Genomic DNA, 56,289 nt, shown 5'->3' on the forward strand with positions numbered 1-56,289 from the left:
AACAAGAACACTCTCACCGACCGCCAGGTCAACAAGAAGCGCCGCCTGATGTCGCACCACAAGAAGGCCGAGAAGAAGCGCCGCGACAAGCGCTGATTCCGTGCCGGCTTCATCGACGGCAAGCCGGCTCCCACAGCGTATGCGCAAGCGACAATACCTGTGGGAGCCGGCTTGCCGGCGATAGGGCCCTTTGATCCACCGCAATCCCCCTATTGTTTCAACCTTTTTCCTGACCGCTCGTTCCGCTATGCTCGGATCCACCCCCGTGCCGGACAAACCCCAGGAAAGAGGGCTCCATGATCCGCAGCAAACTGCCGAACGTCGGCACGACCATCTTTACCACCATGTCGCAACTGGCCATGCAGACCGGTGCGCTCAACCTGTCCCAGGGCTTCCCTGACTTCAACGGCCCCCAGGCCCTGCTCGATGCGGTTGGCCGCCACGTGGCCGCCGGGCATAACCAGTATTCGCCGATGACCGGCCTGCCAGCCCTGCGCCAGCAGGTTGCAGCCAAGATCGCTCGGCTGTATGGCGTGGCAGTCGATGCCGACCAGGAAGTGACCATCACCCCGGGCGCCACCGAGGCGATCTTCTGCGCGATCCAGGCGGTGATCCACCCCGGTGACGAGGTGATCGTCTTCGACCCCAGCTACGACAGCTACGAGCCATCGGTGGAGCTGGCCGGTGGCCGCTGCGTGCATGTGCCGCTGCGCGATGGCAGCTTCAGCATCGACTGGCAGAAGTTCAGCGACGCCCTGAGCCCGCGCACGCGCATGGTCATCCTCAATTCGCCGCACAACCCCAGCGGCGCCTTGATCAGCCGCGATGACCTGGACCAGTTGGCCGCGTTGATCGGCAACCGCGATATCTACCTGGTCAGCGACGAAGTCTACGAGCACCTGATCTACGACGGTGTGCGCCACGCCAGCGTGCTGGCCCACACGCAGCTGTACAGCAAAGCCTTCGTCATCAGCTCGTTCGGCAAGACCTACCACGTCACCGGCTGGAAAACCGGCTACGTGGTCGCGCCACCGGCCCTCAGCGCCGAATTGCGCAAGGTGCACCAGTACGTCAACTTCTGCGGCGTCACGCCCTTGCAGTGCGCCCTGGCCGATTTCATGGCCGAGCACCCTGAGCACATCGACGAGCTGCCGGCCTTCTACCAGGCCAAGCGCGACCTGTTCTGCGATTTACTGCAGGCCTCGCGTTTCACCTTCAACCGTGCCCCGGGCACCTATTTCCAACTGGTGGACTATTCGCAGATCCGCCCCGACCTGAACGATGTCGACATGGCCCTGTGGCTGACCCGTGAGCATGGCGTGGCCAGCATTCCGGTGTCGGTGTTCTACCAGCAACCCATCCCCGAGCAACGCCTGGTACGCCTGTGCTTTGCCAAACGCGAGGAGACGCTGCGCCAGGCAGCGGAAAGACTATGCGCGATCTGAGCCAACTGCCGAACCTGAAAATCGCCCTGGTGCAGACCACCCTGGCCTGGCACGACCGCGAGGCGAACTACGCGCACTTCGAGGAGCTGATCACCCAGGCCGGCGAGGTAGACCTGGTGGTCCTGCCGGAAATGTTCACCACCGGGTTTTCGATGGAGTCCGAAAGCCTGGCCGAGCCGGAAAACGGCCCGACCTACAAATGGCTCAAGGCCCAGGCGAAGAAAGCCAACGCCGTGATCACCGGCAGCGTGATCATCCAGGCCGCCGACGGCAGCCATCGTAACCGGCTGCTGTGGGCGCGGCCCGATGGCGAGATCCTGCACTACGACAAGCGCCACCTGTTCCGCATGGCTGGCGAGCACAAGCACTACACCCCGGGCGAGCGCCAGGTGCAGTTCGAGCTCAAGGGCTGGCGGATTCGCCCGCTGATCTGCTACGACCTGCGTTTCCCGGTGTGGAGCCGCGATGCCCAGGACACCGACTTGCTGCTGTACACCGCCAACTGGCCGGCGGCGCGGCGCCTGCATTGGAACCGGTTGCTGCCGGCACGGGGCATCGAGAACCTGTGCTTTGTGGCAGCAGTGAACCGGGTCGGCACCGATGGCAAGGGCTTCGCCTACTCCGGCGACAGCCAGGTGCTGGACTTCCAGGGTGAGAGCCTGCTTAGCGCGGGCGAGGCCGACGGGGTGTTCACCGTGGTGCTGCGGGCGGCGGAGCTGGCCGCGTACCGAGCGCGGTTCCCCGCCAACATGGATGCCGATACTTTCGAACTGCATTGATTGTTGCGCGGGGCTCATCGCTGGCAAGTCGCGGCGGCGAACCGCAGCTCCCACAGGGATAGCGCTTGGCTTGGGGACGGCGCAGTCGGGGAGGGAGACTTGCCGGCGAAGGGTGCAGAGCGGCCCGCAATCAGCCTGTTACCCACAAAAAAGGCCTCTTGCGAGGCCTTCTTCAGTTCATCGATTCAGCGCTTGAGCCCGTAGCTCTCATCGAGCATGCCCGGCGAGTTCGGCGACTTCGGTGCGTAGTCGCGTGGCACTTCGGCGGTATCCTTTGGCGGCGTCAGGCGATCACGCGGGCCTTGTGCGGCTTCGGAGTGCAGCGCGGCCAGCAGGCGTTGGCGGGTCAGCTCGTCCAAGGCCAGGCGGTTGGCGCCGTCGGCCAGGTGATCCTGCACGTCCTGGTAGCTCTGGGTCAGTTTCTTGACCAGCGAGGCAGTGCTGTTGAAGTGGGTTACCACTTCGTTCTGGTAATTGTCGAAGCGCTGCTGGATGTCATCCAGCTGGCGTTGGGTATTGCTCGGTGCCGCGTTGGGCAGCAGGCGGGCGAGCGCGAAACCGACGACGACACCGACAACCAGGGCCAGGGTCGGCAGCAACCAAACAAGGAGCGAGTGTTCCACGAGTCCTTCCTCTATAAACGGCTTTGCTTTACGTTAACGGCTCAGACCTGCGCTGTATACCGCGAGCGATCGCAAATCAGAACAGAATTCCTTTGCTAGACGAGTCGACCCTTCACGAGGTCACGGAGTAGTACCTTGCTTATCCGCGAAACCCCCTTGTTCATTGATGGCCCGACCGGCCAGCTCGAGGCTTTGTACCTGGACGTGGCCGATGCCCGTGGCGCGGTGCTGATCTGCCACCCCAACCCGGTCCAGGGCGGCACCATGCTCAACAAGGTGGTCTCGACCCTGCAGCGTACCGCCCGTGATGCAGGTTACGTCACCCTGCGCTTCAACTACCGCGGCGTTGGCCAGAGCGCCGGCAGCCACGACATGGGCGCCGGCGAGGTAGCGGATGCCGAGGCTGCCGCAGCCTGGTTGCGCCAGCAGCATCCCGAGCTGCCACTGGTGCTGATGGGCTTCTCCTTCGGCGGCTTCGTTGCCGCCAGCCTGGCCGGTCGCCTGGAGGCGGCGGATGTCGAGCTGCAACAGCTGTTCATGATCGCCCCGGCGGTGATGCGCCTGAACGCGCAGTTCCCGCTGCCCGAGCGCGTCGCGCTGACCGTCGTGCAGCCGGACACCGACGAAGTGGTCGATCCGCAACTGGTCTACGATTGGTCCGCCGCCCTGTCGCGCCCCCACGAGCTGCTGAAAGTGGCAGAATGCGGACACTTTTTCCATGGCAAGCTGACCGATCTGAAGGATCTGCTGCTGCCGCGCCTTTCGAACTGAGCCAAGCCTGAATAAGCGAACCCCCATGACCACGCGCATCCTCACCGGTATCACCACCACCGGCACCCCGCACCTGGGCAACTACGCCGGCGCCATCCGTCCGGCCATCCTCGCCAGCCAGCAGCCCGGCGTCGACTCGTTCTACTTCCTGGCCGACTACCACGCCCTGATCAAGTGCGACGACCCGCAGCGCATCCAGCGTTCGCGCCTGGAGATCGCCGCCACCTGGCTCGCCGGTGGCCTGGACCCGGCCAAGGTGACCTTCTACCGCCAGTCGGACATCCCCGAGATTCCGGAGCTGACCTGGCTGCTGACCTGTGTCGCCGCCAAGGGCCTGCTCAACCGCGCCCACGCCTACAAGGCGTCGGTGGACAAGAATGTCGAGGCCGGCGAAGACCCGGACGCCGGCGTGACCATGGGCCTGTTCAGCTACCCGGTGCTGATGGCCGCCGACATCCTGATGTTCAATGCCAACAAGGTGCCGGTTGGCCGCGACCAGATCCAGCACGTGGAGATGGCGCGTGACATCGGCCAGCGTTTCAACCACCTGTTCGGCCAGGGCAAGGACTTCTTCGCCCTGCCCGAGGCGGTGATCGAGGAGAGCGTGGCCACGCTCCCGGGCCTGGACGGTCGCAAGATGTCCAAGAGCTACGACAACACCATCCCGCTGTTCACCAGCGCCAAGGACATGAAGGATGCGATCTCGCGCATCGTCACCGACTCCAAGGCCCCCGGGGAGGCCAAGGATCCGGACAATTCGCACCTGTTCACCCTGTTCCAGGCCTTCTCGACGCCGGCGCAATGCGCCGAGTTCCGCGAAGAGCTGCTGCAGGGCCTGGGCTGGGGCGATGCCAAGCAGCGCCTGTTCCAGCTGCTCGACGGCCAGTTGGCCGAAAAGCGCGAGCACTATCACCAGCTGATCTCGCGCCCGTCGGACCTCGAGGATATCCTCCTGGCCGGCGCCGCCAAGGCGCGCAAGATCGCCACGCCGTTCCTCGAGCAACTGCGCGAGGCAGTTGGCCTGCGCTCGTTCCGCACCACCGTGCAGGCCAGCACCGAGGTGAAGAAGAAGGCCGCCAAGAGCGCCCGCTTCGTCAGCTTCCGTGACGAGGATGGCAGCTTCCGCTTCCGCCTGCTGGCCGCCGATGGCGAGCAATTGCTGCTGTCGCGCAGCTTCGCCGATGGCAAGAGCGCGGGGGCGGTGAGCAAGCAACTGCAACAGGGCGGCGAGGCCGACGTGCGTGTCGAGGGCCTGGGCTTCTCGCTGTGGCTGAACGGTGAGCAAGTTGCCGACGGGCCGCAGTTCGAGGCCGCCGAGGCCCGTGACGCGGCCATCACCAGCCTGCGCGAGGCCCTGGCGCCACAGGCGGACTGAGTCACTTTGACGCAAGTCTGATTGCCATTAAGCGGGCCGGTCGCTACAGTGACGGCCCGTTTTTTGTTGCCTCGCTAACGAAATCATGACGCCCCTAGAACGATACCAAGCCGATCTGAAACGCCCCGACTTCTTCCATGACGCGGCGCAGGAAACTGCGGTGCGTCACCTGCAGCGCCTGTACGACGACCTGGTACACGCGCAGAACAACAAGCCGGGCGTGTTCGGCAAGCTGTTCGGCAAGAAGGAGCAGACGCCGGTCAAGGGCCTGTACTTCTGGGGCGGCGTGGGCCGGGGCAAGACCTACCTGGTCGACACCTTCTATGAAGCGCTGCCGTTCAAGCAGAAGATGCGCACGCACTTCCACCGCTTCATGAAGCGCGTCCACGAGGAGATGAAGACCCTCAAGGGCGAGAAGAACCCGCTGACCATCATCGCCAAGCGCTTCAGCGACGAAGCCAAGGTGATCTGCTTCGACGAGTTCTTCGTCTCCGATATCACCGATGCCATGATCCTCGGCACCCTGATGGAAGAGCTGTTCAAGAACGGCGTGTCGCTGGTGGCCACTTCCAACATCGTCCCGGACGGCCTGTACAAGGACGGCCTGCAGCGCGCGCGCTTCCTGCCGGCCATCGCCATGATCAAGCAGTACACCGATGTGGTGAACGTCGACAGCGGCGTGGACTATCGCCTGCGTCACCTGGAGCAGGCCGAGCTGTTCCATTTCCCGCTCGACGACGCGGCGCATGAAAGCCTGCGCGCCAGCTTCAAGGCGTTGACCCCAGAGTGCACCCAGGCCGTCGAAAATGACGTGCTGATGATCGAAAACCGTGAGATCCATGCCCTGCGCACCTGCGATGACGTCGCCTGGTTCGACTTCCGCGCCCTGTGCGACGGGCCGCGTAGCCAGAACGACTACATCGAGCTGGGCAAGATCTTCCATGCCGTGCTGCTGAGCAATGTCGAGCAGATGGGCGTGACCACCGACGACATCGCCCGGCGCTTCATCAACATGGTCGACGAGTTCTACGACCGCAACGTGAAGCTGATCATCTCGGCCGAGGTGGAGCTCAAGGACCTGTACACCGGCGGGCGCCTGAGCTTCGAGTTCCAGCGCACGCTCAGCCGCCTGCTGGAGATGCAGTCCCACGAGTTCCTGTCGCGGGCGCACAAGCCCTGACGGCAGCTGCAAGCTTCTAGCTGCAAGCCACAAGAAAAAGCCAGAGCAGTTCGCGTACTGCTCTGGCTTTTTCTTGTGGCTTGTAGCTTGAGGCTTGTAGCTGGGAGGCCTTTCAGGCCTCTTGCATGAACTGCTGCCGATACTGGTTCGGCGACAACTCCGTATGCTGGCGGAACAGCCGGGCGAAGAAACTCGCGTCGTCGTAGCCCACCTCGTAGCTGATGGTCTTGATGCTCTTGCGCGTGCTCGACAGCAGGCCCTTGGCGGTCTCGATGCGCAGGCGCTGCAGGTAGTGCAGGGGCTTGTCGCCGGTGGCGCTCTGGAAGCGGCGCATGAAGTTGCGGATGCTCATGCCGTGGTTGCGCGCCACATCCTCGAAGCGGAACTTGTCGGCGAAGTGTTCTTCGAGCCAGTGCTGGATCTGCAGGATGATCAGGTCCTGGTGCAGCTTCTGGCCGCCGAAGCCCATACGCCCCGGGGTATAGCTGCGCTGCACCTCGTAGAGGATGTCGCGGGCCACCGCGCGGGCCACGTTGGCGCCACAGAAGCGTTCGATCAGGTAGATGTACAGGTCGCAGGCCGAGGTGGTGCCGCCGGCGCAGTAGAGATTGTCGGCGTCGGTCAGGTGCTTGTCCTGGTTCAGGCGGATCTTCGGGAAACGCTCGGCGAAGCTGCTGAAGAAGCGCCAATAGGTGGTCGCCTCCTTGCCGTCGAGCAGTCCAGACTCGGCCAGCCAGAACACGCCGCTGGCCTCGGCGCACAGCACCGCGCCACGGGCATGCTGCGCGCGCAGCCAGGGCAGTACCTGCGGATAGCGTTGCAGCAGGTTGTCGAAGTCGTCCCAGAAGGCCGGCAGGATGATCACGTCGGCATCGTTGAGGCCGCTGTCGACCGGCAACTGCACGTTGCTGAAGCTGTCCACGGGCAAACCGTCCGGGCTCACCAGGCCGATCTCGAACATCGGTTGCAGGCCCAGGCCCAGTTGCTTGCTGTAGCGCAGGCTGGCCAGGTGGAAGAAATCCTTGGCCTGCATCAGTGTCGAAGCGAACACTTTATCAACGGCCAGGATGCTGACGCGCCGCAGCGACGCCGGGGGTTGGGTAAACATCATTGTCATTGTTCTTATAGGGTAGAGTGGTCAATCACCGGCTGGATCGTCTTATTTTTTGGCGATTGTGTCTACCCCACGAAAGAGCAGTGCAGCGTCTGTGTTGCATCAAGGCGCGGGGTTCGGCTGCTCCTGATGGACCGCCTCGATTGCCGCCAGCAGTTCATCGCCCAGGTTCAACGCCTGGCTGTTGATATTGCTGCGCAGTTGCTCGAGGTTCGTCGCGCCGATGATATTGCTGGTCACGAACGGCTGCCGGGTCACGAACGCCAGCGCCATCTGCGCCGGGTCCAGCCCGTGTTCGCGGGCCAGTTGCACGTAGCGGCCGCAGGCGGCCACGGTCTGCGGATTGGAATAGCGGGCAAAGCGGCTGAACAGGGTCAGGCGGGCGTGTTCGGGGCGGGCGCCGTTTTCGTACTTGCCCGACAGCATGCCGAAGGCCAGCGGTGAATAGGCCAGCAAACCGCACTGCTCGCGGATTGCCACCTCTGCCAGGCCCACCTCGAAGCTGCGGTTGAGCAGGTTGTAGGGGTTCTGGATCGACACCGCGCGGGGCCAGCCGCGGGTTTCGGCCAGGTGCAGGAACTTCAGGGTGCCCCACGGGGTTTCGTTGGACAGGCCGATGTGGCGGATCTTGCCGGCGCGCACCTGTTCATCGAGCACCTCCAGGGTTTCCTCCAGCGGGGTGAAGATGTCCTGGGGCAGGTGCTGGTAGCCGAGCTTGCCGAAGAAGTTGGTGCTGCGCTCGGGCCAGTGCAGCTGGTAGAGGTCGATGCGGTCGGTCTGCAGGCGCTTGAGGCTCTCGTCCAGCGCGGCGACGATGTGCTGGCGGTTGTGCTTGAGCTGGCCGTCGCGGATGTGGCTGATGCCGTTGCCGGGGCCGGCGACCTTGCTGGCGAGGATCCAGTCGTCACGGTCGCCGTTGGCGGCGAACCAGTTGCCGATGATGCGTTCGGTGGCTGCGTAGGTCTCCGGGCGCGGTGGCACCGGGTACATCTCGGCGGTGTCGATGAAGTTGATGCCGCTGGCCTTGGCCAGGGCAATCTGGGCGAAGGCCTGCTCCTGGGTGTTCTGTTCGCCCCAGGTCATGGTGCCCAGGCACAGGGCGCTGACGTCGAGGTCGGTACGGCCGAGCTTGCGGTATTCCATCGGGTAGACGCTCCATGGCAAAGATGACCATAAAAGCAGGTTGAAATTTTTCCTGCAATCTGGATAATTCTGCCCCTCTCCGTGTGGCGGAAGTGATGCACCACCACGCAGGGAACCCTTGTCGAACATTGGCGTGCCCGACCCGAGCCCCCAAAAGCGTCAGCGTTCGGCTGCGCGCTTGCCCTTGGCAAGCTGTGCACTATCCAGTAAGATTCGCCGTCTATTTTTCGCTGGGCGGCCTCTGAGGCTTTAGAGAATGAAAACTTTTACTGCTAAACCGGAAACAGTAAAGCGCGAGTGGTTCGTAGTCGACGCCGCTGGTCAGACCCTGGGTCGTCTGGCTACCGAAATCGCTAGCCGCCTGCGTGGCAAGCACAAGCCAGAATACACCCCTCACGTTGACACCGGCGACTACATCGTCGTCATCAACGCCGAGCAAATCCGTGTGACTGGTGCCAAGTCTTCCGACAAGATGTACTACTCCCACTCCGGCTTCCCGGGCGGTATCAAGGAAATCAACTTCGAGAAGTTGATCGCCAAGGCCCCTGAGCGTGTTATCGAAACCGCGGTCAAAGGCATGCTGCCGAAGAACCCGCTGGGTCGCGACATGTACCGCAAGCTGAAAGTGTACGCGGGTGCTGCTCACCCACACACTGCTCAGCAGCCTCAAGAACTGAAGATCTAACGGGATAGTTCATTATGTCGGCGACTCAAAACTACGGCACTGGCCGTCGCAAGACCGCAACCGCTCGCGTTTTCCTGCGTCCAGGTACCGGTAACATCTCCATCAACAACCGTTCTCTGGACGTGTTCTTCGGCCGCGAAACCGCTCGCATGGTTGTTCGCCAGCCGCTGGAACTGACCGAAACCGTTGAGAAGTTCGACATCTACGTCACCGTTTCCGGTGGTGGTGTCAGCGGTCAGGCCGGTGCAATCCGCCACGGCATCACCCGCGCCCTGATGGAATACGACGAAACCCTGCGTGGCGCTCTGCGTCGTGCTGGCTACGTCACCCGCGACGCTCGTGAAGTTGAGCGTAAGAAAGTGGGTCTGCGTAAAGCGCGTAAGCGTCCTCAGTACTCCAAGCGTTAATACCGCTTCGGCAGTCGAAAAAAGCCCGGTTCCTTTTTGGAACCGGGCTTTTTTTATGTCTTCAACTAACCTGTCTGCTAGTCCGTGGCCGTTTGTCGCATAGACGCAGATCAAGCAAAGCGAGGGTAGTGGCCCGACGAGCGGGTAATCACCTTGTCAGCGTGTGGATTTGTTCCTTACCATTGCGGCCAATTTTTAGTGCCACAGACGTACCTAAGTAGATGCCTGTTCAAACAGGCCAAGCAAGCTGATGGGAGAGGACTGAATGAGCAATGACGGCGTCAACGCAGGCCGGCGCCGCTTCCTCGTAGCCGCGACATCCGTGGTCGGGGCAGCGGGGGCAGTGGGGGCAGCGGTACCGTTCGTGGGGTCATGGTTTCCCAGTGCCAAGGCGAAAGCCGCAGGGGCACCGGTGAAGGTCAATATCGCCAAGGTCGAGCCCGGTCAGCAGATGGTAGCTGAATGGCGTGGGCAACCTGTATTCATCGTGCGGCGAACGGAGGAGATCCTCGGTAATCTGAAAAAGATCACCGGCGAGCTGTCCGATCCTGAATCCAAGGCGTCGGTGCAGCCCACCTACGTCGACCCGCAAGTCCGCTCGATCAAGCCCGAGATTCTCATCCTGGTCGGCCTGTGCACGCACCTGGGTTGCTCGCCGACCTTCCGCCCTGAGGTCGCCCCGGCTGACCTGGGGCCGAAGTGGGTCGGTGGCTATTTCTGCCCCTGCCACGGTTCGCACTACGACCTTGCCGGGCGTGTCTACAAATCCCAGCCGGCGCCTCTCAACCTGCCAGTGCCACCGCACTCGTACGAGTCGGACGAAATCATCGTCATCGGCGTCGATCAGGAGAACGCATGATGAGCAAGTTCATGGAGTGGATCGATGCGCGCTTCCCCGCGACGAAGATGTGGGAAGACCATCTAAGCAAGTATTACGCGCCCAAGAACTTCAACTTCCTGTACTTCTTCGGCTCGCTGGCATTGCTGGTGCTGGTCAACCAGATCGTCACCGGCGTGTGGCTGACCATGAGTTTCACCCCCTCGGCGGAAGAGGCCTTCGCCTCGGTCGAGTACATCATGCGCGACGTCGAGTACGGCTGGATCCTGCGCTACCTGCACTCCACCGGCGCCTCGGCGTTCTTCATCGTGGTCTACCTGCACATGTTCCGCGGGCTGCTCTACGGCTCCTACCAGAAGCCTCGCGAGCTGGTCTGGCTGTTCGGCATGCTGATCTACCTGGCGCTGATGGCCGAGGCGTTCATGGGCTACCTGCTGCCCTGGGGGCAGATGTCGTACTGGGGTGCCCAGGTGATCATCTCGCTGTTCGGCGCGATCCCGGTGATCGGTGATGACCTGACTCAGTGGATCCGTGGTGACTACCTGATCTCCGGCATCACCCTGAACCGCTTCTTCGCCTTGCACGTGGTGGCCCTGCCGATCGTGATCCTGGGCCTGGTCGTGCTGCACATCCTGGCGCTGCACGAAGTGGGTTCGAACAACCCCGATGGCGTGGACATCAAGAAGAAGAAGGACGAGAACGGCATTCCGCTGGATGGCATCCCGTTCCACCCGTACTACACCGTCAAGGATATCGCCGGTGTCGTGGTGTTCCTCTTCGTGTTCTGTGCCGTGGTGTTCTTCTTCCCGGAAATGGGTGGCTACTTCCTGGAAAAACCGAACTTCGAGCAGGCCAACGCCTTCAAGACGCCTGAGCATATCGCCCCTGTGTGGTACTTCACACCGTTCTACGCGATCCTGCGCGCGGTGCCCGACAAACTGTTCGGGGTCATCGCCATGGGTGCCGCCATTGCTGTGCTGTTCGTGTTGCCCTGGCTCGACCGCAGCCCCGTACGCTCGATGCGCTACAAGGGCTGGCTGAGCAAGATCTGGTTGCTGGTGTTCTGCGTGTCCTTCGTCATCCTTGGCGTGCTGGGCGTGCTGGCGCCGACCCCGGGGCGTACCTTGCTGTCGCAGGTGTGCACGGTGTTGTACTTCGCCTACTTCCTGCTGATGCCGTTCTACACAAGGCTCGAGAAGACCAAACCGGTTCCGGAAAGGGTGACTGGCTGATGAAAAAGTTTATTGCAGTATGCTTGCTGGCATTGATGCCTGGCCTTTCGTTCGCCGCCGAGCACGGCCTGGAGCTGGACAAGGTCGATATCGACCTGACCGACAAGGCCGCGATGCAGGATGGCGCGCGCACCTTCGCCAACTATTGCATGGGGTGCCACAGCGCCAAGTTCCAGCGTTACGAGCGTGTTGCCGACGACCTGGGGATCCCCCACGAGCTGATGCTCGAAAACCTGGTGTTCACCGGCGCCAAGATCGGCGACCACATGAAGATCGGCATGCAACCCAACGATGCCAAGACCTGGTTCGGCGCCGCGCCGCCCGACCTCACCCTGGTTGCCCGGGTGCGTGGCAACGACTGGTTGTACACCTACCTGCGCAGTTTCTATGAAGACAAGACGCGGCCATACGGGGTGAACAACAAGGTCTTCCCCAACGTCGGCATGCCAAACGTGCTGGTTGGCCTGCAGGGCAACCAGGTGATTGGCTGCAAGCAGGTGCAGAGTGTGGTCGACGGCAAGAAGCAATATGACCCGCTGACCGGCAGCCCATTGACCCATGAAGCGTGCGACCAGCTGACCGTCGAGGAGAAATCCGGTACCCTGACGACCGAGCAGTTCGACGAGAAGGTCAAGAACCTGGTGACCTTCCTGGCCTATTCGGCCAACCCGGTCAAACTGGAAAGCCAGCGCATCGGTACCTACGTGTTGCTGTACCTGGCTTTCTTCTTCGTGTTCGCCTACTTGCTCAAGCGCGAATACTGGAAGGACGTGCACTGATCACGCAGTAGTTTCTGGTAGTTGAACGCGCCCGGGGTGCCCCACCCATGTCGCGGGGCCACCCCGGGCGCGTTTTCATTTGCAGTATTACAAGCATCCCGTACGAGGAGGCGCTACATGGGCGCAACCAACAGGTTAGCCTGCTATTCCGACCCTGCTGACCATTACTCCCATCGGGTACGCCTGGTGCTCGCGGAGAAGGGCGTCACAGTGCAGATCATCGATGTCGACAGCAATCGCCTGCCGCCCAAGCTGGTCGAAGTGAACCCTTACGGCAGCCTGCCGACCCTGGTCGATCGCGATCTGGCGTTGTACGAGTCGAGCGTGGTGATGGAGTACCTCGAGGAGCGTTACCCACACCCGCCGCTGATGCCGGTTTATCCGGTGGCCCGCGGCAACAGTCGCCTGCTGATGCACCGCATCCAGCGCGACTGGTGCAGCCTGGCCGACACCGTGCTGGACTCGCGCAGCAGCGAGCCGGCACGGACCCAGGCGCGCAAGGAGTTGCGCGAGAGCCTGACGGGCGTGGCCCCGCTGTTCGCTGAAATGGCCTGCTTCATGAGTGAGGAGCAGAGTCTGGTCGATTGCTGTCTACTGCCCATACTCTGGCGCTTGCCGGTGATGGGTATCGAATTGCCGCGGCAGGCCAAGCCGCTGCTGGATTACATGGAGCGACAGTTCGCCCGCGAGCCCTTCCAGGCGAGCCTGTCTGCTACCGAACGTGAAATGCGCAAGGTTTAAAGAGGAGCCGTTGATGAACTCCAGTCGCCCCTATCTGGTTCGCGCGCTGTACGAGTGGATCGTCGACAACGATTGCACGCCCCATATGCTGGTCAACGCCGAATACCCGGCGGTCCAGGTGCCACAAGGTTTCGCCAGCGATGGCCAGATCGTCCTGAACATCTCCCCCAGTGCCGTGCGCAGCCTGCACATGGACAACGAGGCGGTGAGCTTCGAAGGGCGCTTCGGTGGCGTGGCGCACACGCTGTATGTGCCGATTGGCGCCATCCTGGGGATCTACGCCCGGGAGAATGGCCAGGGCATGGTCTTCGAGCTGGAGCCGCCGCTCGCGGACGAGGATGACCTTGAGGACAATGGTGTCGAGCCGGATGACGATGGTCCGCCCGAGCCGCCGCGTCCGAGTGGTCGTCCGAGCCTGAAAGTCGTGAAGTAACAGGCAGGAACAAAAAAGGCGATCCGCAGGGATCGCCTTTTTCATTACTGCCGCAATTACAGGTCCTTGATGCTCTGCACCTGGTCCTTGTTGATGCGGGTCGGCTTGCCATCCAGTTGCTTGAACTCGTAGAAGCCGGAGTTGCGGTCGAAGTGCGGCGTGTCGGTGGTCTGCAGTTCGCGGCCATCGTTGAGGGTGATCACGCTCGGAGTGGAGCAGCCGGCCAGGGTGGCGAAGGTGCCGATCAGCAGGGCGGGCAGCAGCAGCTTTTTCATGGGGTACTTCCTGGATCAGAGTGAAAAAGGCGAGCGTCCCGACGCTCGCCAAGGGGTTGTCAGTCGATGTACTCGAACAGCTTGACGATCTTCTGCACGCCCGACACACCTTGCACCACATTGGTGGCAGCGTTGGCCTCTTGCTGTCTTACCAGGCCGAGCAGGTAGACGATGCCGTTTTCGGTGATCACCTTGATGCGCGAGCTGGGCACGCTCTCGTCGGTCAGCATCTGGGTCTTGATCTTGGTGGTCAGCCAGGCGTCGTTATTGCGCGCCAGGATCGACGACGGCTGAATGACTTGCAGCTCGTTGTGCACCTTCTTGACTCGCTGCACCTGGCCGGCGGTCTGCTCAGCGAGGGACTTGAGATCGGCGCGGGGGGTCTGGCCGGCAAGCAGCACGACACCGTTGTAGCTGCTGACGACAATGTGCGAGCCCTTGTCCAGCTCCGGGTTGGCCTTGGCGATGTTGACCGAGACCTTGGTCTCGATCAGCGAGTCATCGATCTTGCTGCCGATGGTGCGGGTACCGCGGTCATCCTCGATAGGCGAGTTGCGCGCCGAGGTGAGCACGGAACTGCAGCCCGATATGCCGAGGCATAGGGTCAGGGCCATCAGGCCGATACGCTTGGAGATCATTCTTCACTCCCGAACAGTTGGCTGTCGATCAGGTCGCACAGACAGTGGATCGCCAGCAGGTGGACTTCCTGGATGCGCGCGGTGACCGTGGCGGGGACGCGGATCTCGACGTCCTCGGGCAGCAGCAGCGAGGCCATGCCGCCGCCATCGCGCCCGGTCAGGGCGACAACAATCATTTCGCGGTCATGGGCGGCCTGGATCGCCTGGATCACGTTGGCCGAATTACCGCTGGTGGAGATCGCCAGCAGCACATCGCCGGGCTGGCCCAGGGCGCGAATCTGCTTGGAGAAGACTTCGTTGTAGCTGTAGTCGTTGGCGATCGAGGTCAGTGTGGAGCTGTCGGTGGTCAAGGCGATGGCCGGCAGGCTCGGACGCTCGCGCTCGAAGCGGTTGAGCAACTCCGAGGAGAAGTGCTGGGCATCGCCGGCCGAGCCGCCATTGCCGCACGCGAGCATCTTGCCGTCGTTGAGCAGGGCGTTGACCATGACCAGGCTGGCCTGCTCGATGTGGGGTGCCAGGATGTCCATTGCCTGTTGCTTGGTGTCGATGCTGGCCTGAAACAGCCGGCGAATTCGGGATTGCATGTCCATCTGGGTGACCTTAAGAGGGGCGGTGGCCTTTGCTACGCGCAACAGTGACCAGCCCGCGAAACATAGAGCTAGAAAATCGAATTGGGTTCAGCATTCGAAGGCATTTTTCAGCCATTGAAGCGGTTGCCCCGCATGCCCCCGGCCCTGCAGGGCGATAACGTCGAAGCGGCAGGGGCGGGTGGCCCAGCGGGGTTCGTGCTGCAGGAAGAGGTTGGCGGCAAGCGCCAGTCGTTGCTGCTTGCGCCCATCGATACTGGCGAGCGCTCCGCCGAACTCCGCATGCAACCGGTAGCGGACTTCGACGAATACTACTGTATCGGCATCGAGCATGACCAGATCGAGCTCGCCCCCCTTGCATCGCCAGTTGCGCTCCAGCAGCCGCAGACCTTGCCCTTGAAGGTATTCAAGGGCGTAATCTTCGGCTGCCTGGCCGGTAAGGCTGGGCGATGCGCCGGGCATCAGCGAGGAGTGTCCGGCAGGCGCTTGACCTGGCCACCGGCGAATTCGGCCCATGGCAGCTGGCGTTCGATGCGCTGGCTGGGGTTCATGCTCAGGCTACCGGACAGGCCTTCGACGCGGTTGTCCGGCAGTGCCTTGAGCTGGCCGAGGCGCGGAGCCAGGCTGTAGGCGTCGACGCCCATGGCGTACAGGCGGCCGAGGCTGCCGGCGGCCTGGGGCCACTGCTGCACGACTTGCTGACGCAGGCTGTTGGTGGTGTCCAGCAACCAAGGCGTTTCGCAGAAGCGGATGCCGTTCATGTCGTTGTACTGGTTCACGTCACCGCTGGCGCTGTACAGGTTGGAGGTGGCGTAGACCGGCACGTCACCGGCGTACTGGAAGTTCAGCGTCGGCTTGATCTGCTGGGCCTGCTGCGGCGTCGAGGCGAGGAAGATGAAGTCGATGTCCTGGCGGCGCGAAGGCTGCGCGGCGATGGTGCCGCCAACGGTGCTCTGCAGGCTCTTGGCGCGGCCTTCGCTCTGGCGCAGCTGGAACAGATCGGCGATCTGCTGGGCGAGGGCGACGGGCTGGGCGATGCGCTGCGCGGTGATCAGGGTACCGCCATTGCCTTCCCAGTCCTGGCGGAAGGCGGCGAGTACGCGGTCGCCCCATTCACCGCTCGGTACCAGGGCTACGGCGCGAACCATGCCGTCGGCGCGGGCACGGCGCGCCACTTCGCGGGCTTCGTCCTCGGCGGCCAGGCCGAACTGGAACAGCTGTGGCGGCGCTTTCTGGCCGGCGTCGGCGTAGTTCAGGGCCAGGGTGGTGATAGGCAGTTGCGGGTAAGCGGCGAGCTTCTTGACCAGCGGCTTTTCCAGCGGGCCGACCACCAGTTGCACGCCGGCAGCCTGGGCTTGGCGGTAGAAGTCGTCGAGCGAGGTGATGCGCGAGCTGTCGAACACTTGTACCGCAGGGGCGGGCTGGCCACCTTGCTGGGCCTGGAAGTGGGCGGCCATGAAGCCATCGCGCAGGGCGCGGGCGACACCGGCCAGCGGACCTTCCTGGGGCAGCAGCAGGGCGATCTTGGTCAGTGGCTGGCTGGCCAGCTCCTTGAGCTTGACCAGGGCTGTCGGCAATTGCTTGGCTGCCGGGTGCTCGGGATGCTGCTGGCGCCAAGTGTCGATGGCGGCCTGTTGCTGTTCCAGGGTGCCGGCGCGCTTCACGGCCAGGGCCAGGCTGGTCCAGCCGGCCAGGGGCTCTTCGGCGGCCGGCTGCTGCAGCTGTTCGGCGGGCAGCGAGGCGACCAGGGCCCAGATGGCGTCATTGTTGGCGCTGGCGGCCTGGCCGCTGAGCAGGGGGGCCAGCAGTACGCGCTGCTGGGCGGCGGCCAGGGCCTGGCCGTCGGCTTCGAGGGCGGCGGCATGAACGCTGTAGGTGCGGGCCTGCTGCTCGGTCGGCAGTTCGCCGACGCGCTGCAGGCTCGGGTGGGCGAGGGCGGTCAGGGCGGCCTTGGGCTGGTTGCGGCTCATGGCGAGCTCGGCGGCCAGGGTGGAGGCGAACACCTGCTGGGCGGGCTTGAGCGGCTCCAGCGGGACCTGCTCGAGAATCCGCGCGGCGCGCGGGAAATCCTTTTGCTTGTATGCCAGGTCCGCGGCGCTCAAGCGCAGCAGGGCCGCATCCTCGGCGGACTTGCTGGAGGCCGCCTTCTCGAGCAGTTGCTCGATGCTGGCGTCCGGGGTGCGTGGCAGTTCGCCCAGGCTGGATGAGGGCGAGCTGGCGCAGGCTGCCAGCAGGGCAGCGAGGCAGAGGGCTGTGAGCAGCCGCAGACAAGCGATCATGTAAAGGTCCTGTTACTCGATCAAGTTGGCCGGCAATTGTACCCAAGCGGGGGGCACGGCGCGATCTCGCCGACACTGAACCTTCACTATAGGTGGCCCGTGGTGTGCCCGGGGCGAAGTTCTTTGCGCCCTGTTACTGGTGCTCGGGCTACAATGGCGACCTTTGATCCGGAAAGCAGGTGTGCGCAGTGACTGATGTTGCAGGGGTTTCGAAATCCACGTTGGGCAAGCTTTACGTCGTTGCCACGCCCATCGGCAACCTCGACGACATGAGCGCCCGGGCGCTGAAGGTGCTGGCGGATGTCAGCCTGATCGCCGCCGAGGACACCCGCCACTCGGTGCGTCTGCTGCAGCATTTCGGCATCGATACGCCACTGGCCGCCTGTCATGAACACAACGAGCGTGACGAGGGCGGGCGTTTCATCACTCGCCTGCTGGCCGGCGACGATGTGGCGCTGGTGTCTGATGCCGGCACGCCGCTGATTTCCGATCCGGGCTATCACCTGGTGCGCCAGGCGCGTGCTGCGGGCGTGCAGGTGGTGCCGGTGCCGGGCGCCTGTGCGTTGATCGCCGCGCTGTCGGCGGCTGGGTTGCCGTCGGACCGCTTCATCTTTGAAGGCTTCCTGCCGGCCAAGGCCGCCGGGCGCCGTGCGCGTCTGGAGCAGGTCAAGGAAGAGCCGCGCACCCTGATTTTCTACGAGGCGCCACACCGGATCCTCGAGTGCCTTGAAGACATGGAGGCGGTGTTCGGTGGCGAGCGCCCGGCGCTGCTGGCGCGCGAGATCACCAAGACTTTCGAAACCCTCAAAGGCTTGCCGTTGGCCGAGTTGCGCGCATTCGTACAGGGTGACAGCAATCAGCAGCGTGGCGAGTGTGTGGTGCTGGTGGCCGGTTGGAGCGCGCCGGAGGGCGAGCAGGCGATCAGCGCCGAGGCGCAGCGGGTGCTGGATCTGCTGCTGGCCGAGCTGCCGTTGAAGAAAGCAGCGGCGCTGGCGGCCGAGATCACCGGGGTGCGCAAGAACCTGCTCTATCAGTTGGCCCTGGAAAAGCAGAAAGCCCATTAGTGGCATAATGGTATTAATGGTCGCGCCGCTTGTTCTTGAGCGCTGCTACCGGTAACCTTGGCGGCGGAGAGTCGATCGGACAGTCGCTGCCGTCTTTTGTTCCGCAAAAGGCGGGGGAGGAAAGTCCGGGCTCCATAGGGCAGAGTGCCAGGTAACGCCTGGGAGGCGCGAGCCTACGGAAAGTGCCACAGAAAATAACCGCCTAAGCACTTCGGTGCCGGTAAGGGTGAAAAGGTGCGGTAAGAGCGCACCGCACGGCTGGCAACAGTCCGTGGCTAGGTAAACCCCACTCGGAGCAAGACCAAATAGGGTTCCATACGGCGTGGCCCGCGTCGGAACCGGGTAGGTTGCTAGAGGCGTCCAGTGATGGCCGTCGTAGAGGAATGACTGTCCTCGACAAAACCCGGCTTACAGATCGACTCTCCACCTCTCCTTTCCTGCTTGAATCGACAGCAGATGCGTCCTGGTAATACCGAAAAAATCTTACTCTTAATAAATTACTTTAACTTCTCACTCTATCCGCTTGAGTGTGTTTGATTTTTTCCGTCAGTTTTTCCCTCCTGTAATCCTTCTACCTTCCTTTGTTGCGCTAAATCGCCGTCCTGTAAGGGATTTCCTTATGAACGTGCCTTGACGGTGTGGCGGGCGGATTCCTATAGTGTGCGCAAGTGGCAGAAAGTGGGATGAAGTGGGTTTTCTGGCACAAAAAAGCTAACATTGTGGGGAATCGCAGCCGTGTTCCGCGGAGCCAACGCCGTCAGCCTCGATGCAAAGGGCCGTCTCGCCATGCCGAGCCGGTACCGTGACGAGCTCGATTCGCGTTGCAATGGTCAATTGATCGTGACCATCGACGCCGTTGACCCCTGCTTGTGTGTTTATCCCCTCGATGAGTGGGAACAGATAGAAGCCAAGTTGCGTGCCTTGCCGTCGTTGCGTGAGGAAAACCGTCGCCTGCAGCGTTTGCTGATCGGCAATGCGGTGGACCTGGAGCTCGATGGCAGCGGGCGTTTCCTGGTGCCGCCCCGCCTGCGTGAGTACGCCAAGCTGGACAAGAAGGCGATGTTGGTGGGGCAGCTGAACAAATTCCAGCTGTGGGATGAGGATGCCTGGAACGCGGTTTCGGCAGCCGACCTTGCAGCTATTCAACAACCGGGCGCCATGCCCGATGATTTGCGTGACCTGATCCTGTGACCATAGATAGCGGCTTCAACCACATCACCGTCCTCCTCGACGAAGCCGTCGAGGCATTGGCCCTGCGCGCCGACGGTTGCTATCTGGACGGCACCTTCGGGCGTGGCGGCCACAGCCGCCTGATCCTCAGCAAGCTCGGGCCGCAAGGGCGGTTGCTGGGGTTCGACAAGGATCCTCAGGCGATTGCCACCGGGCAAGCGCTGGCGGCCGAAGACGGCCGCTTTGTCATTGTGCAGCGCAGCTTTGCCGAACTCGGCGACGAAGTGCGCGCTCGCGGCCTGGACGGCAAGGTCAGCGGCATTCTGCTCGACCTGGGCGTATCCTCGCCGCAACTGGACGACCCCGAGCGCGGCTTCAGCTTCCTCAACGACGGCCCGCTGGACATGCGCATGAACCCGGGCCAGGGCATCAGCGCCGCCGAGTTCGTCGCCACTGCCCCTGTCGAAGAAATTGCCCGCGTGTTCAAGGAGTACGGCGAGGAGCGCTTCGCCGGTCGCATGGCGCGCGCAGTGGTCGAGCGCCGCGAGAAGCAGCCGTTCACCCGTACCGCCGACCTGGCGGAAGTGCTCAAGGTCGCCAACCCGGCCTGGGAAAAGGGCAAGAACCCTGCGACCCGCGCCTTCCAGGGCCTGCGTATCCATGTCAACAACGAGCTTGGCGACCTCGAGACCGGCCTTGAAGCCGCGCTCGACGCCCTTGAGGTGGGTGGCCGCCTGGCAGTGATCAGCTTCCACTCGTTGGAAGACCGTATCGTCAAACTGTTCATGCGCAAGCTGGTCAAGGGCGAGGCAGACAATTTGCCGCGCAACCTGCCGGTCCAGCACAAGGCCTTCGAGCCGAAGATCAAATTGATCGGCAAGGCGCAGTTCGCCTCCGAAGCCGAACTCAAGGCCAACCCGCGGTCGCGCAGCGCCGTGATGCGGGTAGCGGAGAAGTTGCGGTGAGCAGGCTGTTTGCCAAGCCGCTGCCAGGCGGAAGCTTCCTGATGCTTCTGCTGTTCGTCGCCGTCCTGATTTCGTCGATCGCCGTTTCCTACAGCGCCCACTGGAACCGTCAGTTGCTCAACACCCTGTACGGTGAACTGAACGAGCGCGACAAGGCCCAGGCCGAGTGGGGCCGGTTGATCCTCGAGCAAAGCACCTGGACTGCCTCCAGCCGTATCGAGAGCCTGGCCTCGGAGCAGCTCAGGATGCGCGTGCCCGCCGCTGACGAAGTGCGGATGGTGGCGCCATGATGAAGCTCGAAGGCGCACTCTACCCCTGGCGCTTCCGGGTGGTGATCGGTTTGCTGGCGCTGATGGTTGGTGCCATCTGCTGGCGCATCATCGACCTGCAGGTCGTCGACCGCGACTTCCTCAAGGGGCAGGGCGACGCCCGCAGCCTGCGCCATATTCCCATCCCCGCGCACCGCGGGCTGATCACCGATCGCAACGGCGAGCCGCTGGCTGTCAGTACGCCCGTCACCACCTTGTGGGCCAACCCCAAGGAAATGCAAGCGGCCAAGGACCGCTGGCCACAGCTGGCCGCCGCGCTCGGGCAGAACCCGCAGCAGCTGAGCGAGCGGCTTACCCAGCAGGCGAGCAAGGAGTTCATCTACCTGGTCCGCGGCCTGACCCCGGAGCAGGGCCAGCACGTCCTCGACCTGAAGGTTCCGGGCGTCTACGGCCTCGAAGAGTTCCGCCGTTTCTATCCGGCCGGTGACGTCACCGCGCACATGGTCGGTTTCACCGACCTGGATGACCATGGTCGTGAAGGCGTCGAACTCGCCTACGACGAATGGCTCGCCGGGGTGCCCGGCAAGCGGCAGGTGATCAAGGACCGGCGTGGCCGGCTGATCAAGGACATCCAGGTAACCAAGAACGCCAAGGCCGGCAAGACCTTGGCGTTGTCGATAGACCTGCGTCTGCAGTACCTGGCCACCCGTGAGCTGCGCAACGCCATTGCCGAGCAGGAAGCCAAGGCCGGCAGCCTGGTGATCATGGACGTCAAGACCGGCGAGGTCCTGGCCATGGTCAACCAGCCGACCTACAACCCGAACAACCGCCGCAGCATGTTCCCGGCCGCGATGCGCAACCGGGCGATCATCGATGTGTTCGAGCCGGGCTCGACGGTCAAGCCGATTTCGATGAGCGCCGCCTTGCAGAGTGGCCGCTGGAAGGTCACCGACAAGGTCGAGGTCTATCCGGGCAGCCTGCAAATCGGCCGCTACACCATCAAGGACGTGTCGCGCAGCGAGGGTCCGATCCTCGACCTGACTGGCATCCTGATCAACTCGTCCAACGTCGGCATGAGCAAGATCGCCTTCGATATCGGTGGCGAGGCCATCTACCGGGTCATGTCCCAGGTAGGCCTGGGCCAGTACACCGGCCTCGGCTTCCCCGGCGAGCGTGTCGGCAACCTGCCCAACCACCGCGAGTGGCGCAAGGCCGAGACCGCGACCTTGTCGTATGGCTACGGCGTGTCGGTGACAGCCCTGCAACTGGTGCATGCCTACGCCGCACTGGCCAACGACGGCAAGATGGTGCCGCTGTCGATCCTCAAGGTCGACAAGGCCCCGGAATCGGTCCAGGCGATCCCCAAGGAAACCGCCGAAACCGTGCAGGGCATGCTGCAGCAGGTAATCGAAGCACCGCGCGGGGTATTCCGTGCCCAGGTGCCGTTCTACCACGTGGGTGGCAAGTCCGGTACGGCGCGTAAAGCCACCGTCGGCTCCAAGGGCTACACCGAAAACGCCTACCGTTCGCTGTTCGCCGGCTTCGGCCCGATGAGCGACCCGCGCTATGCCATCGTCGTGGTCATCGACGAGCCGAGCAAGGGCGGCTACTTCGGCGGCCTGGTCTCGGCACCCGTATTCAGCAAAGTGATGTCGGGCACCCTGCGCCTGATGAATGTACCGCCGGACAACCTGCCGCCCTCGACGCAGCAAGCCAGCGCAGTACCCGCCAAGGGAGGGCGAGGTTGATGACGATGCCATTGAGCAAACTGTTCGCCCATGCCAGCCGCGATCCGTTGATCCGCGAGCTGACCCTGGACAGCCGCCAGGTGCGCCAGGGCGATCTGTTCCTCGCCGTGCCGGGCGCCAAGGTCGACGGCCGTGAGCATATTGCCGACGCGCTGGCCCGTGGCGCCGCTGCGGTCGCCTATGAAGAGCAGGGCACCTGCGTGTTGCCGCTTACCGACGTGCCGCTGATCCCGGTCAAGGGGCTGATAGGCCAGCTGTCGCAGATCGCCGGGCGCTTCTATGGCGAACCCAGCCGCCAGTTGAACCTGGTGGGTGTCACCGGTACCAACGGCAAGACCAGCGTCACCCAGCTGGTGGCCCAGGCGCTCGACGCCCTTGGTCAGCGTTGCGGGCTGATCGGCACCCTGGGCACCGGTTTCTACGGTGAATTGCAGAGTGGCCGCTTGACCACGCCGGACCCCATCGCGGTGCAGTCGACCCTGAACGACCTGAAAAAGGCGGGTGCCAGGGCCGTGGCCATGGAAGTGTCCTCTCACGCCCTCGAGCAGGGGCGCGTCGCCGCGCTGGAGTTCGATATCGCGGTGATGACCAACCTGTCGCGCGATCACCTGGACTATCACGGCAGCATGGAGGCCTATGAGGCCGCCAAGGCCAAGCTGTTCGCCTGGCCGAGCCTGCGTTGCCAGGTGGTCAACCTGGATGATGAGTTCGGACGCCGCCTGGCTGCCGACTTCGCCCGCCGCCCGAGTACCGATCATATCGAGACCCGGCTGCTCAGCTACAGCCTGGAAAACCCGGACGCTTCGCTGTTCTGCCGCGAGGCCACGTTCGACGATGATGGCGTGCGTGCCACCCTCGTCACCGCACAGGGCGAACGCAGCCTGCGTAGCCAGCTGCTGGGGCGCTTCAACCTGAGCAACATGCTGGCGGCGGTGGCTACCCTGCTGGCGCTGGACTATTCGCTGGACGAAATTCTCAAAGTCACCCCGCAGTTGCAGGGGCCGGTCGGCCGCATGCAGCGCCTGGGTGGCGGTAAAAAGCCGTTGGTGGTGGTCGACTACGCCCACACCCCGGATGCCCTGGAAAAGGTACTCGAGGCATTGCGCCCGCACGCCCACGGCAAGTTGCTGTGCCTGTTCGGCTGTGGTGGTGATCGTGACGCCGGCAAGCGCCCGCTGATGGCGGCAGTCGCCGAGCGCCTGGCCGATCGTGTGCTGGTGACTGATGACAACCCGCGTACCGAGGATCCGCAGCGCATCTTCGATGACATTCGCCCCGGCTTTGCCCAGCCCGACAGCGTGGAGTTCGTCGCTGGCCGTGGCCTGGCCATTGCCCATCTGGTCGCCACTGCTGCTGCCGAGGATGTGATCGTCCTGGCCGGCAAGGGCCACGAGGATTACCAGGAGATCAATGGCGAGCGCCATGACTTCTCCGATCTGGTCGAAGCCGAGAAGGCCCTAGCCGCCTGGGAGGCTCCACATGCTTAAGCCCATGATGCTCAGCCAGCTGACTGCTGCATTGAACGCACGCCTGGCAGGCGCCGACGCCAGTTTCACCGGCGTCAGCATCGACAGCCGTAGCGTCGCTGCCGGTCAACTGTTCGTCGCCCTCAGCGGGCCGCGCTTCGATGGCCATGACTACCTGGTCGATGTGAAGGCCAAGGGGGCGGTTGCCGCGCTGGTCGAGCGCGAAATCACCGATGTCGATCTGCCGCAACTGGTGGTTGCCGACTGCCGTGTAGCGCTTGGCCAGCTCGGCGCGCTGAATCGTGCTGCCTTCGACAAGCCGGTGGTGGCCATTACTGGCTCCAGCGGCAAGACCACGGTCAAGGAAATGCTCGCCGCGATCCTGCGTACCCGCGGGCCGGTGCATGCCACCCGCGGCAACCTCAACAATGACCTCGGCGCACCGCTGACCCTGCTGGAGATCGCCCCGGAGCACAGCGCCGCGGTGATCGAACTGGGGGCCTCGCGCATCGGCGAGATCCGCTACACCGTCGGCCTGACCCGGCCGCAGGTGGTCATCATCAACAACGCCGGTACCGCCCACGTCGGCGAGTTCGGGGGCCCGGAGAAGATCGTCGAGGCCAAGGGCGAGATCCTCGAAGGCCTGGGCGAGGGTGGCACGGCCATCCTCAACCTGGCCGACAAGGCGTTCGACATCTGGCGCCAGCGCGCGGGCAATCATCGCGTTATCAGCTTTGCGCTGGACAATCCGCAGGCCGACTTCCACGCCAGCGATATTGGCCGCGACGCCCGTGGTTGCCCCTCGTTCACCCTGCATGGCCCGGATGGCAGCGTCCCGGTGCAATTGAACCTGCTCGGCACCCATAACGTCAGCAACGCCCTGGCCGCAGCAGCAGCAGCCCATGCCGTTGGTCTGAGCCTGAGCGGCATCGCCGCTGGTCTTGGCGCCGTGCAACCGGTCAAGGGCCGTACCGTTGCGCAGATTGCGGCCAGCGGCGCGCGGGTGATCGACGACAGCTACAACGCAAATCCCACCTCGATGTGTGCCGCCATTGATATACTCGCCGGCTTTTCCGGCCGCACCGTCCTGGTGCTCGGGGATATCGGCGAACTGGGGCAATGGGCCGAGGAAGGTCACCGCCAGGTGGGTGACTACGCACGTGGCAAGGTCGATGCGCTATACGCGGTGGGCACCAACATGGCCTACGCCGTTAAGGCATTCGGTACCAATGGCCGCCATTTCGCCACTCAAGCTGACCTGATCGAAGCCGTCAAGGCCGAGGCCGTCAGCGACACCACTATCTTGATCAAGGGCTCGCGCAGCGCTGCGATGGAAAACGTCGTGGCCGCACTGTGCGGCGCCAGCGGGGAGAAACATTAATGCTGCTGCTGTTGGCTGAGTATCTGCAACAGTTTCACAAGGGCTTCGCGGTCTTCCAGTACCTGACCCTGCGCGGGATCCTGGGTGTGCTGACCGCGCTGTCCCTGGCCCTGTGGCTGGGCCCGTGGATGATCCGTACCCTGCAGATCCGCCAGATCGGTCAGGCCGTGCGTAACGACGGTCCGCAATCGCACCTGTCCAAGTCCGGCACCCCGACCATGGGCGGTGCGCTGATCCTTTCCGCCATCGCCATCAGCACTCTGCTGTGGGCCGACCTGACCAACCGCTATGTGTGGGTGGTGCTGATCGTCACCCTGGCGTTCGGCGCCATCGGCTGGGTCGACGACTACCGCAAGGTCATCGAGAAGAATTCACGCGGCCTGCCGAGCCGCTGGAAGTATTTCTGGCAGTCGGTGTTCGGCCTGGCTGCGGCGATCTTCCTCTACAAGACTGCGCCGACCAGCGTCGAGACCACGCTGATCATCCCGATGCTCAAGGACCTGGCCATCCCGCTGGGCGCCGGCTTCATCGTGCTGACCTATTTCGTCATCGTCGGCTCGAGCAACGCGGTCAACCTGACCGACGGCCTCGATGGCCTGGCGATCATGCCGACGGTGATGGTCGGCGGCGCGCTGGGCATCTTCTGCTACCTGTCGGGCAACGTGAAATTCGCCGAATACCTGCTGATCCCCTACGTGCCGGGCGCGGGCGAGCTGATCGTGTTCTGCGGCGCGCTGATCGGCGCGGGCCTGGGCTTCCTGTGGTTCAACACCTACCCGGCCCAGGTATTCATGGGCGACGTCGGCGCGCTGGCCCTGGGCGCTGCGCTGGGCACCATCGCAGTGATCGTGCGCCAGGAAGTCGTCCTGTTCATCATGGGCGGCGTGTTCGTGATGGAAACCCTGTCGGTGGTCATCCAGGTGGCCTCGTTCAAGCTCACCGGCAAGCGCGTGTTCCGCATGGCGCCGATCCACCACCACTTTGAACTCAAGGGTTGGCCCGAGCCACGGGTGATCGTCCGCTTCTGGATCATCACCGTGATTCTCGTGCTGATTGGCCTTGCCACCCTGAAACTGAGGTAAACGAGCGTGTCACTGATCGCTTCCGACCAATTCCGCATCGTTGTCGGCCTCGGCAAGAGCGGCATGTCCCTGGTTCGCTTCCTGGCGAGCCGGGGCATTGCCTTTGCGGTCGCCGACACCCGCGAGCAACCGCCGGAACTGGACACCCTGCGCCGTGAATACCCGCAGGTGGAAGTGCGCTGTGGCGAGCTGGACGTGGACTTCCTGTGCCGGGCCAACGAGCTGTATGTCAGCCCGGGCCTGGCCCTGGCCACACCTGCGCTGCAACAGGCCGCCGCGCGTGGCGTCAAGCTGTCCGGGGACATCGAGCTGTTCGCCCATCACGCCAAGGCGCCGATCGTGGCCATCAGCGGCTCCAACGCCAAGAGCACCGTGACCACCCTGGTCGGCGAGATGGCCGCCAAGGCAGGCAAACGTGTGGCGGTCGGCGGCAACCTCGGCACCCCGGCCCTGGACTTGCTGGCTGACGACGTCGAGCTGTACGTGCTGGAGCTGTCGAGCTTTCAGCTGGAGACCACCGACCAGCTCAACGCCGAAGTGGCCACCGTGCTGAACATCAGCGAAGACCACATGGACCGCTACAGCGGCCTGCCGGCCTATCACCTGGCCAAGCACCGGATCTTCCGCGGCGCCCGCCAGGTGGTGGTCAACCGCCAGGATGCCCTGAGCCGTCCGTTGCCGGTCGAAGGCCGTCCGTGCTGGACCTTTGGCCTCAACGCACCGGACTTCAAGGCCTTCGGCCTGCGTGAAGTGGATGGCGAGAAATACCTGGCGTTCGAGTTCCAGACCCTCATGCCAGTGCGTGAGCTGAAGATCCGTGGTGCTCACAATCACAGCAACGCCCTGGCTGCCCTGGCCCTCGGCCACGCCGTCGGCCTGCCGTTCGAGCCGATGCTCGAAGCGCTGCGCGAATTCAAGGGCCTGGCCCATCGTTGCCAGTGGGTGCGCGAGCGCAACGGCGTGAACTGGTACGACGATTCCAAGGCCACCAACGTCGGTGCCGCGTTGGCGGCCATCGAAGGCCTGGGCGCCGATATCGAGGGCAAACTGGTGCTGATCGCCGGCGGCGATGGCAAGGGTGCCGATTTTGCGGCCTTGCGTACCCCGGTGGCGCAGCATTGCCGCGCCGTGGTGCTGATCGGCCGCGATGCCGCACGCCTGGCCGAAACCCTGAAGGATGCCGTGCAACTGGTGCCCGTGCAGACCCTCGATGAGGCCGTGCAGCGTTGCGCCGAGCTGGCCCGCGCCGGTGACGCGGTGCTGCTGTCGCCGGCCTGCGCCAGCCTCGACATGTTCAAGAATTTTGAAGAACGCGGGCGCCTGTTCGCCCAGGCAGCGGAGGGGCTGGCATGATCTTCGGCATCCTCAAACCGTACCCGTCGCCGCTGATCAGCGGCCGTGGCATCGACCTCGACTTCCCGCTGCTGGCCGGTTGCCTGGCGCTGCTCGGCCTGGGCCTGGTGATGATCACCTCGGCCTCCTCCGAAGTGGCCGCGGTGCAGTCCGGCAACCCGCTGTACCACATGTTCCGCCACCTGGTGTACGTCACCCTGGGCCTGGGCGCGGGGTTGATGACCATGCTTGTGCCGATCGCCACCTGGCAGCGCATGGGCTTCATGATGCTGATCGGTGCCTTCGGCCTGTTGGTGCTGGTGCTGGTGCCCGGTATCGGCCGTGAAGTGAACGGTTCGATGCGCTGGATCGGCTTCAGCTTCTTCAACGTCCAGCCGTCGGAGATCGCCAAGGTCTTCGTGGTCATTTATCTCGCCGGCTACCTGGTGCGTCGCCAGACCGAGGTGCGCGAGAGCTGGATGGGCTTCTTCAAACCGTTCATCGTGCTGCTGCCAATGGCCGGCCTGCTGCTGATGGAGCCGGACTTCGGCGCCACGGTGGTGATGATGGGCGCTGCGGCGGCCATGCTGTTCCTCGGTGGGGTGGGGCTGTTCCGCTTCTCGCTGATGGTGGTGCTGGCGGTCATATCGGTGGTGGTGCTGGTCCAGGCCCAGCCTTACCGGATGGCGCGCCTGATCACCTTCACCGACCCCTGGAGCGACCAGTTCGGCTCCGGCTACCAGCTGACCCAGGCGCTGATCGCCTTCGGGCGCGGCGAATGGTTGGGCGTGGGCCTGGGCAACAGCGTGCAGAAGCAGTTCTACCTGCCCGAGGCGCACACCGACTTCGTGTTCTCGGTGCTGGCCGAAGAACTGGGGGTGGTCGGCTCGCTGCTGACCATCGCGCTGTTCGTGTTCATCACCGTGCGTGCCCTGTACATCGGCCTGTGGGCCGAGAAGGCCAAGCAGTTCTTCGCCGCCTACATGGCCTTTGGCCTGTCATTCCTGTGGATCGGCCAGTTCCTGATCAACATCGGCGTGAACGTCGGCCTGTTGCCGACCAAGGGCCTGACCCTGCCGTTCCTCAGCTACGGGGGCAGCTCCCTGGTGATCTGTTGCGCCTGTGTCGGCCTGCTTTTACGCATCGAGTGGGAGAGTCGCACCCATCTGGGCAGCGAGGAACACGAATTCAAGGAAAGCGATTTTGCCGAGGAGACCAGTCATGGCCGCTGACGGCAAGAACGTCCTGATCATGGCCGGTGGCACCGGGGGCCACGTGTTCCCGGCACTGGCCTGTGCCCGCGAGTTCCAGGCCCGCGGCTACAGCGTGCATTGGCTGGGTACCCCGCGTGGCATCGAGAACGAACTGGTGCCCCAGGCCGGCCTGCCGCTGCACCTGATCCAGGTCACCGGCCTGCGCGGCAAGGGCAAGCTGTCGCTGCTCAAGGCGCCGTTCACCCTGGTCAAGGCCGTGCTGCAGGCGCGGCGCATCGTCCGTGAGCTCAAGCCGGTCTGCGTGGTCGGTTTCGGTGGCTATGTGACCGGCCCCGGTGGCGTAGCCGCGCGGTTGTGTGGCGTGCCACTGGTGATCCACGAGCAGAATGCCCGCGCCGGTACCACCAATCGTTTGCTGCTGCCGCTGGCCGCGCGTGTCTGCGAAGCATTCCCGGACACCTTTGCCGCCAGCGACAAGCTGCGCACCACCGGCAATCCGGTGCGCCCGGAGCTGTTCATGGACGCCCTGCGCGCGCCCCTGGCCGAGCGCCGTGCGCGCTTGTTGGTCATGGGCGGCAGCTTGGGTGCGGAACCATTGAACAAATTGTTGCCTAAGGCCCTGTCCGAGGTGCCGGCGAACCTGCGCCCCGAAGTCTTCCACCAGGCGGGCAGGAACCACGCGCCCGTCACCGCCGAGCGTTATCACGAGGCGGGGGTCGAGGCCCAGGTCGAACCGTTCATCAAGGACATGGCCCATGCCTATGGCTGGGCCGATATGGTGGTGTGCCGGGCCGGTGCCCTGACCGTCAGCGAACTCGCGGCGGCGGGCCTGCCCTCGATGCTGGTGCCCTTGCCCCATGCCATCGACGACCACCAGACCCACAACGCCCAATACCTGGCACGTGAAGGCGCCGCCTTCCTGATGCCACAAGCGACTACTGGCGCAGCGCAGCTCGCTGAACGCCTGAACGAGGTGCTGATGCAACCCGAGAAACTCAACGCCATGGCCGGCACCGCCCGCCGCCTGGCCAAACCTGCCGCAACCAGCACCGTGGTGGATATCTGCCTGGAGGTAGCCCATGGTTGAGAGCCAGAAAGCCATGCCGCATCCGAAGATGGGCCGTATCCGTCGCATCCACTTCGTCGGTATCGGCGGCGTGGGCATGTGCGGCATCGCCGAAGTGCTGCTGAACCTCGGCTATGAAGTATCCGGCTCCGACCTCAAGGTGTCGCCGGTCACCGAGCGCCTCGAGTCGTTCGGCGCCGAGATCTTCGTCGGCCACCGCGCCGAGAACGCCGCCAACGCCGATGTGCTGGTGGTGTCCAGCGCGATCAATCCGGCCAACCCGGAAGTCGCCACCGCACTGGAGCGCCGCATCCCTGTGGTGCCGCGTGCCGAGATGCTCGCCGAGTTGATGCGCTATCGCCATGGCGTGGCGGTGGCCGGCACCCACGGCAAGACCACCACCACCAGCCTGCTGGCCTCGGTGTTCGCCGCCGGTGGCCTGGACCCGACCTTCGTCATCGGTGGTCGCCTGACCGCGGCCGGGACCAACGCGCAGTTGGGCACCAGCCGCTACCTGATCGCCGAAGCCGACGAGAGCGACGCCAGCTTCCTGCACCTGCAGCCCATGGTCGCCGTGGTCACCAACATCGACGCCGACCACATGGCCACCTACGAAGGCGACTTCAACAAGCTGAAGAAGACCTTCGTCGAGTTCCTGCACAACCTGCCGTTCTATGGGCTGGCAGTGATGTGCCTGGACGACCCGGTGGTGCGCGAGATTCTGCCGCAGGTCAAGCGCCCTACGGTTACCTACGGCTTCAGCGAAGAGGCCGACATCCGCGCCATCAATGTGCGTCAGCAGGGCATGCAGACCCACTTCACCGTGCTGCGCCGTGACTGCGAGCCGCTTGAGGTGTCGGTGAACATGCCGGGCAACCACAACGTGCTCAACGCGTTGGCGACCATCGCCATCGCCACCGACGAAGGCATCAGCGACGAGGCCATCGTCCAGGGCCTGTCGGGCTTCCAGGGCGTCGGTCGACGCTTCCAGGTCTACGGCGAGCTGCCGGTCGACGGTGGCAGCGTGATGCTGGTCGACGACTATGGCCACCACCCGACCGAGGTCGCCGCGGTGATCAAGGCCGTGCGTGGCGGCTGGCCGAGCCGCCGCCTGGTGATCGTCTATCAGCCGCACCGCTATAGCCGCACCCGCGACCTGTACGACGATTTCGTGCAGGTGCTGGGCGATGCCAACGTGCTGCTGCTGATGGAGGTCTACCCGGCCGGCGAAGAGCCGATCCCCGGTGCCGACAGCCGCCAGCTGTGCCACAGCATCCGCCAGCGCGGCAAGCTCGACCCGATCTATATCGAACGCGGCGCCGAGCTCGCGCCGCTGGTCAAGCCGCTGCTGCGTGCCGGCGACATCCTGATCTGCCAGGGTGCCGGAGATGTCGGCGGCCTGGCCCCGCAATTGATGAAAAGCCCGCTGTTCGCAGGCGCCAAGCAGGAGAAGTCGAAATGACCAGCGCCTACGACAAGTTGCACTCGACCCTGGACGTCAAGGCCTTTGGCCGCGTCGCCGTGCTGTACGGTGGCAAGAGTGCCGAGCGTGAGGTTTCCCTGAAGTCGGGCAAGGCAGTGATCGAGGCGCTGACCAACGCTGGTGTCGACGTAGTCGCCATCGACGTCGGCGACGACCTGCTGACCCGCCTGCAGAGCGAGAAGATCGACCGCGCCTTCATCATCCTCCACGGCCGTGGCGGTGAGGACGGCAGCATGCAGGGCCTGCTCGAGTGCCTGGGGATTCCCTACACCGGCAGCGGCATCCTCGCCTCGGCGCTGGCCATGGACAAGCTGCGCACCAAGCAGGTGTGGCAGAGCCTGGGTATCCCCACGCCGCGTCACGCCGTGCTGGCCAGCGAGCAGGATTGCGTGGCCGCCAGTGCGGAACTGGGCTTCCCGTTGATCGTCAAACCCGCCCATGAAGGTTCGAGCATCGGCATGGCCAAGGTGAACAGCGAGCAAGAGCTGGTCGCCGCCTGGAAAGACGCTGCCAAATACGATTCGCAGGTACTGGTCGAGCAATGGATCCACGGCCCGGAATTCACCATCGCCGTGCTGCGTGGCCAGGTGCTGCCGCCGATCGCGCTGGGCACCCCGCACGTGTTCTACGACTACGACGCCAAGTACATCGCCAATGACACCCAGTACCGCATCCCGTGCGGCCTGGACAGCGTCAAGGAGCAAGAGCTGATCGACCTTACCGCGCGCGCCTGCGATGCCGTTGGCATCGAGGGCTGGGGCCGTCTGGACGTGATGCAGGACGAGCAGGGCCGTTTCTGGCTGCTCGAGGTCAACACCGCACCGGGCATGACCGACCATAGCCTGGTGCCCATGGCGGCCCGTGCCGCCGGCCTGGACTTCCAGCAACTGGTGCTGGCGATCCTGGCCGACAGCGTAGCGACGAGAGGTTAATAGCCATGCAAGGCGCGATGATACGTCAGCAGCCACCCGTTACCGGCCGTAGCAAGCCGGTGCCGCGTGGTGCCAGCCGACTGGTGGCCGACGAGCCCGTATCGGCGCGCCTGCCGCGGCCAAGCTTCGGCGGCCTCAAGCGCCTGCTGTGGCCGGTATTGCTGGTGGCCGCAGGTTTTGGCGCCTATGAGGGTGCCATTCGCCTGATGCCCTACGCCGACCGGCCGATCACCAAGATCGCCGTGCAGGGCGACCTCAGCTACATCAGCCAGCAGGCGGTGCAGCAGCGGATCGCGCCCTACGTGGCAGCGAGCTTCTTCACCGTCGACCTCGCGGCGATGCGCGTCGAGCTCGAGCAGATGCCCTGGATCGCCCACGCCGAAGTGCGCCGGGTGTGGCCGGACGAGGTGGTCATCCGCCTGGAAGAACAGTTGCCGGTGGCGCGCTGGGGCGACGAGGCCTTGCTCAACAACCAGGGCCAGGCCTTTACCCCGCGCGAACTGGCCAACTACGAGCACCTGCCGCAGCTGTTCGGGCCGCAGCGCGCTCAGCAACAAGTCATGCAGCAGTATCAGGTATTGAGCCAGATGCTGCGCCCCATGGGCTTTTCCATCGCTCGCCTGGAGCTGCGCGAGCGAGGCAGCTGGTTCCTGACCACTGGCGCGGGTAGCGCCGGCCCAGGCATCGAGCTGCTGCTGGGGCGCGACCACCTGGTGGAGAAGATGCGCCGTTTCATTGCCATTTACGACAAATCGCTTAAAGACCAGATCACCAATATCGCCCGCATCGATCTGCGTTATTCCAACGGACTTGCCGTTGGTTGGCGGGAACCGAATGCACCGACGACGGCCCAACCCGCCGTTGCGAAGAATTAGAGAGAGGCAGGACCATGGCAAACGCGCATAGCGGCAAAATGATCGTCGGGCTGGACATCGGCACCTCCAAGGTGGTGGCGCTGGTGGGTGAAGTCGGCGAGGACGGCACCCTGGAGATCGTCGGGATCGGCACCCACCCGTCACGCGGCCTGAAGAAGGGCGTGGTGGTGAATATCGAATCGACCGTGCAGTCGATCCAGCGCGCCGTCGAAGAGGCCCAGCTGATGGCCGGCTGCCGCATCCATTCGGCGTTCGTCGGTGTTGCCGGCAACCATATCCGCAGCCTGAACTCCCACGGCATCGTCGCCATCCGCGACCGCGAAGTCAGCACCGCCGATCTCGAGCGCGTGCTCGATGCCGCCCAGGCCGTGGCCATCCCGGCCGACCAGCGGGTGCTGCACACCCTGCCGCAGGACTACGTGATCGACAACCAGGAAGGCGTGCGCGAGCCCCTGGGCATGTCGGGCGTGCGCCTGGAAGCCAAGGTCCACGTGGTTACCTGTGCGGTGAACGCGGCGCAGAACATCGAAAAATGCGTGCGTCGCTGCGGTCTGGAAATCGACGACATCATCCTCGAGCAACTGGCCTCGGCCTACTCGGTGCTGACCGACGACGAGAAAGAGCTGGGCGTGTGCCTGGTGGACATCGGTGGCGGCACCACCGACATCGCCATCTTCACCGAAGGCGCGATCCGCCACACTGCGGTGATCCCGATCGCCGGCGACCAGGTCACCAACGACATCGCCATGGCCCTGCGTACGCCTACGCAGTACGCCGAGGAAATCAAGATCCGCTACGCCTGCGCCCTGGCCAAGCTGGCCGGTGCCGGCGAGACCATCAAGGTGCCGAGCGTGGGTGATCGCCCGCCACGCGAGCTGTCGCGCCAGGCCCTGGCCGAAGTGGTGGAGCCGCGTTACGACGAGCTGTTCACCCTGATCCAGGCCGAACTGCGTCGCAGCGGCTTCGAGGACCTGGTGCCAGCCGGCATCGTCCTCACCGGCGGCACCGCGAAGATGGAAGGCGCCGTGGAACTGGCCGAGGAAATCTTCCACATGCCGGTACGCCTGGGCGTGCCGCACAGCGTTCGCGGGCTGAGCGACGTGGTCCGCAACCCGATCTATTCCACCGGCGTGGGCCTGCTCACCTACGGTCTGCAGAAGCAGTCCGAGGACCCGTCCCTGACCGGTATCAGCAACAGCAACAGCAGCAACAACAGCTATGGCGATGAACCCAAGGGTCCAGTGCTTGAGCGACTCAAGCGTTGGGTCCAGAGCAACTTCTGAGTTTCAAAGCAGTAGTGGTAGGCGCGACAACTAGAGAACTGTAAGGAGAGGGAAAATGTTCGAGCTCGTAGACAACGTCCCGCAAAGTCCGGTCATCAAGGTGATCGGCGTCGGCGGTGGCGGCGGCAACGCCGTCAACCACATGGTCAAGAGCAGCATCGAGGGCGTGGAATTCATCTGCGCCAACACCGATGCTCAGGCGCTGAAAAACATCGGCGCGCGCACCATCCTGCAACTGGGCACCGGTGTGACCAAGGGCCTGGGTGCTGGCGCCAATCCGGAAGTCGGCCGCCAGGCCGCGCTGGAAGACCGTGAGCGCATCGCCGAAGTGCTGCAGGGCACCAACATGGTGTTCATCACCACCGGCATGGGTGGCGGTACCGGTACCGGCGCGGCGCCGATCATCGCCGAAGTGGCCAAGGAAATGGGCATCCTCACCGTCGCGGTGGTGACCCGTCCGTTCCCGTTCGAAGGCCGCAAGCGCATGCAGATCGCCGATGAAGGCATCCGCATGCTGGCTGAAAGCGTCGACTCGCTGATCACCATCCCCAACGAGAAGCTGCTGACCATCCTGGGCAAGGATGCAAGCCTCTTGTCCGCCTTCGCCAAGGCTGACGACGTGCTGGCCGGCGCCGTGCGCGGCATCTCGGACATCATCAAGCGTCCGGGCATGATCAACGTCGACTTCGCCGACGTACGCACCGTGATGGGCGAGATGGGCATGGCGATGATGGGTACCGGCTGCGCCAGCGGCCCGAACCGTGCTCGCGAAGCCACCGAGGCGGCGATCCGCAACCCGTTGCTCGAAGACGTCAACCTGCAGGGCGCCCGCGGCATCCTGGTGAACATCACCGCAGGGCCTGACCTGTCGCTGGGCGAGTACTCCGACGTGGGTAGCATCATCGAGGCCTTCGCCTCCGACCACGCGATGGTCAAGGTCGGCACCGTGATCGACCCGGACATGCGCGACGAGCTGCACGTGACCGTCGTGGCCACTGGACTGGGCGCGCGCATCGAGAAACCGGTCAAGGTGGTCGACAACACCCTGCAGACCGCCCAGCAGGCGTACGAGGCCTCCAACCCGGCCCCGGTTCGCCAGGAGCAGTCGGCCGTCAACTACCGTGACCTGGAACGTCCGACCGTGATGCGCAACCAGGCCCATGCAGGTGCCGCGGCAGCCGCTAAACTCAACCCTCAGGATGATCTGGACTACCTGGATATCCCGGCGTTCCTGCGTCGTCAGGCCGATTAATGGAATTTATCAGGGGTATAAGGGTGATTGGTGTTCAGCAAAGGCCGGGTCTGTTATCATCCCCAGCCTTTGTTGATACCTGTTCGCAATTTGCGCTGAAGCGGCCAATGCCATGATTAGACAACGCACCCTGAAGAATACCATCCGTGCCACAGGCGTCGGCCTGCACTCCGGGGAGAAGGTCTACCTGACCCTCAAGCCTGCGCCTGTCGACAGCGGCATCGTCTTCCGTCGCGCCGACCTCGACCCTGTGGTCGAAATCCCGGCGCGCGCGGCCAACGTCGGCGAGACCACCATGTCCACCACGCTGGTCAACGGTGACGTCAAAGTCGATACGGTCGAGCACCTGCTCTCCGCCATGGCGGGCCTGGGCATCGATAACGCCTACGTCGAGCTCTCCGCCTCGGAAGTGCCGATCATGGATGGCAGCGCCGGACCCTTCGTATTCCTGATCCAATCGGCCGGCCTGGAAGAACAGGACGCACCGAAGAAGTTCATCCGCATCCTGCGTGAAGTGACAGTGGAAGAGGGCGACAAGCGCGCCACTTTCTTGCCCTTCGACGGGTTCAAGGTGAGCTTCGAGATCGACTTCGATCACCCGGTCCTCAAGGGCCAGACCCAAAGCGCGGTCGTCGACTTCTCGAGCACCTCGTTCGTGAAGGAAGTCAGCCGTGCCCGTACCTTCGGTTTCATGCGTGACATCGAGTACCTGCGCAAGCACAACCTTGCGCTGGGTGGCAGTGTCGAGAACGCCATCGTCGTCGACGAAACCGGTGTGCTCAACGAAGACGGCCTTCGTTCCGATGACGAATTCGTCAAGCACAAGATCCTCGACGCCATCGGCGATCTGTACCTACTGGGCAACAGCCTGATCGGCGAGTTCAAGGGCTACAAGTCCGGACACGCGCTGAATAACCAGCTGTTGCGCAAGCTGATCGCAGAAACCGACGCCTGGGAAGTGGTCACCTTCGAAGATGCCAGCACGGCACCGATCTCGTACATGCGCCCTGTTGCGGCTGTGTAAGTTCGAACACTCTCTCTAGTGATTAAGGCCACCTTCGGGTGGCCTTTTTTATGGGGCATTGCAGGCAGTGGCGCCCCTATGGTCTTAGCAGGAGGCTGGGCGCTCACGCTTCCAGGGGCGGAACGTCAGCCAGAGCAATATGCCTGGTATCTGCAATCCGATCATCGTCCCCAACGACCACTGATAGGCAATCATGGGATGCCCTGAGGATGTGGCAGGCCATAGATTCAGCAGCGCGCCCATTAGCCATTGCAGAATGAAGGCCAGGACAAACACCACCAGGTTGAACGACGAGCTCACCCGTCCGGCGAGCTCAGCAGGCACGGATTGGGCGACGATGGCATAGTTCATGGTGGTCGCCGTGCCGAAGAAACTGAAACCCATGGCAATAAGCAGTGGTGGGATTGCAAGGCCACTGATCATCAGTACCTGGAATCCAATGAATACAGCGACCCCCGTCCCGCACACCATGATGGGCTGGACGCCAAAGCGTCGCAGGTAATCGGTAATCGAGCCAAATGTCAGCGAGCCCGCAACCATTGCCACCGTTCCCCATAGCAGCGTGTTGGCCATGCTCGCTTCGCTCAGTTGCGCCACATCCCGTAACCACGGTCCCATCCAAAGCGACAGTACCGACATGTAGATCGCGTGGGCGAACACTGAGTACAGCACCAGGCGCCAGAAGGTCCAGGAGCGGTAGAGGGTGGCCACAGCTGTGGCCATCTGCGCGAGGGTGGTGTTCTTGGCCGTATACGCACGGGGGACACTGAGGTGAATGATGGCGCATACGCACAGTGTCAGAACTGCCAGAATCAAGAAGGCTTCTCGCCAGCTGATCCACTTGAGCAATTCATGCAATGGCGTGGTTGATGCCATGGCGCCCAAGCCTCCTACCGATAGCAGGCAGGCGGTACTCAAGGGCAAGCGTTCGGGGGGGAGCCAGATCGAGCAGGCCTTGATCGCACTCATCAAGGAGCCTGCAACGCCGAGGCCAATCAGGCCGCGACCAATGATCAGCCCCCATTGGGAGTGCGCCGAGCTGAAGATCAACGAGCCCAGAACGGCAAAGATCAGCATGGGCACCTGTACGCTGCGTGGGCCGTAGCGATCGAGTAACACGCCAAGGGGAAGCTGTGCGGCGGCAAACGTCAGGAAATACACCCCTGTCAGTAGGCCGAGACTACTGGCAGGCAAGTGCAACTCTTGAGTCAGATCGCCATAGATCAAGGCGTTAACGGTGCGAAACAGGTAGGACACGAAATGCCCGAGGCCGAATGGCACGAAGATCGTCAGGAACAGATACAGGAATGAGCGCTTCACTTCCTGATCGGCCTTGAGTAGCGAAGTTGGATGTTCACTGCTCATTGGGTAGAGTCCTCATTACAGGAAAAGGTCGTGCGAATTTCGCAGCAGAAGCGCCCGCGCGCCTCTTCGAGCCAAAGTTGTTCGGGGTCTGGACGCATTTCTGAAAACTTCACCTGCCTGGCGTCTTTCAGCGCATTGATGATGCCATCAAGGGATAACGGGTTCTCGAAGTCGATGAACTGAGGTTTGGGCTCCGTATCGATCTTGACGAAGACATAGCGCGGCAGGCCCTGATGGCTGGCCCAGGCACGCCATGCGATGGGATAGTCCAAGGCATCGATGGAACCCTTGGGCTGAGGCAGCTCGTCGACGGCGAATAACCATGAAGCCCTTTTGTACAATGTGCGGCCTAGCCAGACACGACGGTTGTCGTGCTTGGCGATGGCGGCGCCGGCCAAGGCGAAACCCAGCCGGTGCATGGGCGTGGAGAAGACGCACAGAAAGTCCTCTTCGAACTGCCCGAACACATCCACTACGTGCAGGCGCCCATTCACCAGGCGTACTTGCGCTCGGCCCGCCGCGAATTGCTGCTGGGGCGGTACGCAGCCACCACCGGATGGCAGCACCAACTGCAAGTAACGCGAGTGCAAAGGCCAGTCGATATGCGAGCGCTGATAACTGTCGGGTGAGTCCGCCAGGATCAGGCGTGGGCGTTCAAAAAGCTGCGCCACTTGCTCGTTGATCTGCGTATTGAATGGGCTGAACGGGGCCGCAACCGGCTGGCTGAGCGTATGCACCGCCGGATGTACCTCTCCGACGACGATCTGGTAGTCGCCTTGATTGAGGGCTTCGATCGAAGCGCTGGAGAGCATGAAGTCCGGCGAGTGGAAATCACTGCCGAACACCTGGAAGTCGTTCACCCGAAGATCGGTATCCAGCGCATCGAGCAACGCTTCAACCTGTCTGTTGCCTAGATGCACTTCGTGTTGTCCGACGAAGTCTTGCAACACGCTAGCCCAGGCCGCGCCCAATCGTTGTTCGAGGTCGTTGGCAATATCCGCTTCTATCGTGGGAAGCAATGGCGCCAGCTTATCGAGGAGCGCCAGGAACGGGACGCTTTCGCTGTCCACTTGTTCGCATTGTTCCCAGGCCTGGAGGTAGGCTTCATGAAGGCGATAGCCGATCGCTTTTGTCATCCACCGATGAATGTTCAGCAAAGGCGTCAATTGTGCCTTCATCTCGGTAAACAGGTGCCGGCCGAAGCTGATTTCAAGGTTTCTGGAGCAGTCTTCATACACGGGGTAGCGACCGACGTACATTGCGCCGGTCTCTCTGCTCAAGTCGACGCCAGCGTCTGCCAACAACGTATTCATGTGCAGCAGCGCTTGTTCCCGTTGTTGCAGGTTGCCGTCAGCGTATTGCGCCTTTGCGCCTTGCAACGCATCAAGGCGTGCCTGCCATGATTGGCTGAAGGTTTCATCAATGCCCGGCGAATTCACCCAGGCTTGCAATTGTGCCATCGGGTCGCGTTCACGCGGCGAAATCCGCCAGCCTCGGCGCACCACACGCTGGCGGACAAGATGTTCAAGTAGTGCCCTGATGCTGTCATGCGTCTGCGCAGGGCTTGCTTGAAGCAGTTGGCAAAGTGTCGCCAACGAGTGTTGCTGGCTGGCGATGTGGTGCAGGATCCGTGTGGTTTGCGCATCCACCTGGCGACGCTTGCCGATCGGCAGGTGCAAGGTATGCCCATCCAGGTAGCAGCCTTCGTTCAGCCTCAACGGCAGGACGTCGGTGTTTGGGCAGTGCTGGTTGAGCTGTGCGACCAGGCGCTGCACCACCCAGTTTTCGAAGAATGTGTGGCGTTGCCTGAGCCACGGTCCTTCGCTTCGCCGGCAGTGGATATTGGCCTCGAGTTGTTGGTCGAACTGACCCCAGGCCAGTGGGCCGAAGAAGCTCGCGGTATCGTTCTTCGCGCAAAATCGCTGCAGGTAGGCCCATCCCAGGCGCAGCTTCTGCTTTTTACGGCTGTCGTTACTGCTGTGGCGGTCACGGATCAATTCATCGATACGTGCACGTGCCGCAGGATTGGAGATGAATAGCGCCTCGGCGATCGCGTCGTCATCGAGTACGTCAATCAGTCCCTGTCGGGCACGCTCCAGGTACGCGGCATATTGCGCATCCGCCTCTTCCCGTGCCTGCAATTCGGTCAATAGCCGATTGCGCTCCGCCAATGCCTGAGCCAGTGGCAGGCGTAAGTCTTCTGGCAAGTCCGCCGGTTGCAAAGCAGTGCGCTCGTTGAGCTTGCGAATCAACTTGCGGCACGCTTGCGGCATGGGGTGGGCGTTGGCGTGCGCCAGCAAAGCGACACGCATGTTTTCAAGCGCACGATAGGTTCGCTCGAAGGCTGCACAGCCTGGAAGCGCCGAAAGTTCTCCCAGGGCCGTCAGGTGGTGGATCGGAAAACCGGTGGAGCGTAGCCAGAAATACTGTGAGCTTTCCATTCTCTAGCAGGGAGTCCTGATTGCGTTGAGTTGCTTGAGCTTGCTCAGCAATGCCATGTCTGCGGCGCAAGGTTGGTCGTCATCGTTCGCGTTCAACAACCGGGCCAAGGTCGGTGCCTGTAGCGGCTCATCGAGGAACTGATAGAGATGCGCGGTGCGCTTGCTGATCAAGGTGAACTTATGCCGCGCCTGAGGTGTGGGTAGATACACCAGGATATGCTCGGGTTGAGCTGCCAGCTGGCTCAATCCCAGCTGGCCTTTGTCGCGCAGCCAGGTGGACAGGGCGTAGGTGCTTTGGTAGAGACGCGCGCTGCAGGTTCGCTGATAGTGATCCGGCGTGGTCGTCTGTGGGGCAATCAAGCCCCTGTAGAGGGCGACACATTCGCGCTCCAGACCGATCAAGTCGCGCAAGCATGGGTGCTCCTGCAATTCTGCGCGACCGAGCAGAAACTCCAGGGCGGCATCACAGTAACCGTAAACCTTCGGCCCATAATCGAACCATTGTTTTTCCCGCAGGAACGACCTCGACAATTCGGTGAGATCGAATCCCAGGTTGAGCAAGGCGCGCAACGTCAGTGGCGCACCTGTTTCAAGGGCATTGATGAACGAATTGACCAAGCGAAACTGATAGTTTTCGACAAACCATTTCACGCGCTCGAATTGATCCCCATACGCCTGCAGGATCGCCCGTTCGTCTTCTGCAAAGTCCGCCAGCCACTCGCTTGCGCCGCGAGCCTGGAACAACTTTTCTTGCAATGTCTCGTCACGCAGCAGGCGTCGCCATAGTTTCCATACTTGTTCAGCGTCCATGAGCGCGTTCCTGTGGCCGAGTGATGTAATGATTCCAGATCTGTTGCGCGCGGCGAACGTCGCTGACGATCATGTGTTCGTCATCGGCATTCATCACTCGGGTCATGGCATGGTGGGCTTGCCCTTGATATTCGAGTATCACCGCGGCAGGACGTGCTCGTGACAGCAGCTCCTGGTAGAGATCCCAGACGGGTTCCGGAACGGCGGAGTCGTGCCAATCGTGGTAGAGACCGTCATGCCAGCTGCCGCCCGCCAGATGTACCGAAATCACCTTCTCCAGGGGCAAGGTGTCGAGGTAGTCACGCAGGTCGAACTGTTTGAGGTTCAGGTGGTTGGTATAAATATTGTGCAGATCCAGATGCAGGAATGTTCCGGAGGCTTCCACGAGCCTGGCGAGGAACTCCGCTTCACGCATTTCGGCGCCAGGGCATGGCAGGTAGTAGGCGGCATTTTCGTGTGCCAGCGGCATGCCGTAGCTGGACTGCAATGAAGTGGCCCGTTGCGCGCAACGGAGCACCTCGGCATTGGAGAACTGAAGTGGGCTGCTCCAGATATCCAGCCAGGAGTTGTCACCGTAGAAACAATGATTGGCGACCCAGGGACTGTTCAACATCTTCGCCAGTGGCACATGACGCTGCACCGCGGCGGTCTCTTCCAATGGGCTGAAACCGAAGTCGCAACCGTAGTTGGAGTGGGCCAGCAAGGTAAAGTTTTTCGACAGCCGCTCCATCACCTCACGGGCGCCAGGCTTGATGATCTGCGGTCCGTCGATCGGAGCCATGATGTTGTCCAGAAGCACTTCCAGAATATCGACTTCGATATCCTCGAAGGGAAACCAGTCGAGAATTTCAGGGTTGTACTGAATGCCCACGCCTATAGGCTCAGGCTTGGAGAACCGGGCCATGCGCTTATCCATTTGAGTGTCGGAGAACCCCGGTCTGGACCGGGGCATTACTTGGCGATCAAGCGAACACTTTGCTTTCGATGATTTCGATATCGTCGAGATCGAACTCTTCGAACAAGGCACCTTCATCGACTTCAGGAAGCGCTTGCGCGGGGGCGTCGGTGTGCGTTTGCGCTGTTTCCGGCAAAGGTTGAGCGGCGGGGGTGTTGGTCATGACAGTCTCCTCACGGGTGGTTGAAAAGGTGCATCAGGGTATTGGCGGTAAAGCCCCAGGCCGCGATCCAGCCCAGGCCGGTCAGCAGCACGGTGCCCCAGTAGAGGCGGTGCATGGCGGGCGAAACAGGTTGTGCGGACGCACGATGACGCCCTTTTACGTAATTGAATGCGCGTTGGCGAAGGCGGGGTTGTCCGAGCCATTCGGTAATTGCCAGGTAGGTGTCGCCATTGAAGATGGGCAGCAATGTCGGCACCAGGGAGATGAACGATGCCACGATCATGACGACAAAGAGCGCGCCGAATGGTCCCGAGCCGCCCCACACTGCCCATAAGGCAATACCCACTCCCGCGTAGAGCAAGCTGACAAAAGGGCCGGCCAGGATAGTGGTCACACGCTGTCCAAGCGGGAGTTTCGTCCAGGTGCGTTGCTCTGGCCGAACCCAGCCGGTGGCGAGCAGGAGATAGATGCCGATGCCGAAGTCGGTAACCTTGACCCCGTAATGTCGGCACGACATTGCATGACCCAGTTCGTGCAGGGCGATGGAGGTCAAGATGACCGGGAAGTGCCAAAGCAACCAGCGATAGCTTTGGGCATAGACCACCACGGCATCGTCGATGAACGCATCCAGGTGCATACCCAGGTAACCGAAGCTGCACAGAGCCAGTAGTAACAAGGGCGCCACGAAGCCACGGCTGCAACACCAGGGGGCAAGCCGGTACAGAGTGTCCAGCAACGGTTGCGGGTTCATCTTTATCAGATTGACCAGCAGATACGTCTTGAGCGGACCATAAGTGATACCCGTGGCGGGGTCCTGCAGGTCCTTCTTGTGTGCACCCTCTCCCTGGCTGAGCAGCTTGAGATGCAACAGTTTGCGTTCGAACTGAGCGAGCTTGTCTTCGCTGACTTTCATCCGTAGTTGTTCGAGTGCGGTAATGGCGACCTCGGGCAGGCTGCGCTTGCCATCGAAGAGCATGGCCAGACGGTACTCTGCCTTGCCCAACTCAAAGCTGATGTCGGAGACGGGGTCGTGCACACAATAACGCGATGTCGAGTTTCCATCGTCCGCAAGGGTAATCACGAGGTCTTCCCTGAAGTGGGAATGGCGCGTCGCCTGCGTTGCAACGCCACTGTAGACAGAGCTGCTCATGCGCTTGCCCGCAGCGCTTGAAGGCCTGGTCTGAAACGCTCAATCAGCGCTTTGCGACCCGCTGCCGTGGTTTGCGTGAGCGAGGCGTCATCAGCAGGTGCACAGGCTCGACCCAAAACGAACACCGCGCCTGGGCGGGTAGGGCCACAAACGGGTTCCTCGGTGGTGCGGATGGGCTCCCAGCCATGCATGCGCATCAAGTATTCGATGCTGCTGGCACTCAGGTAGCGCCGGTGGTTATGGGTCAAATAACCTTGAAGCAGGCCATGGCCGAGCGCTCGGCCTTCGATCAGTAACAGCCCGTTCTCGGCGCAGGCCCGGCGGCACTTTTGCAGCACCACATTGACATCGTGCACATGCTCGAGCGATCCGTTGATGATGATCAGATCGTAGTCGCCGGAGGTATTCATGTTCTCCGCGTCGACCCGGTCGATGGGCAGGCCTACTTTCTTGCCATACTCCACATAGGCGTGGTCCGGATCATTGCCTTTCACGGTCCAGCCGTGCTTGGCGAAGGGAAGCATCAGGCCACCCGCCGAACAGCCGACATCCAGCAACTTGCCGTTGTCCGGAAGCAGGTCTGCCAGATAGCGACGCAGGTGCTCGCCACGACGCACCTGGTCTAGAAAGAAAGCACGCTCTGGTTCGGAGTCGCCGAACAGGCTGAGTCGATAAAACTTGTCGTAGTAAGCCTGGTAGAACGCGGGTTCGAAACGGTACTTCTGGTAAATATGCCCGCACGTCTGGCATCCCAGTACCGGTAAGGGCACCGAGGTATCGCTGGGGCCTTGAATTTCGCTGAGCAACTCCCAGTGCTCATGAGCGCCGCACAGTTCGCAGTCCATTGATTGTGCACGATAGTGCTCAGGCATCTTCAGTAGCTGAAGATATTTTATTTTTATAGTGTCGTCCATGACGGCCTCTAGCTTACTTGATGCAGAAAAAGCCTTCGAAACAGATATGTTTGAATATGCTGGTGATGTCTGTGAATCCAGCCCGCGAGAGCATGTCGATATTCCCTGCAGTGGAGAACGGTTCGAGCACCCCTTTCAAGCTTCTGGTTTTAGCGAGAATTTCTTCGGCGGTATAACCTTGGTCGCGTTTGTAGTCGACATACAGGTTGCTAAGAATATCCTGGAAGCGTGCGTCCGGGCCGCGCACTTTCTCGAACATGATGAACGCACCGCCCCAGTTCAAGGACTCATAGATTCGGTCGAACAAGGCTTGGCGAACACGAGGATGGACAAACTGGATCGTGTAGTAAGCGACGATCAGATCACTTTTTTGGTAATCGTAAGTCAGTATGTCGTCGGTGACGAAATTCAGATTCTGCTGTGGAGAAGTTTCTTGCAATGCCTTGGCTTGGCGTGTCATCGCATCTTCGACGTCGATGCCTACCCACTGCACTGAAGCGCAATGGCGCTGCGCAAGTTGTCGGGTCAATGCCCCAGTCGAGCTGCCTAGTTCGTAACAGATACTGTCTGGTTTTACGAAGAAGTCGCTGAGCGACAAGATGATTTCATGACCGTCCTTATACCGGGGGACAGACTTGGAAACATGTGAGTCGAAATGCAAGGGGGTCGTGCCGCCAAAAGTCCAGGCGGCGTTCCCCGCCGTCACACCATCGCCAACGGTATCCTGCAGGTTAACGGCCGACTGGGTAGAACTAGGCATATGATCACGTCCTTGCGTAATGATAGAGCGTTCGTTTGGGTTGTACTGTGAATTTGAAGCGCATCAATGCGCGGCGCAGGACACACAAATTCCATGTGTCGCCGAGATGGCTACGATAGAAATATCAGCAATGGCGTCAGGAAATAAATCTTCGCTTGCCGCTCGGTGAGCACATTAGGCGCTAAATATCGCCGGGATAGGCGATGGCGCACCGAGATAGGGCGAAAATAGATTCAGGCCCTGGCGCAAATAAGATGATTTCTCGAAAGAGTGTAGGAAGTGTCTGCGCTGAGGGCGCGCGATTCAGGAAGTAGTAAAACGGTGCTCATGTGAAGTCCTTATCAAATGATCCATTTGTACGGTCTCGTCGAGAGTGCTTATAGCGCTCTGAACTTACATTCGCTCAAGTATAGGGTCAAAGGTTGGCAGGCTGCAATAAGGCGTGTGTCAAAACGTCAGCCCTTATGGCTGGTGCTTCACTCGAAAGTCGTGGGGTTGAGTTTAGCTTGTTGATTTTATTGATTTTTAGTTGGGCATCGCAGCCGATTTTCAACCATTTTGCCTGTCGGAGTACCAACAGGGCGTAGCGCAAGCCTCCTGCGCTACGGCCTTCAAACTAGGTGTCTCGCACGGACCTTGCCGTTTCGTTCGTTCCGAGCCAGCGGCGAGAGGGATGGCTGTCACCGATCAGCTGCGATCTTCCTTGTCTTGTGCATGGTTGGCCAGGCGCTCAAGTGCGGCGCGCAACTTCGGATCGCTGATGCTTTCGGCTGAATCGCGGATGTTGCTGGCGGCACGGCTCGATAGCTCGATGCCCTGGCTAGTGCGTGTCGCTGCAACCAGGGGGGGCTGCACCTTGAACAGGATGCGGCTCAGGTTGGCAAAAGCCTCCATGGCCTGCAACTGACGTTGCAGACGCTTTTGCTGGTAGCGCAAACGGGTGGCCCAATGGCCATCGGTCACCACCAGCAACAAGGTGCCTTCCTTCCATGACGCCACGTGGCAGTGCTCACGGGCAGCCGGCTGCAACTGGCTTTCCAGCAGGCGTTGCAGATGCTCCAGGCGTTCGGCCTGGTTCAGCAGCAGGCGCAGCGGGCGTGCCTTGCGCAGCAAGGCCGAGGGCAGGTGGGCAGAGGAGGGTTTGTAGGCCATGGCGGTTCGCGGCAGCTAGCTAGGCCCTCAGTTTAACAGGCGCCGTCGGATCGCGGGGCAAGCGCGCTCCCGCGCAACCTGCGCAAAGACCATGCTGGCTGGAATTTTGATGCAAGTCATTCGCGATACGTTTCATCTGTGCGCACCTTGAACTTGCGAAAAAAGCCCCTATGTTAGTCAGGCCCCCCTAAAAGCGCTGTGCCAGCATCGTGGAAATCCACCACTTTCCTCACCATCGTTTCCGGGTAGAATGCTCGTTCGCATGCGGCCTCTGGGCTGCACGGGCGACTCATGGGGCCGCCCTCCATCCCTACGTGTGGAAGATCCTGCCGATATGTTTGCGCCTTTGTTAAAAAAACTTTTTGGAAGCAAGAACGAGCGTGAAATCAAACGCATGCTCAAGACGGTGAGCACCGTCAATGCCTTCGAAGAGAAGATGGTGGCCCTCTCCGACGAGCAGCTGCGGGGCAAGACCGCAGAGTTCAAGGAGCGCCTGGCCAAAGGCGAAACGCTTGATCAACTGTTGCCCGAAGCCTTCGCCGTGGCCCGTGAGGCCGGCAAGCGCGTGATGGGCATGCGTCACTTCGATGTCCAGCTGATCGGCGGCATGACCTTGCACGAAGGCATGATCGCAGAAATGCGTACCGGTGAAGGCAAGACCTTGGTCGGTACCCTGGCCGTCTACCTCAATGCGCTGTCCGGCAAGGGCGTGCACGTGGTGACCGTCAACGACTACCTGGCCCGCCGCGACGCCAACTGGATGCGCCCGCTGTACGAGTTCCTCGGCCTGACCGTGGGCATCGTCTCGGCCTTCCAGCCGCCGGAAGAGAAACGCGCCGCCTACGCCGCGGACATCACCTATGGCACCAACAACGAATTCGGTTTCGACTACCTGCGCGACAACATGGCGTTCAGCCAGGACGAGAAGTTCCAGCGTGAACTCAACTTCGCGGTAATCGACGAAGTCGACTCGATCCTCATCGACGAAGCGCGTACCCCGCTGATCATCTCCGGCCAAGCCGAGGACAGCTCCAAGCTGTACATCGAGATCAACCGCCTGATCCCGCGCCTGACCCAGCACATCGAGGAAGTCGAGGGCCAGGTGACCCAAGAGGGTCACTACAGCATCGACGAGAAGAGCCGCCAGGTCGAACTGAACGAGGCCGGCCACCAGTTCATCGAGGACATGCTCACCCAATCCGGCCTGCTGGCCGAGGGCGAGAGCCTGTACTCCGCGCACAACCTGGGCCTGCTGACCCACGTCTACGCTGGCCTGCGTGCGCACAAGCTGTTCCATCGCAACGTCGAGTACATCGTCCAGGACGGCCAGATCCTCCTGATCGACGAACACACCGGCCGCACCATGCCGGGCCGACGCCTTTCCGAGGGCCTGCACCAGGCCATCGAGGCCAAGGAAAACCTGAACATCCAGGCCGAAAGCCAGACCCTGGCCTCGACCACTTTCCAGAACTACTTCCGCCTATACACCAAGCTGTCCGGCATGACCGGTACCGCCGACACCGAGGCGTTCGAGTTCGCGCAGATCTATGCGCTCAACGTGATGGTCATCCCGCCGAACAAGCCGTTGGCGCGTAAGGACTTCAACGACCTGGTGTACCTGACCGCCGACGAGAAATACGCGGCGATCATTGCCGACATCAAGGAAAGCATGGCCCAGGGCCGTCCTGTCCTGGTCGGCACCGCGACCATCGAAACCTCCGAGCACATGTCCAACCTGCTCAAGAAGGAAGGTATCGACCACAAGGTCCTGAACGCCAAGTACCACGAGAAAGAAGCCGAGATCATCGCGCAAGCCGGTGCTCCGGGTGCCCTGACCATCGCCACCAACATGGCCGGCCGTGGTACCGACATCCTGCTGGGTGGTAACTGGGAGGCCGAGGTCGCCGCCCTGGACAACCCGACCGCCGAGCAGATCGCCCAGATCAAGGCCGACTGGCAGAAGCGTCATCAGCAAGTGCTGGAGGCCGGTGGCCTGCACGTGATCGCCTCCGAGCGCCACGAATCGCGCCGTATCGACAACCAGCTGCGTGGCCGTGCCGGTCGTCAGGGTGATGCCGGTTCGAGCCGCTTCTACCTGTCGCTGGAAGACAGCCTGATGCGCATCTTCGCCTCCGACCGGGTGAAGAACTTCATGAAGGCCCTGGGCATGCAGTCCGGCGAGGCCATCGAGCACCGCATGGTGACCAACGCCATCGAGAAAGCGCAGCGCAAGGTCGAGGGTCGCAACTTCGATATCCGCAAGCAGCTGCTCGAATACGACGACGTGGCCAACGAACAGCGCAAGGTGATCTACCACATGCGCAACAGCCTGCTGGCGGCCGAGAACATCGGCGACACCATTGCCGAGTTCCGCCTGGAAGTGCTCGATGCCACCATCAGCCAGCACATCCCGCCGCAGTCGCTGCCCGAGCAGTGGGACGTGGCCGGCCTCGAGGCCTCGCTGTCCAGCGACTTCGCCATGAAGCTGCCGATCCAGCAGTGGCTCGACGAGGACGATCACCTCTACGAGGAAACCCTGCGCGAGAAGCTGCTCAAGGAAATCACCGACGCCTACAACGAGAAGGAAGACCAGGCCGGTATCGACGCCCTGCGTACCTTCGAGAAGCAGATCCTGCTGCGCGTGCTGGACGACCTGTGGAAAGACCACCTGTCGACCATGGACCACCTGCGCCACGGTATCCACCTGCGCGGCTATGCGCAGAAGAACCCCAAGCAGGAGTACAAGCGCGAATCCTTCACCCTCTTCCAGGAGCTGCTCGAGTCGATCAAGCGCGACACCATCCGCGTACTGTCGCACGTTCAGGTCCGTCGAGAGGATCCGGTCGAGGAAGAAGCCCGTCTGCGCCGTGAGGCCGAGGAACTGGCCAGCCGCATGCAGTTCCAGCACGCCGCCGCACCTGGCCTGGAAGGCGAGCAACTGGCCGAGGAGGGCGCTGAAGTCGCCGTCGCATCGGCCCCTGTGCGCAACGACATGAAGCTCGGCCGCAACGAGCCTTGCTGGTGTGGCTCGGGCAAGAAATTCAAGCATTGCCATGGTCAGATTGAATGATCTGAACCACCTGCAGTAACGTGACACATCCGGGGCCGCTTTGCGGCCCCGCTTTTTGTTCTCAACCGATTTATCTAGGAGCGCTCTAATGGCTGTTGGTCTTGGTCCCCTGCCCACCCTGCACCCGGTTCCCGGTTTCGAACTCGGTATCGCCTCGGCGGGCATCAAGCGCCCGGGGCGCAAGGATGTGGTGGTGATGCGCTGCGCCGAAGGCTCCAGCGTCGCCGGCGTGTTCACCCTCAACGCCTTCTGCGCGGCACCGGTGATCCTCTCCAAGCAGCGCGTGCAGGGCACCGTGCGTTACCTGCTGACCAACACCGGCAACGCCAACGCCGGCACCGGCGCACCAGGCCTGGCTGCCGCCGAGCGCACCTGCGCCAAGCTGGCCGAACTGGCCGGCGTGCCAGCCGAGTCGGTCCTGCCGTTCTCCACCGGCGTGATCGGCGAGCCGCTGCCGGTCGAGAAGATCGAAGGCGCGCTGCAGGCCGCCCTGGATAACCTGTCGGAAAACAACTGGGCCGAAGCCGCCACCGGCATCATGACCACCGACACCCTGCCCAAGGGCGCCAGCCGCCAGTTCCAGTTCGACGGCAAGACCATCACCGTCACCGGTATCAGCAAGGGCGCGGGGATGATCCGCCCGAACATGGCCACCATGCTCGGCTACATCGCTACCGACGCCAAGGTCGCCCCGGCGGTGTTGAAGGACCTGATGCTCGACGGCGCCAACAAGTCGTTCAACCGCATCACCATCGACGGCGACACCTCGACCAACGACTGCTGCATGCTGATCGCCACCGGCAAGGCCGATGTGCCGGAAGTGACCGAGGCCAGCGGCGCGTTGTTCGAAGCACTGAAGCAAGCGGTGTTCGAAGTGTGCATGGAGGTAGCGCAGGCCATCGTCCGTGACGGCGAAGGCGCCACCAAGTTCGTCACCGTGCAGGTCAACGGTGGTGGCAACCACCAGGAGTGCCTGGACGTCGGCTATGCCGTGGCTCACTCGCCGTTGATCAAGACCGCGCTGTTCGCCTCCGACCCCAACTGGGGCCGCATTCTCGCAGCTGTCGGTCGCGCCGGCGTGCCCGAGCTGGATGTCAGCCTGATCGACGTGTATCTGGACAGCGTGTGCATCGCCAGCAAAGGCGGGCGCAGCCCGAGCTACACCGAGGCGCAAGGCTCGGCGGTAATGGCCCAGGAAGAGATCACCATCCGCATCGACCTCGGCCGTGGCCAGTGCAGCGAAACCATCTGGACCACCGACCTGTCCCACGAGTACGTGAAGATCAACGCCGAATACCGCACCTGATGTCACAGGGGCCGCAAAGCGGCCCCAATACCCCGAATTCTATGGAGCCGAACCATGAGCTATCACCTGATCATCGGCGACAAGCTGTATTCCTCCTGGTCGCTACGCGGCGCCCTGGCTCTTGAGCTGGCTGGCGCCCCCTACGAAGAAATCCTGGTCAAGCTCAACCAGCCTGACACCCGCCAGCGCCTGCTGGCCTTCTCGGCCACCGCCAAGGTGCCGCTGCTCCAGAGCGAGCATGGTGTGATCGCCGACTCCCTGGCCATCGCCGAATACCTCAACGAACGCCACCCTGAGGCCCGCCTGTGGCCTGAAGACATCGCCGCCCGTGCCCAGGCCCGTTCGGCCTGTGCCCAGATGCACAGCGGCTTCTTCGCCCTGCGCGGCGCCATGCCGTTCGACCTGTCCCGCGACCAGGCGCTGGAAAGCGTGCCGCTGGATGTGCAGGTCGACATCGACCGCATCGTCGCCCTGTGGTCCGAGTGCCGCCTGGTGGCCAAGGATAGCGGCCCGTTCCTGTTTGGCCGGCCGACCCTGGCCGATGCCTTCTTCGCCCCGGTGGCCGTGCGCCTGCGCACCTACCGCGTCGAGGTGCCGGCCGAGGCCGCCGCCTATATCGAAACCATCTACCAGTGGCCGGCCTTCCAGGCCTGGCAGCAGGCTGGCCTGGCGGAGCGTGAAGGGTGAAACGGATTCATGTAGTGGCCGCGGTCATCCGCGGTGCCGATGGTCGCATCCTGATCGCCCGTCGTGCGGATACTCAGCATCAAGGCGGCTTGTGGGAGTTCCCCGGCGGCAAGGTGGAAGCGGGGGAGGGCGTCGAAGCGGCGCTGGCCCGTGAGCTGCGTGAGGAGCTGGGTATCGAGGTCACGGGTTCGCGCCCGCTGATCAAGGTCAGCCACGATTACCCGGACAAGCAGGTGTTGCTCGATGTGCGCGAGGTGGATGGCTTTACCGGTGAGCCACATGGGGCAGAAGGGCAGCCTTTGGCGTGGGTGGCTCCGCGTGACCTGGGGCAGTACGCGTTCCCCGAGGCCAACAAGCCGATCGTCGCCGCCGCGCGTTTGCCCGATCAGTACCTGATCACCCCGGACGGTCTGGAAGTGCCCGAGTTGCTCAAGGGTATCCAGAAGGCCGTGGCCAGCGGTATCAGGCTGATCCAGCTACGGGCACCGGACATGTACGACCCGAAGTACCGCGATGTGGCGGTCGACGCGGTTGGCCTGTGCGCAGGCAAGGCGCAACTGATGCTCAAGGGGCCGCTGGAATGGCTCGGCGACTTCCCGTCGGCCGGCTGGCACCTGACCGCCGCGCAGTTGCGCAAGTACGCGGCCAAGGGCCGGCCATTCCCGAAGGAGCGCTGGCTGGCGGCGTCCTGCCACAGTGCCGAAGAGCTGGCATTGGCCGAGCAGATGGGGGTGGACTTCGTCACCCTGTCGCCGGTGCAGGCGACCCAGACTCATCCCGAGGCTGAGCCGTTGGGTTGGGATGAGGCACAGCGCTTGATCGCCGGGATCAGCCATCCGGTGTTTCTGCTGGGTGGGGTCGGGCCGGGTGAGCGGGAGCGGGCCTGGGAGGTTGGTGCCCAGGGTGTTGCCGGAATCAGGGCGTTCTGGCCTGAGGCTTGAGTCATCCGCCAATCGCGGGGCAAGTCGGGTCGCCGCAGCGCCGCTGCGACTTGCCCCGCGATGCTTTCAGACGGGCTTCTCGGCCGCCTGCCACAGCACTTCGTCGACACCCTGGCGTCGCCCAATGATCCGCGCTGCAACAAACAGCAGGTCCGACAGTCGGTTGATGTAGGCCAGCCCCACTCCCTCCAGCGGCTCCAGCGTGTTCAACTGCTGGCAGCGTCGCTCAGCCGCGCGTGCCGCGCTGCGACATACATGGGCCTGGGCCACCAGCATCGAGCCTCCGGGCAGGATGAAGTTCTTCAGCGGCCCCAACTCGTCGTTCCAGCGGTCTATCGCGGCCTCCAGGCGCTCCACTTCAACGCTGTTCAGCGCCTGGTAAGTGGGCATCGCCAACTCGCCTCCCAGGTCGAACAGCCGATGCTGACAAGGCGCCAGCACCTCGATCAGCTCGCCCAACCCTGCCTCGGCCAGACCCGCCAGCAACACGCCGAGCTGGCTGTTGAGGCTGTCGACCTCGCCGATCGCCTCGACGCGCGGGTGGTCCTTGGGCACCCGGCGCCCATCGCCCAGGCCGGTTTCACCTTTGTCGCCGGTGCGTGTATAGATCTTCGACAGGCGATAGCCCATGTCATGTCTCCGTGTTCAGGGGGGCCGGTTGGGCCTGGTTCAGGGGCAGGCGCAGGGTGAAGCAGGTGCCCTGGCCCGGGGTGGACTGTACCTCCATCTGACCCTTGTGGTTGTTGGTGATGATGAAGTACGACACCGACAGGCCCAGGCCGGTGCCCTGGCCGATCTCCTTGGTGGTGAAGAACGGCTCGAAGGTGCGCTTGCGCACCGTCTCGGGCATGCCGACGCCGTTGTCCTCGACCTGGATTTCCGCCCAGGGCGGATTGAGCCGGGTGCGCAAGGTGATACGCCCGGGCTCGCTGGGTTGCGGGCGCTGGTGGATGGCCTGGGCGGCGTTCTTCAGCAGGTTCAGCAGCACCTGCTCCAGTTCGTTGGCGGTGCAGGGCACCGGCCCCAGCTGTGGGTCGAACTGGCGGACGATGGCCTGGCCCTTGAAGTCGAAGCCGATGGCCAGGTCGAAGTCGTTGCCGGCAATTTCCACCGCCTGGTCGATCAACGCCGGCAGGTCGCAAGGGGCGAGCTGACGGTTGCTGCGGCGGCTGAAGCTGAGCATGTGGGTGACGATCTTGGCGGCCCGTGCGCCGGCTTGCTGGATGCCGTCGAGCAACTGTGGCACCTCGCGGCTGTCCAGGTAGCGATTGACGGCCGGCAGGTCGATGCCCAGCTCGCTGGCCTGCTCCTGGTTGCGCGGCAAGTCCGGCGACAGGCGGCGGCGGATGTTCTGCACGTTGTGCAGAATCGCGCCCAGCGGGTTGTTGATTTCGTGCGCCATGCCGGCGGCCAGACCGCCGACCGAGAGCATCTTCTCGGACTGCACCATCATTTCTTCCAGCGACAGGCGCTGGGTGATGTCGTCGATACGGATCACCACCCCGCGTCCGCCACCGCCCATCAGCGGGTAGAAGGTCAGCGCGTAGTGGCGCAGGTCTTCGCCCTTGGGCCAGGTGACGCGCTCGATCTTGGCGACCCGGTGCTTCTCCACGCTTTCCTTGAGCTGCGGCAGGAACGGCTTGAGCGGCTCGAAGGCAAGGAAGATCGGCTGGTTCAGCGCTTCGTCCAGCGGGGTCCCGGAGAGCACCGTGGCCTCGTGGTTCCACTGGGTGACGTAGAGCTGTTCGTCGAGGGCGATGAGCGCCGATGGCATCGAGTCGATGATGCTGTTGAGGTAGTTCTGGAAACCGGTGAGCTTTTTCTCGATCTTGCTGCGCACCTGGACTTCCAGTTCCAGCTTGCGGTTGGTATGGCGGGTTTCCTCGGCCAGGCCCTGTGCCTGGTCGTAGGCATCCTGGAACTCGTCACGGGTGCGCTTGAGCTGCTGTTCGCGGGCTTCGATGCGCGACAGCATGGTGTTGAACGCCTCGGCCAGGCCGCCGATTTCATCGTCGTTGCCACGCTGGGCGCGCAGGGCATAGCTTTCCTCGCGGGTAACCTGGCGGGTCAGCTCTTCGAGGCGATTGATCGGCAGGGTGATCAGGCGCTTGATCTGCCGGGCGATGAGCAGCCACAGCAGCACACTGAACACCAGGATCGCCAGGCTGGCGGAGAGGGTGCCGGTGTAGAACGCCGTGGGCAGTTCACTGCTGGCCACCAGCAGCAGGTGTGCGGGGGGCGCGGCGTTGCGTGGCAGGCGGATCAGCTGGGTACTGCGAAATTCCATCAGGCGCCAGCCATCGATATTGCGGTAGCGCTTGGGCAGGCTCAGCGGCTCGCCATGTTGCAGTTGCGCCAGCAGGCGCCCGTCGCCGCCGTAGATGGCCGCCGCGCGCAATGGCGAGTAGCTGTCGAGTTCCTTCAGTAGCGCCGTGGCGGCTTCCGGCGAGTCGCCGGCCCGCGAGGACAGCTGCGGGTTGGACACCAGCTTGCCGATGGTCTGCAGGGCCTGGGGCGCCATGCTCTCCTGGGTGATCCAGTAAGCGGCGCTGATGAAGGCGAGGTTGGCCACCAGCAGGATGGTCACCAGCAGCACCAGCAAGGCCGCCAGCAGCTTCTGCCCGACCGGGAGGTTTTCCAGGCGTTGACGCAGGGTCATGGGTCTGAGGGTGTCCGTTTCCGATGAATGGGCAGGATCAGTCGCTGCGCAGGCCACGCGCCTGCAGGTTATCGACCAGGCGCCGGTGCAGGTGTTCCAGTTGCGGCACTGCCAGGCCGTGTCGGCCGGCGGCACGACAGGCGTGGCCGAGCAGGTAGTGGACCTCGGTGCGCCGGCCATGGCGGACATCCTGGTACATGGAAGAGTAGTTGGCCGCGGTGGCCAGGATCACCCGCTGAACTTCCTCGTGCAGGTCGCTGGCCGCTTCGGGCTGGCCGCAACGGTGCAGCAGGTTGACCAGTTCGTCGCACAGCGGGTCGACTTCGGTCAGGTGCCCGAGCAGGCCGCCATTCTGGCAGTCGTGCAGTACCGTCAGCGGGTTGATCGCACAGTTGAGCGCCAGTTTGCGCCACAGGCGAGCAGGGATGTCGAGCGCCCACTGGGCCGGTATGCCGGCGTCGTGCAGGTCGTCGAACCAGGATGGCATGCCGGGGCTGGCCGGATCACCCAGCCAGTTGAAGCCGTGGCCGGCAAAGCGAACCTGCCAGTCCGCTTCGCGGAACGCACCCTCGGTGCTGGAGGCGAAGATGCAGCGGGCGTGGGGCACCTGCTCGGCAACCTCGTCCTGGCTGCCCAGGCCGTTCTGCAGCAGTATCAGCTCGGCGCCATGGGCCAGCCTGGGAGCCAGGCGCGCCACGGCAGGCGCGGCGTCGTAGGCCTTGCAGGCGACCAGCAGGCGATGGATCGGGCCGGGCGCGTCGAAGCTCTCCGCGGGGATCGCATAGTGGTGCTGGGCATCCTGCTCCACCAGGGTCAGCCCGCCCTTGCGTTCATAGGCGGCCAGGCGCTGCTGGTCGCGCAGGATCAGGCGGACTGCCTTGCCGGCGCGGGCCAGGCGGCAGGCCCAGAGGCTGCCGAGGCTGCCGGCGCCGAGAATATGCCAGGTGCTGCTCATCTGCGTTTCGCAACCCGTTATAATGAGTCCG

General features: G+C 62.9%; 54 protein-coding genes and 1 other RNA gene (1 of these 55 running past the window's edge). 35 read left to right on the plus strand and 20 right to left on the minus strand.

Annotation, left to right across the window (positions count from 1 at the left end):
* The 3 genes from der to ACODS9_RS12505 form a co-directional block, all read left to right on the plus strand.
* Positions 1-96: the 3' portion of a ribosome biogenesis GTPase Der gene (der, locus tag ACODS9_RS12495; RefSeq protein WP_046854258.1), read on the plus strand. 1,368 nt of this gene lie to the left of the window's left edge; 96 of the gene's 1,464 nt are visible here — the last part of the coding sequence; the start codon falls outside the window, past its left edge; the stop codon is at positions 94-96.
* 200 nt (positions 97-296) lie between these two features.
* Positions 297-1,445, plus strand: coding sequence for a pyridoxal phosphate-dependent aminotransferase (locus ACODS9_RS12500; protein WP_401104811.1), 1,149 nt, complete (start codon positions 297-299; stop codon positions 1,443-1,445).
* A complete protein-coding gene (locus ACODS9_RS12505; protein WP_046854260.1) occupies positions 1,433-2,224 on the plus strand; it encodes an amidohydrolase in 792 nt (263 codons plus the stop codon). The genes ACODS9_RS12500 and ACODS9_RS12505 overlap by 13 nt, the downstream gene beginning before the upstream one ends.
* Positions 2,225-2,409: 185 nt before the next feature.
* Here the strand turns inward: ACODS9_RS12505 and ACODS9_RS12510 are convergent, their stop codons facing one another.
* On the minus strand, positions 2,410-2,847 hold the full coding sequence (locus ACODS9_RS12510; RefSeq protein WP_023630140.1) for a Z-ring associated ZapG family protein: 438 nt from the start codon (positions 2,845-2,847) through the stop codon (positions 2,410-2,412).
* Between the two features lie 135 nt (positions 2,848-2,982).
* Here ACODS9_RS12510 and ACODS9_RS12515 point away from each other — a divergent pair, with 135 nt between their 5' ends.
* From ACODS9_RS12515 to zapE, 3 genes are all read left to right on the plus strand, one after another.
* Positions 2,983-3,618, plus strand: coding sequence for an alpha/beta hydrolase (locus ACODS9_RS12515; RefSeq protein WP_046857024.1), 636 nt, complete (start codon positions 2,983-2,985; stop codon positions 3,616-3,618).
* A gap of 25 nt (positions 3,619-3,643) precedes the next feature.
* Positions 3,644-4,993, plus strand: coding sequence for a tryptophan--tRNA ligase (locus ACODS9_RS12520; RefSeq protein ID WP_046857023.1), 1,350 nt, complete (start codon positions 3,644-3,646; stop codon positions 4,991-4,993).
* An 85-nt stretch (positions 4,994-5,078) separates the two neighbouring features.
* On the plus strand, positions 5,079-6,173 hold the full coding sequence (gene zapE / locus ACODS9_RS12525; RefSeq protein ID WP_023630138.1) for a cell division protein ZapE: 1,095 nt from the start codon (positions 5,079-5,081) through the stop codon (positions 6,171-6,173).
* Between the two features lie 112 nt (positions 6,174-6,285).
* Here the strand turns inward: zapE and ACODS9_RS12530 are convergent, their stop codons facing one another.
* Positions 6,286-7,182 carry a GlxA family transcriptional regulator gene (locus ACODS9_RS12530; protein ID WP_167335949.1) on the minus strand — a complete coding sequence of 299 codons (897 nt, stop codon included), beginning with the start codon at positions 7,180-7,182 and terminating at the stop codon, positions 6,286-6,288.
* Positions 7,183-7,389: 207 nt separating this feature from the next.
* Complete coding sequence (locus ACODS9_RS12535; protein ID WP_401104804.1) at positions 7,390-8,430, minus strand: NADP(H)-dependent aldo-keto reductase; 1,041 nt, start codon at positions 8,428-8,430, stop codon at positions 7,390-7,392.
* A gap of 256 nt (positions 8,431-8,686) precedes the next feature.
* Here ACODS9_RS12535 and rplM point away from each other — a divergent pair, with 256 nt between their 5' ends.
* From rplM to ACODS9_RS12570, 7 genes are all read left to right on the plus strand, one after another.
* A complete protein-coding gene (gene rplM, locus ACODS9_RS12540) occupies positions 8,687-9,115 on the plus strand; it encodes a 50S ribosomal protein L13 (RefSeq protein ID WP_008097538.1) in 429 nt (142 codons plus the stop codon).
* A 14-nt stretch (positions 9,116-9,129) separates the two neighbouring features.
* The gene (gene rpsI, locus ACODS9_RS12545; RefSeq protein WP_003260797.1) at positions 9,130-9,522 is read left to right on the plus strand and encodes a 30S ribosomal protein S9; all 393 of its coding nucleotides are present in this window, start codon (positions 9,130-9,132) and stop codon (positions 9,520-9,522) included.
* 265 nt (positions 9,523-9,787) lie between these two features.
* Positions 9,788-10,381 (plus strand): ubiquinol-cytochrome c reductase iron-sulfur subunit, encoded by a 594-nt coding sequence (gene petA, locus ACODS9_RS12550; RefSeq protein WP_023628711.1) that lies wholly within the window; start codon positions 9,788-9,790, stop codon positions 10,379-10,381.
* Positions 10,381-11,592 (plus strand): cytochrome b, encoded by a 1,212-nt coding sequence (locus tag ACODS9_RS12555; RefSeq protein ID WP_046857021.1) that lies wholly within the window; start codon positions 10,381-10,383, stop codon positions 11,590-11,592. Before petA ends, ACODS9_RS12555 begins: the two co-directional genes overlap by 1 nt.
* Complete coding sequence (locus tag ACODS9_RS12560) at positions 11,592-12,371, plus strand: cytochrome c1 (protein WP_046857020.1); 780 nt, start codon at positions 11,592-11,594, stop codon at positions 12,369-12,371. The genes ACODS9_RS12555 and ACODS9_RS12560 overlap by 1 nt, the downstream gene beginning before the upstream one ends.
* Before the next feature lie 117 nt (positions 12,372-12,488).
* Complete coding sequence (locus ACODS9_RS12565) at positions 12,489-13,112, plus strand: glutathione S-transferase N-terminal domain-containing protein (RefSeq protein WP_489093982.1); 624 nt, start codon at positions 12,489-12,491, stop codon at positions 13,110-13,112.
* Between the two features lie 13 nt (positions 13,113-13,125).
* Positions 13,126-13,545, plus strand: a complete 420-nt coding sequence (locus tag ACODS9_RS12570) for a ClpXP protease specificity-enhancing factor (protein WP_489093983.1) — start codon at positions 13,126-13,128, stop codon at positions 13,543-13,545.
* Between the two features lie 56 nt (positions 13,546-13,601).
* On the opposite strand, the gene ACODS9_RS12575 is transcribed toward ACODS9_RS12570, so the two are convergent.
* From ACODS9_RS12575 to ACODS9_RS12595, 5 genes are all read right to left on the minus strand, one after another.
* Complete coding sequence (locus ACODS9_RS12575; RefSeq protein ID WP_023630218.1) at positions 13,602-13,820, minus strand: YgdI/YgdR family lipoprotein; 219 nt, start codon at positions 13,818-13,820, stop codon at positions 13,602-13,604.
* A gap of 59 nt (positions 13,821-13,879) precedes the next feature.
* Positions 13,880-14,458: a BON domain-containing protein gene (locus ACODS9_RS12580; RefSeq protein WP_489093984.1), complete on the minus strand. Its 579-nt coding sequence runs from the start codon at positions 14,456-14,458 to the stop codon at positions 13,880-13,882.
* Positions 14,455-15,048, minus strand: a complete 594-nt coding sequence (locus ACODS9_RS12585) for a phosphoheptose isomerase (protein ID WP_046857018.1) — start codon at positions 15,046-15,048, stop codon at positions 14,455-14,457. Before ACODS9_RS12585 ends, ACODS9_RS12580 begins: the two co-directional genes overlap by 4 nt.
* 87 nt (positions 15,049-15,135) lie before the next feature.
* The gene (locus tag ACODS9_RS12590) at positions 15,136-15,507 is read right to left on the minus strand and encodes a YraN family protein (RefSeq protein WP_489093985.1); all 372 of its coding nucleotides are present in this window, start codon (positions 15,505-15,507) and stop codon (positions 15,136-15,138) included.
* On the minus strand, positions 15,507-17,324 hold the full coding sequence (locus ACODS9_RS12595) for a penicillin-binding protein activator (protein WP_489093986.1): 1,818 nt from the start codon (positions 17,322-17,324) through the stop codon (positions 15,507-15,509). Before ACODS9_RS12595 ends, ACODS9_RS12590 begins: the two co-directional genes overlap by 1 nt.
* Positions 17,325-17,512: 188 nt before the next feature.
* Between ACODS9_RS12595 and rsmI the strand changes: the two genes are divergently transcribed.
* The 18 genes from rsmI to lpxC all read left to right on the plus strand — a co-directional run bounded on the left by rsmI (position 17,513) and on the right by lpxC (position 36,930).
* Entirely contained in the window at positions 17,513-18,388 is an 876-nt protein-coding gene (rsmI, locus tag ACODS9_RS12600) for a 16S rRNA (cytidine(1402)-2'-O)-methyltransferase (RefSeq protein ID WP_038707411.1), read from the plus strand.
* 67 nt (positions 18,389-18,455) lie between these two features.
* An RNA gene (rnpB, locus tag ACODS9_RS12605) (RNase P RNA component class A) lies at positions 18,456-18,815 on the plus strand.
* Positions 18,816-19,123: 308 nt separating this feature from the next.
* Positions 19,124-19,579: a division/cell wall cluster transcriptional repressor MraZ gene (gene mraZ / locus ACODS9_RS12610; protein WP_011535546.1), complete on the plus strand. Its 456-nt coding sequence runs from the start codon at positions 19,124-19,126 to the stop codon at positions 19,577-19,579.
* Positions 19,576-20,523: a 16S rRNA (cytosine(1402)-N(4))-methyltransferase RsmH gene (rsmH, locus tag ACODS9_RS12615; protein WP_046857014.1), complete on the plus strand. Its 948-nt coding sequence runs from the start codon at positions 19,576-19,578 to the stop codon at positions 20,521-20,523. Before mraZ ends, rsmH begins: the two co-directional genes overlap by 4 nt.
* Positions 20,520-20,813 carry a cell division protein FtsL gene (gene ftsL, locus ACODS9_RS12620; RefSeq protein ID WP_046857013.1) on the plus strand — a complete coding sequence of 98 codons (294 nt, stop codon included), beginning with the start codon at positions 20,520-20,522 and terminating at the stop codon, positions 20,811-20,813. Before rsmH ends, ftsL begins: the two co-directional genes overlap by 4 nt.
* A complete protein-coding gene (locus ACODS9_RS12625; RefSeq protein WP_172670937.1) occupies positions 20,813-22,540 on the plus strand; it encodes a peptidoglycan D,D-transpeptidase FtsI family protein in 1,728 nt (575 codons plus the stop codon). Before ftsL ends, ACODS9_RS12625 begins: the two co-directional genes overlap by 1 nt.
* Complete coding sequence (murE, locus tag ACODS9_RS12630; protein ID WP_489093987.1) at positions 22,540-24,027, plus strand: UDP-N-acetylmuramoyl-L-alanyl-D-glutamate--2,6-diaminopimelate ligase; 1,488 nt, start codon at positions 22,540-22,542, stop codon at positions 24,025-24,027. Before ACODS9_RS12625 ends, murE begins: the two co-directional genes overlap by 1 nt.
* Entirely contained in the window at positions 24,020-25,387 is a 1,368-nt protein-coding gene (locus ACODS9_RS12635; RefSeq protein ID WP_489093988.1) for a UDP-N-acetylmuramoyl-tripeptide--D-alanyl-D-alanine ligase, read from the plus strand. The genes murE and ACODS9_RS12635 overlap by 8 nt, the downstream gene beginning before the upstream one ends.
* A complete protein-coding gene (mraY, locus tag ACODS9_RS12640) occupies positions 25,387-26,469 on the plus strand; it encodes a phospho-N-acetylmuramoyl-pentapeptide-transferase (protein WP_011535540.1) in 1,083 nt (360 codons plus the stop codon). Before ACODS9_RS12635 ends, mraY begins: the two co-directional genes overlap by 1 nt.
* A 6-nt stretch (positions 26,470-26,475) precedes the next feature.
* On the plus strand, positions 26,476-27,822 hold the full coding sequence (murD, locus tag ACODS9_RS12645; protein WP_489093989.1) for a UDP-N-acetylmuramoyl-L-alanine--D-glutamate ligase: 1,347 nt from the start codon (positions 26,476-26,478) through the stop codon (positions 27,820-27,822).
* Entirely contained in the window at positions 27,819-29,033 is a 1,215-nt protein-coding gene (gene ftsW / locus ACODS9_RS12650; RefSeq protein ID WP_023632511.1) for a putative lipid II flippase FtsW, read from the plus strand. Before murD ends, ftsW begins: the two co-directional genes overlap by 4 nt.
* Positions 29,023-30,102, plus strand: a complete 1,080-nt coding sequence (murG, locus tag ACODS9_RS12655) for an undecaprenyldiphospho-muramoylpentapeptide beta-N-acetylglucosaminyltransferase (protein WP_046857007.1) — start codon at positions 29,023-29,025, stop codon at positions 30,100-30,102. Before ftsW ends, murG begins: the two co-directional genes overlap by 11 nt.
* Positions 30,095-31,543 carry a UDP-N-acetylmuramate--L-alanine ligase gene (murC, locus tag ACODS9_RS12660; RefSeq protein WP_038707416.1) on the plus strand — a complete coding sequence of 483 codons (1,449 nt, stop codon included), beginning with the start codon at positions 30,095-30,097 and terminating at the stop codon, positions 31,541-31,543. Before murG ends, murC begins: the two co-directional genes overlap by 8 nt.
* Positions 31,540-32,496: a D-alanine--D-alanine ligase gene (locus ACODS9_RS12665; RefSeq protein WP_028689737.1), complete on the plus strand. Its 957-nt coding sequence runs from the start codon at positions 31,540-31,542 to the stop codon at positions 32,494-32,496. Before murC ends, ACODS9_RS12665 begins: the two co-directional genes overlap by 4 nt.
* Positions 32,497-32,501: 5 nt before the next feature.
* Positions 32,502-33,371, plus strand: a complete 870-nt coding sequence (locus tag ACODS9_RS12670; RefSeq protein ID WP_023629819.1) for a cell division protein FtsQ/DivIB — start codon at positions 32,502-32,504, stop codon at positions 33,369-33,371.
* A 14-nt stretch (positions 33,372-33,385) separates the two neighbouring features.
* Positions 33,386-34,654 carry a cell division protein FtsA gene (gene ftsA / locus ACODS9_RS12675; RefSeq protein ID WP_028689735.1) on the plus strand — a complete coding sequence of 423 codons (1,269 nt, stop codon included), beginning with the start codon at positions 33,386-33,388 and terminating at the stop codon, positions 34,652-34,654.
* Between the two features lie 55 nt (positions 34,655-34,709).
* Positions 34,710-35,906, plus strand: coding sequence for a cell division protein FtsZ (gene ftsZ, locus ACODS9_RS12680; protein ID WP_016395521.1), 1,197 nt, complete (start codon positions 34,710-34,712; stop codon positions 35,904-35,906).
* 112 nt (positions 35,907-36,018) lie between these two features.
* Complete coding sequence (gene lpxC / locus ACODS9_RS12685) at positions 36,019-36,930, plus strand: UDP-3-O-acyl-N-acetylglucosamine deacetylase (RefSeq protein WP_046857004.1); 912 nt, start codon at positions 36,019-36,021, stop codon at positions 36,928-36,930.
* Positions 36,931-37,014: 84 nt separating this feature from the next.
* Here the strand turns inward: lpxC and ACODS9_RS12690 are convergent, their stop codons facing one another.
* The 9 genes from ACODS9_RS12690 to ACODS9_RS12730 form a co-directional block, all read right to left on the minus strand.
* Positions 37,015-38,295: an MFS transporter gene (locus ACODS9_RS12690; RefSeq protein WP_489093990.1), complete on the minus strand. Its 1,281-nt coding sequence runs from the start codon at positions 38,293-38,295 to the stop codon at positions 37,015-37,017.
* Entirely contained in the window at positions 38,292-40,736 is a 2,445-nt protein-coding gene (locus ACODS9_RS12695) for a lantibiotic dehydratase (protein WP_489093991.1), read from the minus strand. The genes ACODS9_RS12690 and ACODS9_RS12695 overlap by 4 nt, the downstream gene beginning before the upstream one ends.
* 3 nt (positions 40,737-40,739) lie before the next feature.
* The gene (locus ACODS9_RS12700) at positions 40,740-41,546 is read right to left on the minus strand and encodes a hypothetical protein (RefSeq protein WP_489093992.1); all 807 of its coding nucleotides are present in this window, start codon (positions 41,544-41,546) and stop codon (positions 40,740-40,742) included.
* Positions 41,536-42,450, minus strand: a complete 915-nt coding sequence (tglH, locus tag ACODS9_RS12705; protein WP_401104763.1) for a peptidyl (S)-2-mercaptoglycine synthase subunit TglH — start codon at positions 42,448-42,450, stop codon at positions 41,536-41,538. The genes ACODS9_RS12700 and tglH overlap by 11 nt, the downstream gene beginning before the upstream one ends.
* Positions 42,451-42,508: 58 nt before the next feature.
* A complete protein-coding gene (tglA, locus tag ACODS9_RS12710; RefSeq protein WP_401104761.1) occupies positions 42,509-42,664 on the minus strand; it encodes a 3-thiaglutamate biosynthesis pearlin carrier peptide TglA in 156 nt (51 codons plus the stop codon).
* Positions 42,665-42,674: 10 nt separating this feature from the next.
* The gene (locus tag ACODS9_RS12715; RefSeq protein ID WP_489093993.1) at positions 42,675-43,814 is read right to left on the minus strand and encodes a M50 family metallopeptidase; all 1,140 of its coding nucleotides are present in this window, start codon (positions 43,812-43,814) and stop codon (positions 42,675-42,677) included.
* Positions 43,811-44,728: a class I SAM-dependent methyltransferase gene (locus tag ACODS9_RS12720; protein WP_489093994.1), complete on the minus strand. Its 918-nt coding sequence runs from the start codon at positions 44,726-44,728 to the stop codon at positions 43,811-43,813. The genes ACODS9_RS12715 and ACODS9_RS12720 overlap by 4 nt, the downstream gene beginning before the upstream one ends.
* Before the next feature lie 13 nt (positions 44,729-44,741).
* Positions 44,742-45,488 carry a methyltransferase domain-containing protein gene (locus ACODS9_RS12725; protein ID WP_401104752.1) on the minus strand — a complete coding sequence of 249 codons (747 nt, stop codon included), beginning with the start codon at positions 45,486-45,488 and terminating at the stop codon, positions 44,742-44,744.
* Positions 45,489-46,175: 687 nt separating this feature from the next.
* The gene (locus tag ACODS9_RS12730) at positions 46,176-46,640 is read right to left on the minus strand and encodes a DUF721 domain-containing protein (protein ID WP_401104749.1); all 465 of its coding nucleotides are present in this window, start codon (positions 46,638-46,640) and stop codon (positions 46,176-46,178) included.
* A gap of 334 nt (positions 46,641-46,974) precedes the next feature.
* Between ACODS9_RS12730 and secA the strand changes: the two genes are divergently transcribed.
* The 4 genes from secA (at position 46,975) to ACODS9_RS12750 (ending at position 52,644) form a co-directional block, all read left to right on the plus strand.
* Entirely contained in the window at positions 46,975-49,710 is a 2,736-nt protein-coding gene (secA, locus tag ACODS9_RS12735) for a preprotein translocase subunit SecA (RefSeq protein WP_046857002.1), read from the plus strand.
* An 88-nt stretch (positions 49,711-49,798) separates the two neighbouring features.
* On the plus strand, positions 49,799-51,016 hold the full coding sequence (gene argJ / locus ACODS9_RS12740; RefSeq protein ID WP_489093995.1) for a bifunctional glutamate N-acetyltransferase/amino-acid acetyltransferase ArgJ: 1,218 nt from the start codon (positions 49,799-49,801) through the stop codon (positions 51,014-51,016).
* Positions 51,017-51,070: 54 nt separating this feature from the next.
* Positions 51,071-51,703, plus strand: coding sequence for a glutathione S-transferase family protein (locus ACODS9_RS12745; protein ID WP_489093996.1), 633 nt, complete (start codon positions 51,071-51,073; stop codon positions 51,701-51,703).
* Complete coding sequence (locus ACODS9_RS12750; protein ID WP_489093997.1) at positions 51,700-52,644, plus strand: Nudix family hydrolase; 945 nt, start codon at positions 51,700-51,702, stop codon at positions 52,642-52,644. Before ACODS9_RS12745 ends, ACODS9_RS12750 begins: the two co-directional genes overlap by 4 nt.
* A 66-nt stretch (positions 52,645-52,710) precedes the next feature.
* Here ACODS9_RS12750 and ACODS9_RS12755 read toward each other — a convergent pair whose 3' ends face one another.
* The 3 genes from ACODS9_RS12755 to ACODS9_RS12765 are packed head-to-tail and all read right to left on the minus strand — an operon-like array spanning position 52,711 to position 56,258.
* Positions 52,711-53,274, minus strand: a complete 564-nt coding sequence (locus tag ACODS9_RS12755; RefSeq protein WP_023631295.1) for a cob(I)yrinic acid a,c-diamide adenosyltransferase — start codon at positions 53,272-53,274, stop codon at positions 52,711-52,713.
* 1 nt (position 53,275) lies between these two features.
* A complete protein-coding gene (locus ACODS9_RS12760) occupies positions 53,276-55,303 on the minus strand; it encodes a sensor histidine kinase (RefSeq protein WP_046856996.1) in 2,028 nt (675 codons plus the stop codon).
* Between the two features lie 37 nt (positions 55,304-55,340).
* Positions 55,341-56,258, minus strand: coding sequence for a putative 2-dehydropantoate 2-reductase (locus ACODS9_RS12765; RefSeq protein WP_401104734.1), 918 nt, complete (start codon positions 56,256-56,258; stop codon positions 55,341-55,343).
* Positions 56,259-56,289 lie beyond the last annotated feature (31 nt).

The sequence above is a fragment of the Pseudomonas sp. FG36 genome, assembly GCF_057809275.1.

Bases quoted from the DNA above. Each gene is read 5' to 3' on its own strand.
- rplM (WP_008097538.1), top strand. From the start codon at position 8,687: ATGAAAACTTTTACTGCTAAACCGGAAACAGTAAAGCGCGAGTGGTTC.
- ACODS9_RS12700 (WP_489093992.1), bottom strand. From the start codon at position 41,546: ATGGACGCTGAACAAGTATGGAAACTATGGCGACGCCTGCTGCGTGAC.
- murC (WP_038707416.1), top strand. From the start codon at position 30,095: ATGGTTGAGAGCCAGAAAGCCATGCCGCATCCGAAGATGGGCCGTATC.
- argJ (WP_489093995.1), top strand. From the start codon at position 49,799: ATGGCTGTTGGTCTTGGTCCCCTGCCCACCCTGCACCCGGTTCCCGGT.
- secA (WP_046857002.1), top strand. From the start codon at position 46,975: ATGTTTGCGCCTTTGTTAAAAAAACTTTTTGGAAGCAAGAACGAGCGT.
- ACODS9_RS12520 (WP_046857023.1), top strand. From the start codon at position 3,644: ATGACCACGCGCATCCTCACCGGTATCACCACCACCGGCACCCCGCAC.
- ACODS9_RS12725 (WP_401104752.1), bottom strand. From the start codon at position 45,488: ATGCCTAGTTCTACCCAGTCGGCCGTTAACCTGCAGGATACCGTTGGC.
- lpxC (WP_046857004.1), top strand. From the start codon at position 36,019: ATGATTAGACAACGCACCCTGAAGAATACCATCCGTGCCACAGGCGTC.
- ACODS9_RS12625 (WP_172670937.1), top strand. From the start codon at position 20,813: ATGAAGCTCGAAGGCGCACTCTACCCCTGGCGCTTCCGGGTGGTGATC.
- ACODS9_RS12575 (WP_023630218.1), bottom strand. From the start codon at position 13,820: ATGAAAAAGCTGCTGCTGCCCGCCCTGCTGATCGGCACCTTCGCCACC.
- rpsI (WP_003260797.1), top strand. From the start codon at position 9,130: ATGTCGGCGACTCAAAACTACGGCACTGGCCGTCGCAAGACCGCAACC.
- ACODS9_RS12715 (WP_489093993.1), bottom strand. From the start codon at position 43,814: ATGAGCAGCTCTGTCTACAGTGGCGTTGCAACGCAGGCGACGCGCCAT.
- ACODS9_RS12505 (WP_046854260.1), top strand. From the start codon at position 1,433: ATGCGCGATCTGAGCCAACTGCCGAACCTGAAAATCGCCCTGGTGCAG.
- ACODS9_RS12665 (WP_028689737.1), top strand. From the start codon at position 31,540: ATGACCAGCGCCTACGACAAGTTGCACTCGACCCTGGACGTCAAGGCC.
- mraY (WP_011535540.1), top strand. From the start codon at position 25,387: ATGCTGCTGCTGTTGGCTGAGTATCTGCAACAGTTTCACAAGGGCTTC.
- ACODS9_RS12500 (WP_401104811.1), top strand. From the start codon at position 297: ATGATCCGCAGCAAACTGCCGAACGTCGGCACGACCATCTTTACCACC.
- ftsZ (WP_016395521.1), top strand. From the start codon at position 34,710: ATGTTCGAGCTCGTAGACAACGTCCCGCAAAGTCCGGTCATCAAGGTG.
- ACODS9_RS12635 (WP_489093988.1), top strand. From the start codon at position 24,020: ATGCTTAAGCCCATGATGCTCAGCCAGCTGACTGCTGCATTGAACGCA.
- tglH (WP_401104763.1), bottom strand. From the start codon at position 42,450: ATGGCCCGGTTCTCCAAGCCTGAGCCTATAGGCGTGGGCATTCAGTAC.
- murE (WP_489093987.1), top strand. From the start codon at position 22,540: ATGACGATGCCATTGAGCAAACTGTTCGCCCATGCCAGCCGCGATCCG.
- ACODS9_RS12560 (WP_046857020.1), top strand. From the start codon at position 11,592: ATGAAAAAGTTTATTGCAGTATGCTTGCTGGCATTGATGCCTGGCCTT.
- zapE (WP_023630138.1), top strand. From the start codon at position 5,079: ATGACGCCCCTAGAACGATACCAAGCCGATCTGAAACGCCCCGACTTC.
- ACODS9_RS12570 (WP_489093983.1), top strand. From the start codon at position 13,126: ATGAACTCCAGTCGCCCCTATCTGGTTCGCGCGCTGTACGAGTGGATC.
- ACODS9_RS12580 (WP_489093984.1), bottom strand. From the start codon at position 14,458: ATGATCTCCAAGCGTATCGGCCTGATGGCCCTGACCCTATGCCTCGGC.
- ACODS9_RS12565 (WP_489093982.1), top strand. From the start codon at position 12,489: ATGGGCGCAACCAACAGGTTAGCCTGCTATTCCGACCCTGCTGACCAT.
- ACODS9_RS12745 (WP_489093996.1), top strand. From the start codon at position 51,071: ATGAGCTATCACCTGATCATCGGCGACAAGCTGTATTCCTCCTGGTCG.
- ACODS9_RS12760 (WP_046856996.1), bottom strand. From the start codon at position 55,303: ATGACCCTGCGTCAACGCCTGGAAAACCTCCCGGTCGGGCAGAAGCTG.
- ACODS9_RS12585 (WP_046857018.1), bottom strand. From the start codon at position 15,048: ATGGACATGCAATCCCGAATTCGCCGGCTGTTTCAGGCCAGCATCGAC.
- ACODS9_RS12695 (WP_489093991.1), bottom strand. From the start codon at position 40,736: ATGGAAAGCTCACAGTATTTCTGGCTACGCTCCACCGGTTTTCCGATC.
- ACODS9_RS12555 (WP_046857021.1), top strand. From the start codon at position 10,381: ATGAGCAAGTTCATGGAGTGGATCGATGCGCGCTTCCCCGCGACGAAG.
- ACODS9_RS12595 (WP_489093986.1), bottom strand. From the start codon at position 17,324: ATGATCGCTTGTCTGCGGCTGCTCACAGCCCTCTGCCTCGCTGCCCTG.
- petA (WP_023628711.1), top strand. From the start codon at position 9,788: ATGAGCAATGACGGCGTCAACGCAGGCCGGCGCCGCTTCCTCGTAGCC.
- ACODS9_RS12690 (WP_489093990.1), bottom strand. From the start codon at position 38,295: ATGAGCAGTGAACATCCAACTTCGCTACTCAAGGCCGATCAGGAAGTG.
- ACODS9_RS12590 (WP_489093985.1), bottom strand. From the start codon at position 15,507: ATGCCCGGCGCATCGCCCAGCCTTACCGGCCAGGCAGCCGAAGATTAC.
- ACODS9_RS12670 (WP_023629819.1), top strand. From the start codon at position 32,502: ATGCAAGGCGCGATGATACGTCAGCAGCCACCCGTTACCGGCCGTAGC.
- ftsW (WP_023632511.1), top strand. From the start codon at position 27,819: ATGATCTTCGGCATCCTCAAACCGTACCCGTCGCCGCTGATCAGCGGC.
- ACODS9_RS12755 (WP_023631295.1), bottom strand. From the start codon at position 53,274: ATGGGCTATCGCCTGTCGAAGATCTATACACGCACCGGCGACAAAGGT.
- ACODS9_RS12765 (WP_401104734.1), bottom strand. From the start codon at position 56,258: ATGAGCAGCACCTGGCATATTCTCGGCGCCGGCAGCCTCGGCAGCCTC.
- ACODS9_RS12535 (WP_401104804.1), bottom strand. From the start codon at position 8,430: ATGGAATACCGCAAGCTCGGCCGTACCGACCTCGACGTCAGCGCCCTG.
- murG (WP_046857007.1), top strand. From the start codon at position 29,023: ATGGCCGCTGACGGCAAGAACGTCCTGATCATGGCCGGTGGCACCGGG.
- ACODS9_RS12730 (WP_401104749.1), bottom strand. From the start codon at position 46,640: ATGGCCTACAAACCCTCCTCTGCCCACCTGCCCTCGGCCTTGCTGCGC.
- tglA (WP_401104761.1), bottom strand. From the start codon at position 42,664: ATGACCAACACCCCCGCCGCTCAACCTTTGCCGGAAACAGCGCAAACG.
- ACODS9_RS12720 (WP_489093994.1), bottom strand. From the start codon at position 44,728: ATGGACGACACTATAAAAATAAAATATCTTCAGCTACTGAAGATGCCT.
- ftsA (WP_028689735.1), top strand. From the start codon at position 33,386: ATGGCAAACGCGCATAGCGGCAAAATGATCGTCGGGCTGGACATCGGC.